Source organism: Streptosporangium canum, assembly GCF_900113865.1.
Taxonomy (GTDB): Bacteria; Actinomycetota; Actinomycetes; order Streptosporangiales; family Streptosporangiaceae; genus Streptosporangium; species Streptosporangium canum.
Map to the genome: position 1 here is coordinate 1 of NZ_FOQY01000048.1, position 48,788 is coordinate 48,788.

General features: G+C 70.2%; 47 protein-coding genes, 1 tRNA gene and 1 pseudogene. 17 read left to right on the forward strand and 32 right to left on the reverse strand.

Annotated elements, in window-relative coordinates; all coding sequences use genetic code 11:
• On the reverse strand, positions 1-511 hold a 511-nt coding region (locus BM085_RS39010; protein WP_218158956.1), incomplete at its 3' end, for a hypothetical protein.
• A 51-nt stretch (positions 512-562) separates the two neighbouring features.
• On the opposite strand from BM085_RS39010, the gene BM085_RS39015 reads away from it, so the two are divergent.
• Complete coding sequence (locus BM085_RS39015; RefSeq protein WP_218158957.1) at positions 563-1,228, forward strand: TetR/AcrR family transcriptional regulator; 666 nt, start codon at positions 563-565, stop codon at positions 1,226-1,228.
• 367 nt (positions 1,229-1,595) lie between these two features.
• On the opposite strand, the gene BM085_RS39020 is transcribed toward BM085_RS39015, so the two are convergent.
• Together BM085_RS39020 and BM085_RS39025 are read right to left on the reverse strand one after the other, a co-directional pair.
• Complete coding sequence (locus tag BM085_RS39020) at positions 1,596-1,835, reverse strand: hypothetical protein (RefSeq protein ID WP_093891798.1); 240 nt, start codon at positions 1,833-1,835, stop codon at positions 1,596-1,598.
• 69 nt (positions 1,836-1,904) lie between these two features.
• On the reverse strand, positions 1,905-2,474 hold the full coding sequence (locus tag BM085_RS39025; protein WP_093891799.1) for a CGNR zinc finger domain-containing protein: 570 nt from the start codon (positions 2,472-2,474) through the stop codon (positions 1,905-1,907).
• A gap of 72 nt (positions 2,475-2,546) precedes the next feature.
• Here BM085_RS39025 and BM085_RS39030 point away from each other — a divergent pair, with 72 nt between their 5' ends.
• The 4 genes from BM085_RS39030 (at position 2,547) to BM085_RS39045 (ending at position 6,802) form a co-directional block, all read left to right on the forward strand.
• The gene (locus BM085_RS39030; protein WP_093891800.1) at positions 2,547-3,302 is read left to right on the forward strand and encodes a class I SAM-dependent methyltransferase; all 756 of its coding nucleotides are present in this window, start codon (positions 2,547-2,549) and stop codon (positions 3,300-3,302) included.
• A 180-nt stretch (positions 3,303-3,482) separates the two neighbouring features.
• Complete coding sequence (locus tag BM085_RS39035) at positions 3,483-4,922, forward strand: MFS transporter (RefSeq protein ID WP_093891801.1); 1,440 nt, start codon at positions 3,483-3,485, stop codon at positions 4,920-4,922.
• A 271-nt stretch (positions 4,923-5,193) separates the two neighbouring features.
• Positions 5,194-5,754, forward strand: a complete 561-nt coding sequence (locus BM085_RS39040; RefSeq protein WP_093891802.1) for an RNA polymerase sigma factor — start codon at positions 5,194-5,196, stop codon at positions 5,752-5,754.
• The gene (locus tag BM085_RS39045; protein ID WP_093891803.1) at positions 5,747-6,802 is read left to right on the forward strand and encodes a CU044_5270 family protein; all 1,056 of its coding nucleotides are present in this window, start codon (positions 5,747-5,749) and stop codon (positions 6,800-6,802) included. The genes BM085_RS39040 and BM085_RS39045 overlap by 8 nt, the downstream gene beginning before the upstream one ends.
• A gap of 79 nt (positions 6,803-6,881) precedes the next feature.
• On the opposite strand, the gene BM085_RS39050 is transcribed toward BM085_RS39045, so the two are convergent.
• From BM085_RS39050 to BM085_RS39060, 3 genes are all read right to left on the reverse strand, one after another.
• Positions 6,882-7,982, reverse strand: a complete 1,101-nt coding sequence (locus BM085_RS39050; protein ID WP_093891804.1) for an acyl-CoA dehydrogenase family protein — start codon at positions 7,980-7,982, stop codon at positions 6,882-6,884.
• A gap of 171 nt (positions 7,983-8,153) precedes the next feature.
• Complete coding sequence (locus BM085_RS39055; RefSeq protein ID WP_245789954.1) at positions 8,154-9,332, reverse strand: acyl-CoA dehydrogenase family protein; 1,179 nt, start codon at positions 9,330-9,332, stop codon at positions 8,154-8,156.
• Positions 9,333-9,440: 108 nt separating this feature from the next.
• Positions 9,441-10,646, reverse strand: a complete 1,206-nt coding sequence (locus BM085_RS39060; RefSeq protein WP_093891806.1) for an acyl-CoA dehydrogenase family protein — start codon at positions 10,644-10,646, stop codon at positions 9,441-9,443.
• Positions 10,647-10,862: 216 nt separating this feature from the next.
• On the opposite strand from BM085_RS39060, the gene BM085_RS39065 reads away from it, so the two are divergent.
• Positions 10,863-11,444, forward strand: coding sequence for a GNAT family N-acetyltransferase (locus tag BM085_RS39065; RefSeq protein WP_093891807.1), 582 nt, complete (start codon positions 10,863-10,865; stop codon positions 11,442-11,444).
• Between the two features lie 69 nt (positions 11,445-11,513).
• Here BM085_RS39065 and BM085_RS39070 read toward each other — a convergent pair whose 3' ends face one another.
• Positions 11,514-12,152, reverse strand: coding sequence for a TetR/AcrR family transcriptional regulator (locus tag BM085_RS39070; protein WP_093891808.1), 639 nt, complete (start codon positions 12,150-12,152; stop codon positions 11,514-11,516).
• A gap of 73 nt (positions 12,153-12,225) precedes the next feature.
• Between BM085_RS39070 and BM085_RS39075 the strand changes: the two genes are divergently transcribed.
• Positions 12,226-13,473 carry an FAD-dependent oxidoreductase gene (locus BM085_RS39075; RefSeq protein ID WP_093891809.1) on the forward strand — a complete coding sequence of 416 codons (1,248 nt, stop codon included), beginning with the start codon at positions 12,226-12,228 and terminating at the stop codon, positions 13,471-13,473.
• 208 nt (positions 13,474-13,681) lie between these two features.
• Here BM085_RS39075 and BM085_RS39080 read toward each other — a convergent pair whose 3' ends face one another.
• The 3 genes from BM085_RS39080 to BM085_RS39090 all read right to left on the reverse strand — a co-directional run bounded on the left by BM085_RS39080 (position 13,682) and on the right by BM085_RS39090 (position 16,259).
• Complete coding sequence (locus BM085_RS39080; RefSeq protein ID WP_093891836.1) at positions 13,682-14,545, reverse strand: DMT family transporter; 864 nt, start codon at positions 14,543-14,545, stop codon at positions 13,682-13,684.
• 239 nt (positions 14,546-14,784) lie between these two features.
• Complete coding sequence (locus BM085_RS39085) at positions 14,785-15,675, reverse strand: TIGR03620 family F420-dependent LLM class oxidoreductase (RefSeq protein ID WP_093891810.1); 891 nt, start codon at positions 15,673-15,675, stop codon at positions 14,785-14,787.
• 221 nt (positions 15,676-15,896) lie between these two features.
• Positions 15,897-16,259: a VOC family protein gene (locus BM085_RS39090; protein WP_093891837.1), complete on the reverse strand. Its 363-nt coding sequence runs from the start codon at positions 16,257-16,259 to the stop codon at positions 15,897-15,899.
• A 402-nt stretch (positions 16,260-16,661) separates the two neighbouring features.
• Here BM085_RS39090 and BM085_RS39095 point away from each other — a divergent pair, with 402 nt between their 5' ends.
• Positions 16,662-17,552: an EamA family transporter gene (locus BM085_RS39095; RefSeq protein WP_093891811.1), complete on the forward strand. Its 891-nt coding sequence runs from the start codon at positions 16,662-16,664 to the stop codon at positions 17,550-17,552.
• Positions 17,553-17,752: 200 nt separating this feature from the next.
• A complete protein-coding gene (locus BM085_RS39100) occupies positions 17,753-18,100 on the forward strand; it encodes a hypothetical protein (protein WP_093891812.1) in 348 nt (115 codons plus the stop codon).
• A gap of 258 nt (positions 18,101-18,358) precedes the next feature.
• On the opposite strand, the gene BM085_RS39105 is transcribed toward BM085_RS39100, so the two are convergent.
• Positions 18,359-19,150 carry a class II aldolase/adducin family protein gene (locus BM085_RS39105; protein WP_093891813.1) on the reverse strand — a complete coding sequence of 264 codons (792 nt, stop codon included), beginning with the start codon at positions 19,148-19,150 and terminating at the stop codon, positions 18,359-18,361.
• Positions 19,151-19,417: 267 nt separating this feature from the next.
• On the opposite strand from BM085_RS39105, the gene secA2 reads away from it, so the two are divergent.
• The gene (gene secA2 / locus BM085_RS39110; protein ID WP_093891814.1) at positions 19,418-21,631 is read left to right on the forward strand and encodes an accessory Sec system translocase SecA2; all 2,214 of its coding nucleotides are present in this window, start codon (positions 19,418-19,420) and stop codon (positions 21,629-21,631) included.
• A 42-nt stretch (positions 21,632-21,673) separates the two neighbouring features.
• On the opposite strand, the gene BM085_RS39115 is transcribed toward secA2, so the two are convergent.
• Complete coding sequence (locus BM085_RS39115; protein WP_093891815.1) at positions 21,674-22,066, reverse strand: hypothetical protein; 393 nt, start codon at positions 22,064-22,066, stop codon at positions 21,674-21,676.
• On the reverse strand, positions 22,063-22,296 hold the full coding sequence (locus tag BM085_RS43880; protein WP_143121272.1) for a hypothetical protein: 234 nt from the start codon (positions 22,294-22,296) through the stop codon (positions 22,063-22,065). The genes BM085_RS39115 and BM085_RS43880 overlap by 4 nt, the downstream gene beginning before the upstream one ends.
• A 336-nt stretch (positions 22,297-22,632) precedes the next feature.
• Here BM085_RS43880 and BM085_RS39120 point away from each other — a divergent pair, with 336 nt between their 5' ends.
• Positions 22,633-23,436: a helix-turn-helix domain-containing protein gene (locus tag BM085_RS39120; protein WP_386444472.1), complete on the forward strand. Its 804-nt coding sequence runs from the start codon at positions 22,633-22,635 to the stop codon at positions 23,434-23,436.
• Between the two features lie 108 nt (positions 23,437-23,544).
• On the forward strand, positions 23,545-24,306 hold the full coding sequence (locus BM085_RS39125; protein ID WP_093891816.1) for a hypothetical protein: 762 nt from the start codon (positions 23,545-23,547) through the stop codon (positions 24,304-24,306).
• Between the two features lie 104 nt (positions 24,307-24,410).
• Here BM085_RS39125 and BM085_RS39130 read toward each other — a convergent pair whose 3' ends face one another.
• The 7 genes from BM085_RS39130 to BM085_RS39160 form a co-directional block, all read right to left on the reverse strand.
• Positions 24,411-25,313 carry an aliphatic sulfonate ABC transporter substrate-binding protein gene (locus BM085_RS39130; RefSeq protein ID WP_093891817.1) on the reverse strand — a complete coding sequence of 301 codons (903 nt, stop codon included), beginning with the start codon at positions 25,311-25,313 and terminating at the stop codon, positions 24,411-24,413.
• Positions 25,310-26,461 carry an LLM class flavin-dependent oxidoreductase gene (locus BM085_RS39135; protein ID WP_093891818.1) on the reverse strand — a complete coding sequence of 384 codons (1,152 nt, stop codon included), beginning with the start codon at positions 26,459-26,461 and terminating at the stop codon, positions 25,310-25,312. The genes BM085_RS39130 and BM085_RS39135 overlap by 4 nt, the downstream gene beginning before the upstream one ends.
• Positions 26,451-27,458, reverse strand: a complete 1,008-nt coding sequence (locus tag BM085_RS39140; RefSeq protein ID WP_093891819.1) for an LLM class flavin-dependent oxidoreductase — start codon at positions 27,456-27,458, stop codon at positions 26,451-26,453. The genes BM085_RS39135 and BM085_RS39140 overlap by 11 nt, the downstream gene beginning before the upstream one ends.
• Positions 27,458-28,588 (reverse strand): ABC transporter substrate-binding protein, encoded by a 1,131-nt coding sequence (locus BM085_RS39145; protein ID WP_093891820.1) that lies wholly within the window; start codon positions 28,586-28,588, stop codon positions 27,458-27,460. Before BM085_RS39145 ends, BM085_RS39140 begins: the two co-directional genes overlap by 1 nt.
• Before the next feature lie 119 nt (positions 28,589-28,707).
• A complete protein-coding gene (locus BM085_RS39150; RefSeq protein ID WP_093891838.1) occupies positions 28,708-29,421 on the reverse strand; it encodes an ABC transporter ATP-binding protein in 714 nt (237 codons plus the stop codon).
• Positions 29,418-30,440 carry an ABC transporter permease gene (locus tag BM085_RS39155; RefSeq protein ID WP_093891821.1) on the reverse strand — a complete coding sequence of 341 codons (1,023 nt, stop codon included), beginning with the start codon at positions 30,438-30,440 and terminating at the stop codon, positions 29,418-29,420. Before BM085_RS39155 ends, BM085_RS39150 begins: the two co-directional genes overlap by 4 nt.
• A complete protein-coding gene (locus tag BM085_RS39160; RefSeq protein ID WP_093891822.1) occupies positions 30,437-31,489 on the reverse strand; it encodes an ABC transporter substrate-binding protein in 1,053 nt (350 codons plus the stop codon). The genes BM085_RS39155 and BM085_RS39160 overlap by 4 nt, the downstream gene beginning before the upstream one ends.
• Before the next feature lie 606 nt (positions 31,490-32,095).
• On the opposite strand from BM085_RS39160, the gene BM085_RS39165 reads away from it, so the two are divergent.
• Complete coding sequence (locus tag BM085_RS39165) at positions 32,096-33,208, forward strand: ADP-ribosylglycohydrolase family protein (RefSeq protein ID WP_093891823.1); 1,113 nt, start codon at positions 32,096-32,098, stop codon at positions 33,206-33,208.
• Positions 33,209-33,294: 86 nt separating this feature from the next.
• On the opposite strand, the gene BM085_RS39170 is transcribed toward BM085_RS39165, so the two are convergent.
• The 5 genes from BM085_RS39170 to BM085_RS39185 all read right to left on the reverse strand — a co-directional run bounded on the left by BM085_RS39170 (position 33,295) and on the right by BM085_RS39185 (position 40,160).
• Positions 33,295-34,893 carry a TROVE domain-containing protein gene (locus BM085_RS39170; protein ID WP_093891824.1) on the reverse strand — a complete coding sequence of 533 codons (1,599 nt, stop codon included), beginning with the start codon at positions 34,891-34,893 and terminating at the stop codon, positions 33,295-33,297.
• A gap of 109 nt (positions 34,894-35,002) precedes the next feature.
• Positions 35,003-35,072: transfer RNA gene (locus BM085_RS45015), tRNA-OTHER, on the reverse strand.
• Positions 35,073-35,376: 304 nt separating this feature from the next.
• A complete protein-coding gene (locus tag BM085_RS39175; protein WP_093891825.1) occupies positions 35,377-37,185 on the reverse strand; it encodes a hypothetical protein in 1,809 nt (602 codons plus the stop codon).
• 126 nt (positions 37,186-37,311) lie between these two features.
• On the reverse strand, positions 37,312-39,714 hold the full coding sequence (locus BM085_RS39180) for a DUF4132 domain-containing protein (protein ID WP_143121273.1): 2,403 nt from the start codon (positions 39,712-39,714) through the stop codon (positions 37,312-37,314).
• A gap of 53 nt (positions 39,715-39,767) precedes the next feature.
• The gene (locus BM085_RS39185; protein ID WP_031166848.1) at positions 39,768-40,160 is read right to left on the reverse strand and encodes a hypothetical protein; all 393 of its coding nucleotides are present in this window, start codon (positions 40,158-40,160) and stop codon (positions 39,768-39,770) included.
• A gap of 278 nt (positions 40,161-40,438) precedes the next feature.
• Between BM085_RS39185 and BM085_RS39190 the strand changes: the two genes are divergently transcribed.
• Both BM085_RS39190 and BM085_RS39195 read left to right on the forward strand, forming a co-directional pair.
• Positions 40,439-41,467 carry a hypothetical protein gene (locus BM085_RS39190; protein WP_143121274.1) on the forward strand — a complete coding sequence of 343 codons (1,029 nt, stop codon included), beginning with the start codon at positions 40,439-40,441 and terminating at the stop codon, positions 41,465-41,467.
• Positions 41,468-41,588: 121 nt separating this feature from the next.
• The gene (locus BM085_RS39195; protein WP_143121275.1) at positions 41,589-43,550 is read left to right on the forward strand and encodes a DUF6571 family protein; all 1,962 of its coding nucleotides are present in this window, start codon (positions 41,589-41,591) and stop codon (positions 43,548-43,550) included.
• Between the two features lies 1 nt (position 43,551).
• Here the strand turns inward: BM085_RS39195 and BM085_RS39200 are convergent, their stop codons facing one another.
• Positions 43,552-43,956, reverse strand: a complete 405-nt coding sequence (locus BM085_RS39200; RefSeq protein ID WP_143121276.1) for a hypothetical protein — start codon at positions 43,954-43,956, stop codon at positions 43,552-43,554.
• A 125-nt stretch (positions 43,957-44,081) separates the two neighbouring features.
• On the opposite strand from BM085_RS39200, the gene BM085_RS39205 reads away from it, so the two are divergent.
• A complete protein-coding gene (locus BM085_RS39205; protein ID WP_093891830.1) occupies positions 44,082-44,372 on the forward strand; it encodes a hypothetical protein in 291 nt (96 codons plus the stop codon).
• A 20-nt stretch (positions 44,373-44,392) separates the two neighbouring features.
• Positions 44,393-44,941 (forward strand): DUF1349 domain-containing protein, encoded by a 549-nt coding sequence (locus BM085_RS39210; RefSeq protein ID WP_093891831.1) that lies wholly within the window; start codon positions 44,393-44,395, stop codon positions 44,939-44,941.
• Positions 44,942-45,064: 123 nt separating this feature from the next.
• Here the strand turns inward: BM085_RS39210 and BM085_RS39215 are convergent, their stop codons facing one another.
• From BM085_RS39215 to BM085_RS39235, 6 genes and pseudogenes are all read right to left on the reverse strand, one after another.
• Positions 45,065-46,099 carry an endonuclease/exonuclease/phosphatase family protein gene (locus tag BM085_RS39215; RefSeq protein ID WP_093891832.1) on the reverse strand — a complete coding sequence of 345 codons (1,035 nt, stop codon included), beginning with the start codon at positions 46,097-46,099 and terminating at the stop codon, positions 45,065-45,067.
• 518 nt (positions 46,100-46,617) lie between these two features.
• Positions 46,618-46,989 (reverse strand): type II toxin-antitoxin system PemK/MazF family toxin, encoded by a 372-nt coding sequence (locus BM085_RS39220; protein WP_093891833.1) that lies wholly within the window; start codon positions 46,987-46,989, stop codon positions 46,618-46,620.
• The gene (locus BM085_RS39225; RefSeq protein ID WP_093891834.1) at positions 46,986-47,630 is read right to left on the reverse strand and encodes a hypothetical protein; all 645 of its coding nucleotides are present in this window, start codon (positions 47,628-47,630) and stop codon (positions 46,986-46,988) included. The genes BM085_RS39220 and BM085_RS39225 overlap by 4 nt, the downstream gene beginning before the upstream one ends.
• A 244-nt stretch (positions 47,631-47,874) precedes the next feature.
• Positions 47,875-48,122 (reverse strand): annotated as a pseudogene (locus BM085_RS47625) (IS630 family transposase); the annotation flags it as partial.
• Between the two features lie 18 nt (positions 48,123-48,140).
• The gene (locus tag BM085_RS43885; RefSeq protein WP_143121277.1) at positions 48,141-48,380 is read right to left on the reverse strand and encodes a hypothetical protein; all 240 of its coding nucleotides are present in this window, start codon (positions 48,378-48,380) and stop codon (positions 48,141-48,143) included.
• A gap of 67 nt (positions 48,381-48,447) precedes the next feature.
• Positions 48,448-48,788: transposase family protein (locus BM085_RS39235; RefSeq protein WP_143121278.1), on the reverse strand; the 341-nt coding region annotated here is incomplete at its 5' end.

Sequence of the window (48,788 nt, forward strand, 5' to 3'; positions counted from 1 at the left end):
AGGAAAGCGTGACGGCGGCGAGGAGCGGGGCCCACGCCACCAGCGGCAGGTAGATGAACCCGACGAGCAGACGTCCGGTCACGGTCATGCCGGGGTGCGGCAGCGTCCACCAGAACAGGAACGGGGTCCACAGCAGGGCGAGAACCCCGACGCCGAACCAGGCGGGCACGGTGACGGCCAGGCGCGGGATCGTCCGGCCGCCGAGCAGCGGGATCCAGCGCGGCACCACTTCGCCCCAGCGTCGCACCAGGCCGAGAGTGAGCAGGGCCGCGGCTTCGGTCAGCGCGGAGAGGGCGATCAGGTACAGCGGCCCCCACGCGGTCGTGCCGACCAGGTCGCGCAGGCCCTGCTCGGTGTAGCCGAGCGGAAGTCCCAGGGCCAGACCGATCCGCCACAGACTCGACGGCAGCGCGAGCAGGGGCACGACGTGCGCCACCCCGACGGCCCAGCGCGGGACCGGCCGTTCGGTGTCGATCGAAGGTGGGAGCACCGCCGCATCCTTGATCATCATCAATCCTTTCGAGACTGTAGTTTCGAAACTATAGTCTCGTATAATGATGGGATGGAGCACAACGGGCAACAGGTCGGACGGCCACGCGACAGCCGGGTGGACGAGGCCATCACCGCAGCCGTTCGGAAACTCCTGGGCGAGGTCGGATACGCGGGTCTGACGGTGGCCGCCGTGGCCGAGTGCGCCGGGATCGGCAAAGCCTCGATCTACCGGCGGTATGCCACCAAGCACGAGATGATCTTCGCCGCGGTCGTCCACGGAGAAGTGCTGGAGGTTCCGCCCGACACCGGGTCGCTGCTCGGGGACCTGACCGCGCTGGCGCGGGTGATCGTCGGCCATTTGAGCAATCCCGCGGCCGCCGGCGCATTGATGAGCCTGCTCGGCGAGATCGCAGCCGATCCGACACTCGCCGAACGGTTCACCACGACCTTCGTGGACCCGGAACGGGCCGGCAACGCCGAGCTGCTGGAGCGAGCAGTGCGGCGCGGCGAGCTGGAGCGGCTGCCTGACATCGACCTGTTCCACGCGATGTTCGGCGGCACTGTGTTGTCCTGGCTGTTCATCTCCCACCATGACCCGCACGACCTGCCCGAACGACTCGCCCGGTTCGTCTGTGCCGCACTCCGATCCGCGGCCCACCAACCGCTCCCGTCCGACCGAGTCCCCGCTGTCGCCGATGAACGTTCGGTTGCTCCTGATGGCCGGTCAAGGCCGTGACGATCGCCGGCGAGCGTCAGACGCCGCTCATGGTCGGGGCGATCAGAGCCGCAGGGCCTTCCTCCGCCGGCCCCGGGGTTTTTCCACGACCTCTCACACAGGCGGGACACGTCCAGTCCCCGCCGGGGAAGGTCACGGACTTGCCGCAGCTCGCCGACGCGGCCGAAACGGTCTCCTGGACACCGGCCCCTCTCGCTATCTGATCGCCGTTCCAGCAGGGGTCCGTCAGTTGGCACGCTTACGCCGCCGACGAGACGGCTTGGCGAGATCCCGGCAACGGGCCACTAGGTCATCGATTTCAGACAGGTCTGGATCCGCCCTGCGCAAGGTCTCGGCCTGTTTCTCCGGGAGTACCGAGAGATAGACCTCAGTCTTCACCGGCTGCCGGCTCCGAGTTCTTGGAGCTCCACTCGGCCTTGATCTCCTGCCACGGACGGCCCTCGCCCTGCTCCATCTGCCGGAGGCCGTCGGTCAACTGATCATCCTCCAGGAGTCCCCGGTCTTGCAGGCGATACCAGACCGGCTCGGCCAGATCGTGGGTGCGACCGCCTCGGCGCAGATCCTGGACAAGCGTTGCTGCGGCGTACAAGCGTTCGGCTTCAAGCATCGAACGAGACCTTCCCCTGACCGGGATGAGCAGCTTTCCTCGTTCCCGCGCTGCGCCGGGAGCGTGCCCTCACGGGACTCTGCCCCTGGCGCGGAAGGCCGCGGTCTTGACGCGGTTCTGGCAGGCGGTGCCGCAGAACCGGCGGGTGCCGTTGCGGGACACGTCCACGTACACCCGATCACAGTGCGGCGCCGTACACACGCCGAGGCGGTCGTGGAACTCGCTCCCCAGCACGATCGCGAGCCCGGTGGCGCAGCTCGCCGCCCAGTCGCCGGCCATGGTGCCGCCGGGGCCGTGGAAGTGCAGATGCCACGGCTCTCCGTCGTGCCGGTCGAGCAGCGGCCGGGCGCGGGTCTCCTCAAGAAGACCGTTGACCTGCATGGCCGCCGCGTCGACGTCTCCCGTCGCGACGGCGTCGAAGACCCCGCGCAGCCGCGCCGCGATCTCGGCGAGCTCACCGGCCTCCCCTTCGGTGACCTCCCGGTGATTCGGGTAGCCGGTGCGCAGGCCCTCGGCGGCGGCGGCGGCGAGATCTCTCGGCAGCGGGAAGGCCCGTCCCCGCCGCTCCCCGGGGGTCAGCTCGTTGACCAGGCCCACCGCCACCCGGACGATCGCATCGGCGTGACTGTTGAAATCCACTTGACCAGTTACATCCTCACGTTTTACTTTGTGACTGCCACAAGCTTAGACGACAGTCACAAGGAGACGATTGTGCTCACCCACGATGCCGCACTCGAGTGGATCGCACGCTGGGATCGCCAGCAGGAGGGCTACCTGCCCGACCGCGAGGAGCGTTTCACCGCGCTGATCGACGCCGTCGAGGCGGCGGGCCGCCCCGATCCGCTGGTCATCGACCTCGGCTGCGGGCCGGGCTCACTGTCCGCCCGCCTTCTGGAGCGGCTGCCCGGGGCGACGGTGGTCCCGGTCGACGCGGATCCGCTGCTGCTCGGCCTCGGCCGGGCCGCCTACCCGCACCTCAGGTTCGTCTCCGTCGACCTGCGCACACCCGGATGGACCGACTCCCTGGGCCTGGAGGGACCGGCCGATGTCGCGGTGAGCACCACCGCGTTGCACTGGATCTCCGGGCCGGATCTCGCGAAGATGTACGCCGAGCTGGCCGCCGTGCTGCGTCCGGGCGGGCTCCTGCTCAACGGCGACCACATGGAGACCGACGACACCGCTCCGGCCATCGCCCGCCTCGAACGCGCCGTGCACGACCGGGAGACCGAGCGCGTGTTCGCCGGCCGGCGCCCCGAAGACTGGCGCCAGTGGTGGGACGCGGTCGCCGCCGACCCCGCCTTCACCGAGCTCCACGCCGAACGCGCCACCGCGGGCGCCGACCACCACGGCTCGGAGTCGCCCCTGCTCTCCGAGCATGTCAACGCCCTCCGCGACGCCGGCTTCACCGAGATCGGCTCCCTGTGGCAGCGCGGCAACAACCGGCTCCTCTGCGCCGTCCGCGGCTGATCCGGCCGGCCGCTGGAGGCCGGGTCTCACGGCGTCCGGCGGCCGGTTCCCACCATGTCCCGGCATCGGCGTCATATAGGACAGGAGATGACCTACACCCGGCATAACGTGGGACCTGTGACCGCGACGGGGAACCGGAAGCGTTCACATATCCCCCGCACGCCAGGCTCTGGAGGAGCAATGACCACCCTCGACATCCGCCCGGATGCCCGGGAAGCCACCGAGCCCACGCCGTACAGGTGGCGCTGGCCCGCGCTCTTCGTGATCCTCGCCGGCTCCGTGATGGAGCTCCTCGACGCCACCGTCACCAACATCGCCGGCCCGACGATGCAGGCCGACCTCGGCGGCGGAACCTCGATGATCCAGTGGCTCGGCGTGGCGTACACACTGGCCATGACCGCCGGCCTGCTCACCGGCGGGCGGCTGGGCGACATCGTGGGCCGCAAGCGGATGTTCCTCATCGGCGCGGCCGGCTTCGTGGTCGGCTCGCTGTTCTGCGCGGTGGCCGTCTCACCGGAGACCATAATCGCCGCCCGCGTGGTCCAAGGCCTGTTCGGCGCCGCGATGGTCCCGCAGGGGCTCGGCATGATGAAGGAGATGTTCCCGCCCAAGGAGCTGCAGGCGGCCTTCGGCGCGTTCGGCCCGATCATGGGACTGTCCGCGATAGGCGGCCCGATCCTGGCGGGCTGGCTGGTCGACGCCGACTTCTTCGGCACCGGCTGGCGCATGATCTTCCTGATCAACCTGCCGATCGGCCTGCTCACGGTGCTGGCCGCGGTGAGGTTCCTGCCCGCCGGCCGGCCGACCCGCTCGCTCAAGCTCGACCTCCCCGGCGCGCTCCTGGCCTCCCTCGGCTCGCTGATGATCGTCTTCCCGCTGGTCCAGGGCCGTGAGCACGACTGGCCGGCCTGGACGTTCGTGATGATGGCCGGCTCCGTGGCGGTGTTCGCGCTCTTCGGCTGGTACGAGTCGCGCAAGAACAGCAGGGGCGGCGACCCGCTGATCGCGCCGAGCCTGTTCCGCAAGCGCGCGTTCATCGGCGGCATGTTCACCGGGACGATCTACTTCGCCGCCTTCAGCGGATTCGGCCTGGTCTTCAACCTCTACACGCAGCTCGGCCTCGGCTACACCCCGCTGAAGGCCGGTCTGGCCGGCGTCCCGCTCTCGGTGGGCATGATCATCGGAATGGGCGCCATGCAGGCGGTCAGGAGGCACGGCCGCAGGGTGCTGCACGCGGGTGCCGCGATCATGACGGTCGGCGTGATCGCCCTCCTGCTGCTGCTCGGCCCGGAGGTCGGCCCCTGGCAGCTCGCCCCCGCCCTGCTGGTCACCGGCCTGGGATCGGGACTGATCATGGGCCCGTACTTCGAGATCGCGCTGGCCGGTGTCGAGCCGCACGAGACCGGCTCCGCCTCCGGCACGCTCACCGCGCTCCAGCAGGTCGGGGCGGCGCTCGGCGTGGCCCTGCTCGGCACCGTCTTCTTCGGCGCGACGGGCGGCGACCCCACCGCCGCCGCGCGGAGCACCTTCTGGGTCGTCGCCGGGATGGTCGCGCTGACCTTCCTGGTCGGTTTCCTGCTGCCCCGGCAGGCCCGCGAGGACGCGGAACCGGTCCACTGAGCCTTCACCGGTAGGCGGTCGCCGCCTACCCCGATCGCGCCCAGCCGAAGCCCCTCGGTCGGCCTCATGCTCGCAGCATGAGGTCTACCAGGGGCTTTATGCTTTCCGGATCCGCCCTACGCCTCCCCCGGCGGCCGGAGACCCGCTCACACGGCGCCTCGGTGGCCCACCGAACCCGGAGGGCGATCTCCCCCTCTTCCGGTGATCGGGAAAGCGAATCGGCCCATCGGGTGATACCCCATGACCGACATTCGCCCACGAGAGGTTCTCGATGACAACCACGCCGGTCGAACGGCCGCCGGACCAGTCGCTTGACGACTTCTCCGCTGTCTTCGACGCCTACTTCAGCGAGATCCACCGCTACGTCGTCCAGCGACTCGGCCCCGGACCGGCCGAGGACGTGGTCGCTGAGGCGTTCCTGACGGCGTTCCGCAAGCGGGCGCGGTACGACCCCGCCAAGGCCGGCGTCAGAACCTGGCTGTACGGCATCGTCACCAACCTCATTCACAAGCACCGCAGAACCGAGGTCCGCACGCTGCGCGCCGTGGACAGGCACGGCCCCCCTGTCGACGCGCCCAGCCACGAGGAACGCGTGGCGGCCCAGGTCAGCGCCGAGAGCCTGCGCCCCGCCCTCGCCGAGGCCATCGCCCGTCTCGGACGGGGCGAGCGCGACGTCCTGCTTCTGACGGCCCTGGCGGGACTGAGCCACGAGGAGATCGCCGCCGCGCTCGGCATCTCCTACGGCACGGTCGGCTCACGGCTGAGCCGCGCCCGAGCCAAGATCCGCGCCGCCCTGGGCGGCACCAACCCGATGGAGGCCAACCATGGATGAGCTCACCAAGGTCCGCGAGCTGTACGGCCGGCCCGACGACGACCCGTTCGCGAAGACGAGGGTGCAGGCACGGATGCGCGCGGCGACCAGGCGACGCCTGCCGTGGCAGGCCGGTGTCGCGGGACTCGCCACGGCGGCCGCGGTCGCGGCGGCGGTCTTCGTACCCGGCCTGACAACCTCCGCCCCCGAGCTCTCCCCCTCCCCCGGGAACAGCACGATCGCCCTGTCCGGTCACTCGATCCTGCTGGCCGCCGCGGCCAGGGCCGAGGCCGCTCCCGAGGGCGCCTACTGGCATGTCAAGCGGCTGAACACGATCCGGTGGGCCAAGCCGTACGGCAAGAAGGGCGACACCTATCAACTGGAGAGCTCCAGCATCACTGAGGACTGGATCTCCGAGGAGGGCCGGGCCTGGACCGGCTACAAGAATCTGGCCACACGCCCCCTCGACGAGGAGGCCTGGCGCCGCGACGGCTCGCCGACCGAATGGAAGGCGGAGCGCGGTGACTCCTCCATCTCGCCAAGCGAAGGGAGGATGGATCACGGCGCCTTCTCCACCTCGCCAGGCGAAGGGCATCTGGGCTCGTTCCAGGACAAGAAGAAGTTCCGGTTCAGCGGCGAGCAGCTGACTCTGGAAGAGATCAAGGCGCTGCCCACCGACCCCGAGGCTCTGAAGAACCGGACGCTGGAGGCCCTCCATGTCGGGGTCGAGCGCTCCGCGGACGACCACCTGCCGATGGCGTTGGCGTCACTACTGTACGAACTGCCCACCGCTCCGGAGGTGCGGGGCGCCGCGTACCGGGCACTGGCGGCGCTGCCCTTCGTGAAAGTGGAGGGTCACACCAAGGACCCGCAAGGCAGACCGGGCGTCGCGATCGCGTTCCCCAGCCTGTACGACCAGTCCACCCCGAACAGGTTGATCATCGATCCGGACACCTCAATGGTGCTGGCCTTCCTGAACGCCGGCGTGCCGGACAAGAACAACAGCACCGAGGTGGTGCTGGAGTCCGGCTGGACCGACTCCGAGCCGGCGGCCCCCTCGGCCGAGTAAGAGGCTGATCATGCCCGGCCACGGACGCGGGGGCGCCGTAGCCGGGCAGAGCCGCGCAGCCGGTAGGGAAAGGACGAGGTCAGGCGGGAGCGGGCAGATCCGCCAGGACCGCCAGGGCGTCCCGGTGGGCGCCGGGGGTGCCGAGCGCGATCTCCGTGGACTTCGCGCGCTTGAGGTACAGGTGCACCGGGTGCTCCCAGGTCATCCCGATCCCGCCGTGGAGCTGCACCGCCTCCTCGGCGACGCGCAGCGCCACCTCCGAGCACCAGGACTTGGCCACCGCCGCCGCCAGCTCACCCGCCTCGGCCGCCGCCGCGCCGGCGGCGTCCGTCGCGATGTGCGGGACCGCCGCCAGCAGGTCGGCGGCGTTCCTCGCCGCCGCGCGGGCACGGACCACGTCCAGCCAGAGGTCGGCCATCCGGTGCTTGATCGCCTGGAAGGAGCCGACCGGCCGGGCGAACTGGTGGCGCTCCTTGATGTAGGCGAGCGTCGTGCCCAGGCACCACTCGGCGACCCCGAGCTGCTCGGAGGCGAGCAGCCCCGCCCCGGTGACCAGGGCCCGCCGTACGTCGGCGCCGGCGATCTCCCGGCCCGGCGCGGACGACAGCGTCACCGTCGCGATCGGCCGGGTCAGGTCGAGCGAGGCGACGGCCTCCACTGTCGCGTCGGCCGTGTCCACGGCGTACAGCCCGCCACCGGCCGGCACCAGCAGCACATCGGCGACATCGGCTCCCGCGACCGCGCGCACCTGCCCGCTCAGCACGCCGTCCCGGACGGTCACACTCCCGGCCGGCCGGTACGGCGAGGCCGCGAACGACACCGCCAGCGCCACCGTGACCTCTCCGGCCGCGAGCCTGCCCAGCAGTTCGTCCCCGGTCCCGATCAGCGCCGAGGTCGCGAGCACCGAGCTGGTGAGGAACGGGACCGGCGCCACCGCCCGCCCCAGCTCCTCCAGCACCACCGCGACCTCCCGCGCCGACGCCCCCGCCCCGCCGTACTCCTCCGGCACGAGCAGCCCCGCCACGCCGATCTCCCGCGACAGCGTCTTCCACAGATCCATGTCGTACGGCGAGGCGGACTCGACCCGCCTGAGCACGGCGTCGGAGCCGCAGCGGTCGGCGAGCAGATCCCGCACGGAGGCCCGCAGCTCCTCCTCGACCTCGGTATACAACAGCGTCATCGGTCGCTCACCACTCCTCATTCACTACGCGGGCCACTCGTCCCTCGCGGACCACTCCGCTCACTGCGTCGGGCTCGCTCCCCGTTATCAGTCGCTCACCCTCCTCATTCACTACGCGGGCCACTCGTCCCTCGCGGACCACTCCGCTCACTGCGTCGGGCTCGCTCCGCGTCATCGGGGCAGGTCCTTCCAGGGCACGTCCTTGTCGACGCGGGGTTCCGACGGCAGGCCGAGCACCCGTTCGGCCACGATGTTGCGCAGGATCTCCGAGGTGCCGCCCTCGATCGAGTTCCCCTTGGCGCGCAGATAGCGGTATCCGGGCCCCCTGCCGAAGAAGTCCACGCTGTCGGAGCGGCGGAAGGTCCAGTCGTCGTAGCCGAGCCCCTCCTCCCCGCGCAGTTCCACGTCCAGCCCGGACAGCGCCTGGTTGAGCGAGGCGAAGGAGAGCTTCATGCCCGAGCCCTCCGGTCCCGGCTGCCCGGCGGACAGCTGCTCGCGCAGCCGCGCCCCGGCCAGCCGCGTCACCTCCGCCTCCACCCAGAGCCGGAGCAGCCGCTGGTGCAGGTCGTGGGTGCGCAGTTCGGGCCGGGACCGCCAGGTCTCGGCGACCACGCCGACCATGCCGCCGCCCCGCCGGACCGGCGCACCGCCGATCGCCACGCGCTCGTTCATCAGCGTGGTCTGGGCGACCCGCCACCCGTCGCCCACCTCACCGAGCCGCAGGGAGTCGTCGAGCCGTACGCCCGTGAGGAAGACCTCGTTGAACTCGGCCTCCCCGGTGATCTGCCGCAGCGGCCTGACCTCGACGCCGGGGGCGTGCATGTCGCACACGAAGTAGGTGAGCCCCCGGTGTTTGGGCAGGTCCGGGTCGGTCCGGGCGACCAGGATCGCCCAGCGGGAGTGGTGGGCGCCGGAGGTCCACACCTTCTGACCGTCCACGACCCACTCGTCGCCGTCGCGGACCGCCCGCGTGCCGAGTGTCGCCAGGTCCGACCCCGCGCCGGGCTCGCTGAAGAGCTGGCACCAGATCTCCTCGCCCGTCCACAGCGGCCGCAGGAACCGCCCGCGCTGCTCCTCGGTGCCGAAGGTCAGGATGGTCGGCGCGGCCATGCCCAGCCCGATCCCCTGCACCCCGGTGTCGAGCTGCGGGGTCCCCGCCAGCTCCCGCTCCACCACGTTCTGCAGCTCTCGCGGAGCGCCGAGCCCGCCGAGCCCTTCGGGGAAGTGCACCCAGGCCAGCCCCGCGTCGAACCGGGCCCGCAGGAACTCCAGCCGGTCCCCGGGATCGTGCCCGGCCAGGAACGCGACGGCGCGCTCCCTGATCGTCTCTTCGTCCAACGCCACGGACATTCCCTTCATGGATGGATCCGATTCCCGTCCCCGGCTCGGACACGGGAGATCCCGCGCCCCACCATGGTGACGCCGGTACGGCGGAGCGGGCGATCGGGGACAGGGGCTTCAGGTCATGTGCTTCTTGAGTTCGCGGTAGGCGAGGGAGCGCTTGTGCACCTCGTCGGGCCCGTCGGCGAGCCGCAGGGACCGCGCGCCCGCCCACAGGCCCGCCAGCGGGAAGTCCTGGCTGACGCCTCCGGCGCCGTGGGCCTGGATGGCCTTGTCCAGGATCCACTCCACGTCACGCGGGGTGGCGATCTTGATGGCCTGGATCTCGGTGTGGGCGCCCCGGTTGCCGACGGTGTCCATCAGCCAGGCGGTCTTCAGCACGAGCAGGCGGAGCTGCTCGATCCGCACCCGCGATTCGGCGATCCAGTCCTGGACGACGCCCTGCTGGGCGATCGGCCTGCCGAACGCGCTCCGGGACAGGGTCCGGACGCACATCAGCTCGACGGCCCGCTCGGCCATGCCGATCAGCCGCATGCAGTGGTGGATCCGTCCCGGCCCGAGGCGCGCCTGGGCGATCGCGAAGCCGCCGCCCTCCTCGCCGATCAGGTTGTCCGCCGGCACCCTGACGTCCTCGAAGACGATCTCGGCGTGCCCGCCGTGGTCGGCGTCGGAGTAGCCGAACACGTGCATGCCCCGCCGTACGTCCATGCCGGGCGTGTCGCGCGGCACCAGGATCATGGACTGCTGCCGGTGCGAGGAGGCCTCCGGGTCGGTCTTCCCCATCACGATGAAGATCTTGCAGGCCGGGTTCATCGCCCCGGAGGCGAACCACTTGCGCCCGTTGATCACGTACTCGGAGCCGTCCCGGACGATCGACAGGGCGATGTTCGTGGCGTCCGACGACGCGGTGTCCGGCTCGGTCATCGCGAACGCCGACCGGATCTCCCCCCGCAGCAGCGGCTCCAGCCACTCCTTGCGCTGCCAGTCGCTGCCGAACATGGACAGCACTTCCATGTTGCCGGTGTCCGGGGCGGCGCAGTTGGTCGCGGTGGGGGCGAGCCGGGGCGAGCGGCCCATGATCTCGGCCAGCGGCGCGTACTGCAGGTTGGTCAGCCCCGCACCGTGCTCGCCCGGCAGGAACAGGTTCCACAGCCCCCGTCCGCGCGCCTCCTGTTTGAGATCCTCCATCAGCGGAGGGCTGGCCCATCCGCTCTCGGCCGCCTGGGCCTCGAAGGCCTCCTCCGCCGGGTAGACGCACTCATCCATGAAGTCGAGCAGCCGTCCCCGCAGCTTCTCGGTCGTGGCGTCGAACGCGAAATCCATGGGTTCTCCTCACGGTCTCCCAGGAGCGTACCGACCGGACGGTATGGATGTCGACACACCTTCCCGGCCCGACACCGTGAAGCCCGCGCCGTTCGCGGCCGCCGAGGACGTCCGCGCCCGGCCGCGGGATCGGGCGGACCGCCGGCGAAGTGGTCCCCGGGGACCGCCCCCGAGTGGACCTTCTGGCAGGTCCGCCGCTCACCCTAGGGTCACCTCATGACCGCGAACATGCCTGCCCCCGTCACCCTGGAAGGCGACGCCGTACGGCTTGAGCCGCTGACCCTCGCCCACGTCCCCGACCTGTTCCTGGCCGCCGGCGGCGACGAGGAGGTGTGGCGCTGGCTCCCGATCTCGACGCCGCGCACCGAGGACGAGCTGGCCAGGACGGCGGAGCGGCTGATCGGCGACCCGGAGCACGTGCCGTTCGCGGTGATCCTCCGGGAGACCGGCCGCGCGGTCGGCTGGACCACCTACATCGCCACGCCGGGATACGCCGACAGCATCGAGATCGGCTGGACCTGGTACGGCAGGGCCGTGTGGCGCTCGGCGGTGAACACCGCCTGCAAGATCCTGCTGATCGACTACGCCTTCGACAAGCTCGGTGTGAACCGCGTCCAGCTCAAGACCGACAACCTCAACACCCGCTCCCAGGCCGCGATCCAGCGGATCGGCGGCCTCCACGAGGGCGTCCTGCGCCGCCAGCGCCGCCGCCCGGACGGCACCTGGCGCGACACCGTCTACTTCAGCATCCTCGACGACGAATGGCCCGCCCACCGCGCCCGCCTGCTGGAGCGCTGACGGCCGGACGCCCGGCGGAGGTCATCGGGAACTCCCCGGGAGACCCCGGGCTTCAGCCCTGGGGGGGCGTCAGCCCAGCATCCCCTTCAGCAGTTCCCCGATCCCGAGCCGGAGGTCGTCCAGGGTCGGCTGGGCTCCGGCTCCGACGATGGCGTCGAACATCACTCCCTCACCGAAGGCGACCATCTGGCGGCCGTGCCGTACCGGGTCCGGCGATCCCGCGGCGGCGAGGAGCGCGGCCGCGGGGTCGCGGAAACGGCTCCCCACCTCGTCGTAGACCTTGCGGAGCTCGGGGCGGCGGGTGGCTTCCAGGGCCAGCTCGTAGCGGGCGACCGTCCGGCGGCGGTCGACGGTCAGCTGCGCCCACAGCGCCCGAGCCGTCATCTCGGTGAGCGCGTCCAGCGCGCCCAGTCCACCCAACTCGTCCGGCCTGTCCGGCCTGCTCGGCCCGTCCGGCCCGCCCACCGCGTCCGGCCTGTCCGGCCCGACGGCACCGAAGATCTCCTCGAACGCGGCGACCTCCAGCTCGGCGAGCCGCTCAAGGGTCAGCTCCAGCAGCGCCGAGCGGGTGCGGGCCAGATTGGACGTCGACCCCGGCGGCAGTCCGGCCGTCTCGTCCACCGCCCGATGGGTCAGGCCGCGCATGCCCCGCTCGGCGAGCAGGGTGATGGCGGTCTCCGCGACGAGTTCGGCACGCTGGGACTTCATCCAGCGATACTACATTTGTAGTTGAACTACAGGCGTAGTAACGTCCACTACATCCGTAGTGAGGGAGAAGGCGATGGCGCGCGCAGTGGTGGTCGGGGCGGGGATCGGCGGGCTGACGGCGGCGGTGGCGCTGCAGCAGCGGGGCTGGGACGTGACGGTGTTCGAGCGGGCATCGTCCCTGGAGCCGGTCGGCTCCGGGCTGGCCGTCGCCGCCAACGCCCTCAAGGCACTGGACACGATCGGCGTCGGCGACGAGATCCGCGAGCTGTCGGCGATCCAGGGCGAGGCCGGCGTACGGCGCGCGGACGGCCGATGGCTGATGAAGACCACCGAGGAGTCCACCTCCGCCCGGCACGGCGACTCCGTGGTGCTGCTGCGCCGCGCGGACCTGGTCGACGCGCTCTCGGCGCGCCTGGCCCCCGGCACGATCCGGCTGAACACCACGGTGACGGGGGTGGACCCGGAGAGCGGCCGGGTGACCGTCGAGGCCGGGAGACCGAGGACCCAGCGGGCGGACGGCCCGGCGAGCGGCACGGAGACCGGAGCGGCGGACGGGATGGCGGCCGGAGCGGAGGGTGTGGAGACCGGCCCGGCGGACGGGGCGGAGGGTGTGGAGGCCGATCTGGTGGTGGCCGCCGACGGCATCCACTCCCCCATCAGGGCGGCGCTGTTCCCCGGCCATCCCGGCCCGCGTTACTCCGGAGTCACGAGCTGGCGGGTGCTCATCCCCGGCGGAGGCGTCCCCGGCCAGACCTTCGAGAGCTGGGGCGACGGCAAGGTCTTCGGGGTCATGCCGCTGGCCGGAGGGCTGGCCTACTGCTACGCCACCGACACGGTCCCGGCCGGTGGAGGCGGCGGCGACCAGCGGGCCGAGCTGCTCCGCCTGTTCGGAAAGTGGCACACCCCGATCCCGGCGCTGCTCGCCGCCGCCTCGTCGGAGAACGTGCTCAGGAACGACGTCCACCACCTCGCCACCCCGCTGCCCGCCATGCACAGGGGCAAGGTCGCGCTGCTGGGCGACGCGGCCCACGCCATGACCCCCAACATGGGGCAGGGCGCCTGCCAGGCGATCGAGGACGCGGTGGTGCTGGCCCACCTCGCGGGCGAGGGTGCCGGGCTGGCGGGCTACACCGCCGCCCGGCTGGAGCGGACCGCGAAGATCGTGACCCGGTCCGCGACGATCTGCCGGACCAGCCAGTTCCGCAACCCGCTCGCCGTACGGCTGCGCGACATGATGATGGCGCTCACCTGGCGGCTGGCCCCGGGGCGCATGACCGGCGCGATGGACGAGGTGCTCGGCTGGACACCTCCCACGAGCTGACCGGCTGACAGCCAGACCGGGCCACGGCCTGACCGGGCCACGAGCTGACCCGGCAACAGCCCGACCGAACCCTCGCCTGACCGGATGACGGCCTGGTCAGGCGGGGACAGGCGCGAGCGTCGGCGGGGACGGGCGCGAGCGTCGACGAGGACGGGCGCGAGCGTCGGCGGGGACAGGCCACGACCGGAGCGGGCGCCGACAGGGCGGGCTACGACGGAAGCGAGGCCGTCTCGCGGGTGGAGGTCTGGCCTCCGCTGTGGTCCGGGGAGAGCCTGCCCAGCGTGATCGTCCCCCAGACCAGCAGCGCGGCGGCGAAGATCGCCGGAATCACGTTCGACAGGCCGGTCGGCATCGCCTCGTCGAGCAGGAGCACTCCGGCCAGGATCGAGGTGACGGGGTCGATCACCTGCACCGTCGCGTAGGCGATGCCGAAATAGCCCACCGCGTAGGACTTCTGCAGCAGCACCACCGCGCAGATCAGGAGCACGGGGACCGCGACCGTGAACCAGCTCAGCAGGTTGCGCAGGTCACCGTTGAGGTTGCCGCCCACCACCCGGACGAAGGTGGACACGCTGGCCGTCACGGCACCGGCGCCGACCGACAGCAGCAGCGCCTTGGCCGAGCCCGCCGCCTTCCGCGCGGCCAGGTGCGCCACCAGCACGACCAGCCCGATGCAGGCCAGGAAGCCGAACGCCTCCCCGCCCGTCATGTGCGGCGTCACGGCGTGCACGGGAACGAGCAGCATCAGGCCGAGCAGTCCGACGGCCACGGCGATCGACCCGACGATCTCCGCCCGGTGCGGCCGCCTGCCGTGCAGCATCGCGGCGAGCGGCACGGCGAACACCAGCGTCGCCACGCTGATCGGCTGCACCGCGACCAGCGGCGCGAAGCTCAGCGCGATGGCGTGCATGGACGCCCCGGCGAACCCGATCACGCCGCCCACCCACCAGCGGGGCCGCCTCATCAGCTTGAGCGAGGCCCCCTCGGAGACCGCCTCGAACTGCTGGAGCGCCGCGCCCAGCGCGTAACCCAGCGCGCCGACCAGAGCGATCGACATCCCGACCCAAGTCATCGCCACCCACCAGGGGTGATCAGGCATACGTAAAGAAATGATTCTCGGGTCATCCCGCAAGCTTAGAGCGCCCGGCGAGTGGGTAACGGGGCGCCCAAGCCAGATTAAACCCCTTTTCGGTCATCACCCCCTATCCATGCCACATCCCCGCACTTCCGAGCGGATCGAGCGGATCTGGCGGACCAAGCGGACCGATCGGCGCGGCGGGCCTGCGTCTTCCCCCGGCTCGCCCGCCGACCTCACCGCAGGTGCGGCGCGAGCCGTTCAAGTTCGTCGACGGCCGAGGGCAGGTCGCCGGTCAGGGGATGCAACAGGACGTGGTCGGCCCCGGCGTCCAGGTGCGCGCGCAGGCGGCGAACGACCGTGTCCTCGTCCCCCCAGGCCAGGGTGGCGTCCACGAGCCGGTCGCTGCGGTCGCCTGCCAGGTCTTCGTCGTCGTAGCCGAGCCTGCGGTAGTTGGCCGTGTACGGAGTCTCGACGTTGCGCTGCCCGACGCGCAGGAGCGCACGTATCCGTTCCCTGGCCGCGCCGGGGTCGGGATCGATGACCAGGGCCTGGTGCGGAATGACCAGCGGGGCCGGCCCGAGCGACTTACGGGCGATCTCGGTGTGCTCGACCGGCTGCAGAAAGGGGTGCACGCCGGCGGCCCGGTCGGCGGCCAGCCGGTGCGCCCTGGGGCCGAGCGCGGCCAGCACGCGGGGATAGCCGATGCCGGGCAGGAGGCGGGCGGCGGCCTCGTCCATGGCGTCCAGGTAGTCGCGCAGGCCGCTGATGGGGCGCTCGCCAGGGTGGCCGCCCAGCCCGAGCACGAGCCGGCCCGGATGAACCTCCGCGAGCGTGGCCGCCGCCGTGTGCATGGCCGCCGGATGACGTGCGCCGACGTTGGCGATGCCCGCGCCGGCGACCAGCCGCTCGGTCGCGGCCAGGACGACCGCGAGCTGCATGAAGATCTCCCGCCCGGCGGCCGGCGCGGCGGGCGGCGGCTCGCCCGTCCACAGTGATCGGTATCCCAGCCGTTCGATCCGCGCGAACTGCTCGCGTTGCACAGGCACCGGCGTGTTGAGCAGCGTCATAGGCGCGATCCACACGCCGTACGCGCCGAGCCTGTCTCTGGTCTCCCCGGAGTCCATCGCCGTTCACTCCTCACCCCAAGCCATTCGGAGGCATCCTCCGCTTTCGCGAGAACCACGATACGGAGGAAGGCTCCGCTTGGCAACGGCGAAGAAAACGGCCGGCGGACTCCTCGACCTCACGACACGACGGCTCGTCCCCGCCCCGCCCGAGAACGGCGGATCAGGGCGAGCGAACCCGACCTGCCCCGCTTCCGCATTCAAGATCTACGGGATATGCCCTAGTCGCGGGGCGGGCAGACGCAGAAGAGGTGCCCCTCGGGGTCGGCGAGCACGACCCAGCCCCCCTCACCGGGCTGGAAGTCGGGCTTGGTGGCTCCGAGTTCCAGGTAGTCCTGGACCGCCTTGTCCAGGTCGGGGACCCGGACGTCGAGGTGGAACTGCTTGTCCGCGCCAGGCCAGGCGGCCGGCTTGCGGTCCAGGTTCTGCTGGAAGTAGATGCTCGTCGTGCCGTCGCCGATGCCGGCGTAGGTGTCCTCGGCGTACTGGACCTCGTAGCCGAGGACGGTCGCGTAGAACTCGGCGAGCCGCTTGGGCTCGGCGCAGTCGATGGTCACGGCGATGAGCTGTGCTTTCGTTGTCATGGAGCCCATCATCACGCCCATACCTGTCAGGTGATGTCAGGTTCATCGACGGATATCGGATCAGGTGACACCGGGTTGGCCGGCGGACATCGGACGGGCCGACACCGGGTTGGTCAACGGACATCGGATCAGGTGCCGGCAGATTTATCGGCGGACATCGGACGGGCCGCCGGAAAGGCCGCCCGCCGTCGTCGCGGGTGCGGGCGGGGCGCCGGATAACCACTGGCCCGCGTGCCGGTCCTGTCGTTAGGGTTGCCCCGTGACGACGCTCATCATGTCCCCGCCCGCCGCCCGATAGCGGGCGGCCCTCTCTCCTGACAGCCGGATCCGGGCGATCCGGTGGGTGGTTGGCGCCCGCATACGCGCGGCCTGACGACAACCACTTCATCTGGAGAGATCTCCATGACGCATGTCTCCGTACGGCGGGGCCTGCTGTACGTATCGATCGCGGCGACCGCCTGGGGCACCGGCGGCGCCGCCGGCGCACTGCTCTACCAGACGGGCGGCCTCGGCCCCGTCGCCGTCTCGTTCTGGCGCTTCGCCGCCGGCGCGGTGATGCTCCTGCTGGCCTCCCGGGTCTTCGGCCTCGGACGCACCGGCGGTCTGGGACGGACCGTGATCACGGGCGTGGCGATGGCCGTCTACCAGACGGCCTACTTCGCGGCGATCGCCGAATCCGGCCTGGCCGTGGCGACCGTGGTCACGATAGGCGCGACACCGGTCCTCGTGGCCGCCGGCGCGCGTCTGCTGCTGGGCGAGCGGCTCGGCCTGGCCGGGCTGGGCGCGGTCGTGACCGCGCTGGCCGGACTGGCCCTGCTGACCCTGGACGGCGGGTCGGCCACCTTCTCGGCGGCCGGCATCGGCTGGGCGCTGCTCTCGGCGGCCGGCTACGCGGGCGTCACCCTGCTCAACCGGGCCTCCACCGACGGCCCCTACGCCACCGCCATGGGCGGCTTCGTCGTCGGAGGCCTCTGCCTGCTCCCCCTCGCGACGGCCCAGGGGCTGCTGCCGCAGGGCGACCTGCTCGCCTCCTCGGCGCTCATCGTCTATCTCGGCGCGGTTCCGACCGCCCTGGCCTACGGCCTCTTCTTCACGGGTCTCGCCGCGGTGCGGGCCACGACGGCGTCGGTGATCTCCCTTGTGGAGCCGGTCGGCGCGGCGATCATCGGGGTGCTCCTCCTCGGCGAGCGGCTCACCCCGCAGGCCGTCGCGGGCGCGGTCCTGCTGCTCTCCGCCGTCGGCCTGCTCACCTTCGGCGAGAGGCGCGCGACCGTGGAGCCGGTCACCATGTGAGGACGGCGCCTTTTACGGGTTTCCTTACCGCAGAGAAATAAACCAAAAAGAAGGGAAAAACCGTCCGCCCACACTTCTCTCAAGAATAAGACAATAAGCAAATAACTACTTTTTTCCCGATAATTCTACTCATATCGTGGCCATAGAAACGCGGACCGCCGGACGGTCTCCGCCCGGCGGTCCGGCAGAGAGGAGACGCCATGGACAGCAAGCGGCGCCTGACGCTGATCGGCTCGGCCCTTCTCGCCGCCTCCGCCCTCGGAGCGGCCACGATCTCCCCGGCCTCGGCCGCACCGGCCCCCGTGCGGGCGACCGGGACGCACGTCCCGCACAGCCCGACGGCGGGGGCGGATCCGACCATGGGCCCGGAATCCGGCGACAAGCCGGAGGCTTACCGGAAGGCCTACCGGAAGGGCTACAAGGACGCCGGCGAAGACTGCGGCAAGGGGAAGGATTTCTCCTACGACGCGTCGGCGGACTGGGACAGAAAGGGCTGGGTGGACGGATACAACGCCGGCCACGTCCAGTTCTGCGAGAAGAGCGGCTGAATCGCCGCTGCCCTCCGGAAAGTCCACCGGAGAAAGGCCCGGGGTCCCGGCCCCGGGCCTGTGGCGCGGCAGGCCGGGGTCTGCGGCGCGGCAGGCCGGGGTCTGCGGCGCCGCAGGCCCGGGGGTCTACGGCGGGACAGGCCCGGGGGCCGTGACGGGACAGGCCAGGCGCGGGTCAGGGGGTCTGCGGCGGAACAGGCCCCGGGGGGCCGTGACGGGACAGGTCCGGGGGCCGTGGCGGGACAGGCCGGGCGCGGGTCAGCCGAACATGTCGGGCTCGGCGGCGGTGATCTGGTCGTGGAGGGGCTGGAAGTTGATCCAGCCGACCAGGTCGTTGCCGATCTGGCCGTGGGTGAGCTTGGCGTTCTCGTGGTCGATCGGCACCGTCGGACCGGCGGCCTTGGCCAGGAGCTGGGCCTGGCAGGAGCGCTCCATCGTGATGAACCACCAGGCGGCGGCGTCCACGGTGTCGCCGACCGTCAGCAGGCCGTGGTTGCGCAGGATGACCGCCTTGGAGGAGCCGAGCGCCCGGGCGATGCGGCGCCCCTCCTCCGTCTCCACGACCACGCCGGTGTAGTCGTCGAACAGCCCGTGATCCTCGTAGAACGCGCAGGCGTCCTGGGTCAGCGGTTCGAGGAGCGTGCCCAGCGACGACAGCGCCTTGCCGTACACCGAGTGGCTGTGCGCGGCGGCGACCGCGTCCGGCCTGGCCTGGTGGACCATCGCGTGGATGGCGAACGCCGCCTGGTTGACGTGGTAGCGCCCCTCGACGACCTGGCCCTCATGGTTGACGAGGATGAGGTCGCTGACCCGGATCTGCTTGAACGACATGCCGAACGGGTTCACCCAGAAGTGGTCGGTGTGCTCGGGGTCGCGGGCGGTGATGTGCCCGGCCACCCCCTCCTCGAAGCCGAACCGGCCGAACAGCCGCAGCGCGGCCACCAGGCGCTCCTGGCGGTGGCGGCGCTCCTCCTCCACGCTGTCGAACTTCTGCGGCAGCCGGAAGACGAGCTGGTCGGTGGGGATCGGCTGCAGGTCGGACAGGCTCATCGTGCCTCCAGTGCGGAAGGGTCGAGGTCTGCGGGCGGGCGGTGGCCCGTTGGGTAGATCTCGTGTCGGTGGTCAGGGAAGGCCACGGACCCAGCCTGTCCCGCGCCGCCCGCCCATGTCCACACCGGACCGAATCCCGTTCACCGGGGCCGGGCCGGCCCCGCCACCGGCATTGCCCCGCGGTCCCCGCAGGACGGATGATCCGTTTGGTCGGTACGGTGATGCGACAGCGGGAACGTGTGCCCGGAAACGGGCGTTGGAGGGAACGTGGCCTCGATAACTCAGCTCTTCAGGCGTTTCCTGGAGCGTCCCGGTTCCATCGATCTGGCGCCGTTCGAGCGGACCGTGGCGTCCGCCGGGGAGCGGGAGGAGCGGATCAGGGAGCTCGCCGAGCTTCCGGAGCCCTCGGTGGACGACCTGGCCGAGTTCTGCGCGATCGTGCGGGAGGCCGCGCGCCGCACGCTGGGCCTGCGGCCGTACGACGTGCAGCTCGTGGGCATGCTCGCCATGCTGTCGGGGAACGTCGCGGAGATGGCCACCGGCGAGGGCAAGACCCTGTCCGGCGCCATGGCCGCGGCCGGATACGCCCTGCAGGGCAAGCGGGTGCACGTGATCTCGGTCAACGACTACCTGGCGCAGCGCGACGCCGAGTGGATGGGCCCGCTGTACGAATCGCTGGGCGTCTCGGTCGGCTGGATCGCGGAGACCTCCACCCCCGAGGAGCGCCGGGCCGCCTACGCCAAGGACGTGACGTACGGGTCGGTCAGCGAGATCGGCTTCGACGTGCTCCGCGACCGGACCCGCACCGACGTGGCCGACCTGGTCGTGCCCGAGCCGAGCGTGGCGCTGGTGGACGAGGCCGACTCGGTGCTGGTGGACGAGGCCAGGGTGCCGCTGGTGCTGGCCGGGGCCGCCGACCCGGGCGACGCCGTGCCGGAGATGGCCGCGCTGGTCCGCCAGCTGGTCAAGGGCTACCACTACGAGCTCGACGACCAGGCGCGCAACGTCCACCTGACCACCAAGGGCATCGACACCGTCGAGCAGGCGCTGGGCCTGGAGCTCTACGACAACGCCACCACGCTGACCGAGGTCAACCTCGCCCTGCACGCCCACGCCCTGCTGACCAAGGACGTCGACTACATCGTCCGCGAGGGCAAGGTCCACCTGATCAACCCCTCCCGGGGCCGGGTGGCCCTGCTGCAGCGCTGGCCGGACGGGCTGCAGGCCGCGGTCGAGGCCAAGGAGACGCTGCCCGCCTCGGAGACCGGCGAGATCCTCGACTCGATCACCGTCCAGGGCCTGATCACCCGCTATCCCGAGAAGTGCGGCATGACCGGCACGGCGGTCGCGGTCGGGGACCAGCTCCGCGAGTTCTACGACCTCAAGGTGGCCGTGGTCCCGTCCAACCGGCCGTGCGTCCGGACCGACGCGCCCGATCGGCTCTTCGAATACGCGATGGAGAAGGACCACGCGCTGGTCGACGAGATCGTCGAGGTGCACGCGACCGGGCGGCCGATCCTGATCGGCACCCTGGACGTGGCCGAGTCCGAGCGGCTCTCCCTGACGTTGAGCGGGCGCGGCCTGGAGTGCGTGGTCCTCAACGCCAAGAACGACGCCGAGGAGGCGTCGATCATCGCCAGGGCCGGCGAGCGCGGCGCGATCACGGTCTCCACGCAGATGGCCGGGCGCGGCACCGACATCCGCCTCGGAGACGGCGTGGACGAGCTCGGCGGGCTTTACGTCATCGGCTCCGGAAGGCACACCAGCAGCCGTCTGGACGACCAGCTCCGCGGCCGCGCGGGCCGCCAGGGCGACCCCGGCGGCTCGATCTTCTTCGTGAGCGGCGAGGACGAGCTGATCACCCACTACGTGGCCGACGAGTACGCCAAGGGCGTGCCCGACCGCGAGCTGGTGGGCCACGCCCAGCGCGTCGCCGAGGGCGTCAACATGGAGATCCACCGCAACACCTGGCGCTACACCCGCCTCCTCGAACACCACCGGAGCCTGGTCCTCGCCCTCCGCGAGAAGGTCCTGCGCGGCGAGTCGGCCGGTGACGCGCTGTCCGGAGCCGCTCCCGAGCGGTGGTCCGAGCTGCGGGAGGCCGTCGGCGAGGAGGTGCTGCAGGAGGCCGCCCGGCAGATCGTCCTGTTCCATCTCGACCGCTGCTGGGCCGACCACCTGGCCTTCCTGGGCGAGCTCCGCGAGGGCATCCACCTGCGCGCCCTGGGCCGCCTCAGCCCGATCGAGGAGTTCAACAAGGAGGCCAAGCCCGCCTACGAGCGCATGCTGGCCGAGATCGAGTCTCGCTCGGTCGCCACCTTCGACAGCGCCTCCATCACCTCAGAGGGCCTCGACCTCGACGGCGCGGGCCTCAAACGCCCCACCGCCACCTGGACCTACCTCGTCCAGGACAACCCCTTCGGCACCGAGTGGGAGCGCATCCTCAACCGCCTGACCACCAAGGTCCGCCGCCGCCGCTGACCCCGGCGACCGGGCGGACGCCGAGGCCGGAACGGCCCCCTCTCACGCGCTCAGCTGATCTATACGAGATTTCGACAGCTCGAGCAGGGCCGCGCTGTCTCGGACCGAGACACCTGCTGCCCGGAGGGCGGCCACGGCTTCCCTGGCGGTCTCACCGAGTCGGGCGGCCACCTGATCGCGCTGAGTGCGCAGTTCGCGGTAAGTGTCGAGCACCGTGGGAGATACACCGGCCACTTCGTACAGATAGGCCACGATGATCTCCGCCTCGGAAGGCGCGTCGAGGATGAAGTGCTTGGCCGCCTCGACTTCTTCATACAGTTCCGGCAGGGTGTCACCGGAGACGCCACCTGCGATGGGAGCGTCCACCGGGAGTGCGATCCAATAGTCGGCCTTGCGTATGGCCCTCATCGTGAGCTGCAGGGGTGTGCCGGTCATTCCATCCATCCTTTCCCGAACACGTCTTCCAAATCATGGGCGAGGGCTGCGAGCAGGTCCGGGTCCATATGGCGTACGGGAACCCGGGAGCGGGCTACCACCACCTGATCCGAGTCGTAGAGCAGAAGAGATCGCGTTGTTCGACCCGCATCGATCCAGTCGGGGCGCAGAGCATGCCGACGTGCGAGCTCGTAGATCCGATCGCGGATTTCTGAGTATGTCTGAAGCACCCACGGAAGCTAGCGTACTGGTCGGAGCGCGTCCAGCGAACTGGACAAATACCTGAAGATCTGCTGTGTTACAGGTGGATAAGTCCCTGTGCGACACGTCGGGAGCGTTCAGGCGCCGAACGACAGCTCGACTCCCGCCGACCCCGGAAGGCTGCCGCACCCCACCACTTCGCGCTTCGCATTTGCTGCCCTCAAACGACAGATCATCCAAAAATGTCAGGATTTTTGCACTAAAGGCTTGCATTTGCCGCAAAGATTTGAGATGCGGGGACGTCACGCCCTTCATTACGTGGACGGTAATGGTTTTACCAACCCGTGCCGGTTATGGTGTGCTTTGTGACCTCCACCAGCACGTCCCGGCCGGTCGGCGAGCTTCTGCGCCAGTGGCGGGAACGCCGGCGGATGAGCCAGATGGATCTCGCCATCCAGACCGACATCTCCACCCGGCATCTGAGCTTCGTGGAGACCGGCCGGTCCAAGCCGAGCCGGGACATGATCCTGCGCCTCGCCGAGGAGCTGGACCTCCCGCTCCGCGAGCGCAACCACCTCCTGCTCGCCGGCGGATTCGCACCGGTCTACGCCGAGACACCGCTCAACTCGCCGCAGATGTCGTCGGTCAGGGAGGCGCTCGGCCAGGTGCTGAGCGGGCACGAGCCGTACCCCGCGGTAGTGGTGGACCAGCGCTGGAACCTGGTGGACCGCAACGCCGCCACCGGCGTGCTGCTGCGCGGCGTCGCGCCGGAGCTGCTCGTCCCGCCGGTCAACGTGCTCCGGCTGAGCCTGCACCCCCGCGGGATGGCCCAGCGGATCATCAACCTGGGTGAGTGGCGCGCCCACCTGCTGCACCGGCTGCGCCGTCAGATCAGCCTCACCGCCGACCCCGACCTGGCCTCGCTCTGGCGCGAGCTCGACGAATACCCCTGCGACCAGCCGGAGCCCGAGATAGAGCGGCCCGGCCCCGGGGACATAGTGATCCCCCTGCGGCTGCGCCGCGGCTACCGGGAGCTCGCCTTCTTCAGCACGATGGCCACCTTCGGCACCCCGCTGGACATCACCGTCGCCGAGCTGGCCATCGAGGCCTACTTCCCGGCGAACCCCGAGACCGCCGCCTACCTGCAGCACCAGCACCACCCCGATTAGAGGGCCCGGCCGCTGGTGCAACGGGCGGCGGGCGGTATGCCTCGGTCGGCGCGTCACGCCGGTTGATAGCCTGCCCGGAGTCCCCCTTTTCGCGACTGCGGGGGCGCCGTGGGGGCATGGTTCTCGACGGAGATCGTGGCGGCCGGGAAACTCCGGCTGTTCTGCTTCTTCGTCTCCTTCATCGCCACGTTCCTGTTCATCCGGATCAGCGTGCGCCTGATCCGGGCCCAGGTGAGATGGTGGCCGGGGAACGTGGCCCCCGGCGGCATGCACATCCACCATGTCGTGTTCGGCCTGGTCTTCATGTGCGTGGGCGGGATCAGCGGGCTGTCGGTGGAGGACAACACCTCGGTCTCGGCGGGATTGCTCGCCGCGCTGTTCGGTGTCGGGACCTCGCTCGTGCTGGACGAGTTCGCGCTGGTGCTCCACCTCGACGACGTCTACTGGACCCAGCAGGGCCGTATATCGGTGGACGCCGTGTTCGTCGCCGTCGCGCTGTGCGGCCTGGCCCTGCTCGGCGCCAGCCCTCTGGAGCTCGGCCTCGCGCTCAACCCCGGCGCGGACGGCCAGGTCGTCTCCCACACCGAGATCGCCCTGATCGTCGGCGCGAACACGCTGCTGTCGCTCATCAGCCTGGCCAAGGGGAAGATCTGGACCGGGCTGCTCGGGATCTACATCACCCCGCTGGCCCTGATCGGCGCGGTCCGGCTGGCCCGTCCCGGCTCCCCCTGGGCGCGGCGGCGCTACAGACCGGGCTCGCGGAGACTGCGCCGGGCCGAGTGGCGGGAGAAGCGGATCCGGGACCCGATCGAACGGGTGAAGATCGGCTTCCAGAACTTCGTGGCCGGCCGCCCGTCGGCCAAGCCGTGAGCCGCCGCGCCGCCGCAGGTCGCCGAGGGGGCGGGAAACGTTCCCCGCCCCCCCTGCGGCCCGTCCGACCGGGGCGATACACGAGCGGGGTGCTCGTACCGCCGTCAGCCGATCAGTTTGGCGAGCTCCGGGTCGACGGCGTCGGCGACCGTGATCTTCCGGTCGATGAGGCCGCCGGCGTGGAAGAGGTCGGCGGCGCGCTGCTGCTCGGCGACGAACTCCTCGGTGACCGGGTGCAGCCCGAAGGGTCGCTTGCGCAGGGCGTTCTCCCAGTGGTCGACGTCGCCGCCGTCGTCGGCCGCGAACAGCTCGGCCGCCTCGCGGTAGTTCTCCTGGATCCAGGCGTCGGACTCCTGGAGGGCGGCGACGATCGCGGCGAGCTGCTCGGGCTGACTCTCGGCGAAGTCACGCCGGGTGAACCAGAGCGAGCGGTGGCTGAACAGCCCGTCGGTGGCGACCAGCTCGCGGACGGACGTCTGCTCCTCCACCTTGCTGAGCGACGGGTAGGAGCCGACCCACGCGTCCACCTCGCCGTTGAGGAGCAGCGCCCCCGCGTCGGTGCCGGCGTCGACGGGCACGATGTCCTGCCAGCCCAGGCCCACCTTGTCGAGGGCGAACAGCAGCAGCGTGGTCTGCCAGGAGCCGTGCCCGAGCGCGACCCTCTTGCCCTTCAGGTCCTCAAGAGAGGTGATCGGCGAGTCCTCCAGCACGACCAGCCTGCCGTTCTCGTGCCGGGAGCCGGAGACCGCGACGTAGACGACGTCGTGCCCCTTGCCCTGGGCGGTGACCGGCGGCGTGGAGCCGGTGCCGATGAAGTCGTAGCCGCCGTCGAACAGGTGGTCGCCGTGGAGCGAGGGCAGCCCGTCGGTCGGCGCGGGCCTGTCACCGGCCGGGAGGGTGCGCAGGTCCACCCACTCCACGTCGGGGATCGCGCGCTCCAGGATGCCGCGGTGGCGCAGCACCCAGAGGGAGTTGTTGTGGGGGAAATATCCGACTCGAACGCTCATGATGGGGTTCCTTCCAACAGTGGGGAATCAATACGGAGGTCGTGGCCGCGCAGCAGCGGCAGCACGTTCTCGCCGACCCGGTAGGCCTCTTCCAGATGGGGCACGCCCGCGAGGATGAAGGCTCCGACGCCGAGGTTGATCAGCTCGTCCAGCCGCTCGGCGACCTGCCCGTAGCTGCCGACCAGGCCGAACGCCGGCCCGCCGCGCAGCAGGTGGAAGCCGCCCCACACGTTGGGCGTGACCTCCAGGTCGCGGTAGCCGTTGACGGCCCCGGTGACGAACGACTGGCTGCGCTGCCAGCCGATGGAGTCGCCCGTGGCGCCGCGGAGCACGGTGGGATCGATGTTGTCCCAGCCCCGGCGGATCTCGTCCCAGGCCTCCTCCTCGGTCTCCCGGGCGAGCACGTCGATGCGGACGGCGAACTTGGGTGTGCGGTCGCTGTTGGCCCTGACCTGGTCGAACTTCTCGGTCAGCGCGTGGAACGGCTCCAGCCAGGACAGGTAGTAGTCCGCGTGCCGCCCGGCCGCGTCGATGGCGGCCCTGGAGGAGCCGGAGAAGTAGATCTCCGGGAACGGCTGCCCCGCCAGCCCCTCCGGCAGCCCCGCGCCCTCGACCTTGTAGAAGCGCCCGTCGAAGTCGAACGGCCCGCCGTTCCAGACGCCCCTGAGCACGTCGAGGAACTCCGAGGTGCGCGCGTAGCGGTCGTCGTGCTCGACCTTGTCGCCCCACCAGAGCTGGTCGGGCCCGCCGCCGCCGGAGATGATGTTGTAGACGAGCCGCCCGCCGGTGGCCCGCTGCAGGCTGGCCGACATGCGCGCGGCCTGCACCGGGTGGAGGAACCCCGGCTGAAAAGCGATCATGAACCGGTAGGTCGTGGTCTCCCTGGCCAGGGTCGCCGCCGTCGCCCACGGGTCGTCGGTGTTGGGGAAGGAGGGCAGCAGCCCCCCGACGAACCCGGAGATCTCCGAGGCCCGCGCGACGTCCCCCATGTGCTCGACGTAGCTGTAGTCGTCACGCTCGCCGTCGCGGACGCCGGGAGCCAGGCTGCCCGGCACCACCGGCGCCCACTCCCCCCGGCTGACGACCCTCCTGCGGAGCGACGGCTGGTCGCCGTGCGTCCCGACGCGCCAGTAGATGTCAACGGACACGGACGCCCTCCTTCGTCAGCAGCGGCAGCAGCCGCTCGCCCAGGCGGTAGGTCTCCTCGATGTACGGCGTGGCCTCAAGGAAGAAGACGCCGACACCCCGGTCGATGTAGTCCCGGATCCCCGCCGCGACGGTCTCGAACGACCCCACCAGCCCGTTCCGGAGGGAGGCGCCGGGGAGCGCCCCCGGAGAACCGGAGGGCCGGAAGCCCCGCCACAGCCGGGTCCGCGGGTCGGGATCCGGCAGGCTCTCCGCCGTCCGTCCGCCGCGCGTCCACAGGCGGCGGGCCGCCTCCCACGCCTCGTCGTCGTCGTCCCTGGCGAGGACCGGGAGCCGCAGGCCGTACGCGACCCCGGGCGGACTCGCGGCCTCGATGTCGTCCTCGGGATCGAAGACGTGCACGTCGGCGTGGCGGGCGGACAGTTCGAGGGCCTCCTTCGAGGTCCCCGACAGGTGGACCCTGGGGAAGGCCCGCCCGGCCAGCGGCGACTGGAACCCGCCCGCCAGCACCTGGTAGAACCGCCCCTCGTAGGTGTAGTCCTCCTCGGACCAGACCCCCTTGGCGACGGTGAGGAACTCCTCGGCCCGCGCGTAGCGGTCCGGTCCCTCCAGGAAGTCGCCCTGCGCCCGCGCCACCGCCGGGTCGAGGTCGACGGCGAGCCGCCAGTCGAGCCGGTCGCCCGAGAAGCGCTGCAGGGAGGCCGAGACCTTGGCCGCGTAGACGGGGGTGGCGATGCCGGGGTGGAACCCGGCCACCGTCCGGAGCCGGCGGCTCTGCCGGAGCAGCCCCGCCGCCACGACCAGGGACTCGTCCCCCTCGGGATCGAAGGGGGCCAGCGCCCCGTGGAAGCCCGCGATCTCCGCGGCCCTGCCGACCTGGGCCAGATGGTCGAACGGGCCGAAGGCCTGCCGGAGGTCGGTGACGGAGTCCGGAAAGGCCGGCCGCGCGCCGCGCCCGCCGTCCGCCCGGCCCGGCAGCGTGATCAGGAACCTGGCCATCAGACCGCCGCCCCGTCCCGTTCCGGAACCGCGGCCGAGGACCCGTGGCCGCGCTCGCCCGGGAGCCCGGCCGGCGCCTCTCCCGGGAGGTGGGCGGGCTCGTCTCCCGGGGGGTACGCGGGCTCGCCGGACTGCCGCGCCAGCCGTTCACGGGCCTCGGCCAGCGGCTCGTGCGCCGCCCAGCCGTCGACGTCGACGTCCGCCGCGAGGAAGCCGTGCACCAGGAGGAAGTCCTTCTGGACCTTCAGCAGGTCCAGCCGTTCCGGCGACAGGTCCGGGTGGAGGCCCCGGTGGAAGTCGCCCCGGTAGGCGGTGGCCACGCCCCGGGCGCCGGAGCGGGTCTCCGCCTCCAGGAAGCCCCGCACCGCCTCCATGTTGCCCGCCGCCCAGTCGGCCGCGCGCAGGGTCTGCGTCAGGAAGCTCACCACCAGGTCCGGGTGGTCGGCGAGGAGGTCCTCGTGCACGGTGATCGGCCGTGGGGTGCCGTTGTTGACGCGGGTACGGGGGTCCGGATGCGCGTCCAGGTCCACCGCGACCACGGCGCCGATCTCCCTGGCCTGCTCGGCCGAGTGCGCGCCCTTCACGTAGACCGCGTCGACCTCGCCGGCCGCCAGCTCCCTGAGCCCCGGCCAGGACCCGGCCCGACCGGCCCCGTCCCGCCCGACGTCGGACGCCGGCTGCTCCACCTCGACGAACGTCACGTCGTCGAAGGTGAGCCCGGCCGCCGACAGCGCCCCCTTGACCCCGTGCAGGGCCATCGCGCGGGGGAAGCTCCGCGCCCGGGTCTCCGCCCAGCCCGGCAGCGCGATCCGCGCGCCGCGCAGCCCCGCCGCGCCGGTGATGCCCGACTCCGGGCGGACCAGGATGGACTGCCACTCCTCGATCCAGGTCAGCCCGATCAGCCGGGTCTTCGCCCCTTCCGAACGCGCGGCCAGCGCGGGAACGTTCCCGCCCTCGCGGAACAGCCCGAGGAGCCGGTGGTCGAAGTGGTGCTCGGCCAGCTCCGGGCCGGCGTCCTGCAGGACCCCGACCTCGCCGAACTCCTCATTGAGCCAGCCCAGGTGGTAGGCCAGGCCGCTGGCGGTGGGCACCGGGCAGCGGGTGAACCAGATCTTGTCGATCGTTGACACGTGACTCCTCTGTACTTCGGGTCGGTGCTTCGGGTTGGTGCTTCGGTGCTTCGGGAGCGTCTCGGTGCTCGGGAACGCTTCGATGAATCGGTGAATCGGTACTTCGGTGAATCGGTGCTTCAGTGCGAGGCGGCGGCGACGCCGAGGTGGGACAGGAACAGGCGCCGGTGGGCGATGAAGGCGGGATCGTTGCGGTCGCGGGGATGCGGCAGGTCGATCGGCTGCTCCACGGCGAAGAAGCCCTCCCGCAGGACCGCGACCCGGTCGGCCAGCCGTACGGCCTCGTCCACGTCGTGCGTGACCAGCACGACGGCGGGCCGGTGCCGCTCGCACAGCTCGGCGACCAGCTCCTGCATCTGCAGCCGGGTCAGCGCGTCGAGCGCGGCGAACGGCTCGTCGAGCAGGAGCAGTTCCGGGTCCCGGACCAGTGCCCTGGCCAGGGCGACCCGCTGAGCCTCCCCGCCGGAGAGTGTGGCCGGCCACGCTCCGCCGTACCCTTCGAGACCGACCTCGGCCAGCGCGCCGCGCCCCGCCTCGCGGGCCGAGCGGGGCAGTCCGAGGGTGACGTTGGCCAGCACCCTCCGGGCCTGGACCAGGCGGGGTTCCTGGTAGACGGTCGTACGGCGGCGCGGCGCCAGGACGGTCCCCTCGTCGGGCAGTTCGAGACCGGCGAGAATGCGCAGCAGGGTGGTCTTGCCGGTGCCGCTCGGCCCGAGCAGGACGAAGAACTCCCCGCGTCGGATCTCCAGGTCGATCCCGTCCAGGACGGTCTTGGGGCCGAACGCCTTGCGTAGTCCCCTGATGCTGACGGCACTGCTCGCAGGCGCGCTCATCGGGCCGCCACGTGCCCGCGCCACGGCATGGCCAGCCGCTCCACGCCCCGGATGGCCAGGTCGATCAGCAGGCCGAGCACCGCGTAGATCAGGATGCACAGGACCATGTAGTCACTGCGGTAGTACTGCTGGGCGAGGGTGACGAGGTAGCCGATCCCCTCGGTGGCGCCGATCTGCTCGGCGGCGATCAGGCCGGTGAGCGAGACCGACAGGCAGATGCGCAGGGCCATGAGGATGTTCGGCAGCGCGGTCGGGATGACGACCCCGAGGACCAGCCGGGGGCCGGTGAGCCCGAACCCCCGGGCGGCCTCGACGGTCTTGCGGTCCGCGCCGCGGACGCCGAGATAGGAGTAGGCGTACATCGGGCCGACCGCGGCGACCGCGATCAGCACCACCTTGAACGTCTCCTCGACGCCGAACCAGGAGATGAACAGCGGGACCAGCGCCAGGAACGGCACGGCCCGCTTCATCTGCATGGTCGGGTCGATCAGCTCCTCGCCGAGGGCCGACAGCCCCGCGACCACGCCGAGCAGCAGTCCTATGCCGCCACCGGCGAGGACGCCGAGCCCCGCCCGCCGGGCCGAGGCCAGCAGGTAGTCGCCGAGCTGCCCGGTGGCGACCAGCTCGCCCAGCGCGCCGAGGACGGCGCCGGGCCCGGCGAGGACGTCCGGGGAGATGGCCCCGCTGCCCGTGCCGTACCACCAGGCGGTGACCAGCAGCAGCGGGACCGCGCCCCTGACGGCGGTGGAGACGGCGGGGCGGCGGCGGGGCGAGCCCAGGTAGCGAGGCGGTTCGAGATCCCCGGGCGGCGTGGCGGCTGGGGACGTGGCGATCGGGGACGCGGTAGCCGATGACGTGATGGCCGGGGAGGTGGCGATCGGAGGTGCGGCGGCTGATGACGTGACAGCCGGGGACCCGGCGATCGGAGGTGCGGCGGCTGATGATGCGGCGGCTGGGGACGCGGCGGCCGGTCCTTCCGTTGGCGTGGGGGGAGCCTGGGCGACCCCTTCGAGCGTCATGCCGCCGGCTTCAGGTCGAAGATGACGTCGCCGGGGTTCACCGTGCCCGGCAGCACGCCGTACTTCTGGAAGATCCCGGCCACGTCGGTCACGAACGCGCCGTCGGCGGCGGTGGCGAAGCGCGGCACGGCGGCGTACCTGGCCTTGGCGACCTCCTCGGCCAGCCGCGGCCCGGAGACGGCGGTCGGTCCCTGGTCGAGGAAGACGTTCTGGAACCTCTCCGGGTTCTGCCTGGCCTCGGCGGTGAGCTCCCGCAGGACCTTGAGGTAGACGCGGACCACCTCGGGGTGTTCCTTCAGCAGTTCCACCCGGGCGGCCTGCATGTTGAGGTCCTTGTCCGGCAGGTCCCGGCCGTGCACGAGGACCCTCGCCCCCTTGGCCACCGCCTCCGGATAGGCCCGGACGATCGCCCACCAGGCGTCCACCTTGCCGGTGGCGAAGGCCGAGGCGCCCTGGTCGGGATTGAGGTATACCCGCTTGACCTGGTCGGCGGGGACTCCCGCCTCCTGCAGGGCCAGCAGCAGCAGATACTCCCCGCGCCCGCCCTTGTTGACCGCGACCTGCCTGCCGACCAGGTCCTTGACGCTCTTGACCGGGCTGTCGGGTCTGACGACGAGCCCGTCGGTCTGCGGCGCGGCCGGGTCGGTCACCGGGTCGGTGAAGGCGAAGATCTTGATGTCCTCGCTGTTGGCGAGGTAGCCGAGGACGGGCGAGATGGCCCCCTCCAGCACGTTGATCGACCCGGAGCGGACCGCGTCGATCGTGGCGGTGAACGAGGCGTACGATCCGCCCCACTCGACCTTCGCCCCGATCTCGGCCAGCCGTTTCTCGAGGATCCCCTCCTTCTTCGCCACCGCCAGCGGCCCCGCGTTCCCCGGATCCTTGATCTTGAGTACGGCTCCGCCGCCCCCGCTCTCCGCTCCCGCTGCCGCCGCTGCCGTCGTCTTGCCGGTGCCGGCGCCTCCGCAGGCGGCGGTGAGCGCCGCGACCGAGAGCGCCGCGACCGCGACCGCGACCGCGACGCGTGTCCGTCGACGAGATGTCCACATGATGATTGGCCCCTTACAGATCTGAGAACGGAGATGCGCGCACGCCCGGCGTGGTGACGCGGTGAGGGCGTGCGGAGGACGTCCGGGAGACATCCAGGTGATGTTCAGGACACATCCGAAAAACGTGTGCGGACGTGGGAAGACGTGCGGAAGCGGGGCGGAGGCTCAACGTGGAAGACGGAGCGCCCTTACGGACAGAGACTGCTGTCCAGGCGCATGAAGTCGACGACCCGGCGGAGGGTCAGGGGGACATACGGCATATTTCCTATATTTCAGGTAGGTTTAATCTAAGTCAAGTCCCGGTCCGCATGATGACACGCGGAGACGCCCTCCACGGACTCCCTCGGGGTGGCGACCACGGCGACCACCAGGCTCCGGGGCACCTTGGGGGCGCAACGGGCGTCGAGCCTGGAAGCGCCCCGGGATCGACGGCAATCGAGGACGGGAACATCCCGGGGGCGACAGCAGCCGAGCGGAGAAATACCGCATACGCACCAGAAGATGCCGTATTAGCCTGGACCGCAGCCCTCTCGTCATACCTCCCGAGGCCGCCACCGGAGCTTCCCGTTACCTGTTGGCAGCCGGCGGAGGCCCAAGGAGTTGATCATGCGCCGCCCCATCGATGACCTGCCGGAGTACCGCAGCCGGGTGAGAGGTTGCCTCCTGGGCGGCGCGCTCGGCGACGCGCTCGGCGCCCCCGTCGAGTTCGAATCGCTCGGCGGGATCCGCAGGCAGTACGGCTCCGCGGGCCTGACCGAGCCGGCCCCCGACCGGCGCGGCAGGGTCGGTCTGATCACCGATGACACCCAGATGACGCTGTTCACCGTGGAGGGGCTGATCCGCGGAGCGGACGTCACCGCCGTACGGCGGGCCTACCTGCGCTGGCTGGACACCCAGCAGCACTCCTCCCCGCCGGCCGCGGACGGCGGGGTCCGCACCGGCCGGCTCCGCGAGCAGAGGTGGCTCTACTCCCAGCGGGCCCCCGGCAACGCCTGCCTGTCAGGCCTGCGCCACAGAGAGGCCGCCGCTCCCGCGCCGTTCGGTGAGCCGGGACCGGTCAACCCCGGCTCCAAGGGCTGCGGAACGGTCATGCGCTCGGCCCCCTTCGGATTCCGCGCGCGGAGTGCCCGGCACGCGTTCGAGCTGGCCGCCGAGTGCGCCCAGGTCACCCACGGCCACCCCACCGGCTACCTCGCCGCGGGCGCCTTCGCCGCCATCGTCCACTTCCTGATGAACGACCTCGCCGCGGACGGCTCCGCGACGGACAGCGCGCCGCTCGCGCAGGCCGTACGGAGGGCGATGGACCTGCTGTCGGCCTATCCCTCCCATGAGGAGACCACCCGGGCGCTGCGCGCCGCCGTGTCACTCGCGGCGGAAGGCGCCCCGAGCCCGGAGAGGGTCGAGTCGCTCGGCGGGGCGTGGATCGCCGAGGAGGCGCTCGCGATCGCGGTCTACTGCGCCCTGGTCAACCCCGGACCCCATGACGTCCGGCAGGCATTGCTGCTCGCGGTCAACCACTCCGGTGACAGCGACTCCACCGGCGCCGTCTGCGGCAACCTCCTGGGCGCCCTCCACGGCGAGACCGCACTCCCCGGCGACTGGCTCGTCCATCTCGAAGGCCGTGACGCCATCACCGAACTCGCCGACGACTTCGCGGCCCAGTCCGCCGGCGGCCACGAGGCCACCGGCGACTGGCTCACGAAGTACCCCGGAGCCTGAATCGCGGCACACCGGACGTGATCGACATCACCGGACCGTCATCGTGACGGGGCAGGAAGGCCGGGAACGAGGGCGGGTCGGCTGCTTCAGAAGGGCCACTCCGCGTCGCGGCCGGCTTCGAGGAGCGGGATCATCCGGAAGGCCGCGTCGGTCAGGCCGCCGAAGGTGTGCCGGTTCTCCTCCCCCGAGGGGCTCGCGCCGTGCTCGTACCCGCCGAAGTTCCACATGTACAGCGGCACGTCCCGCGGGATCAGGTCGTTGATCCGCATCTCCGGTCCGCCTCCGTAACCGGCGCCGTTGGAGGGCAGCCAGCCGGGACGGGTCTGCTCGTCGGTGACGATGACAACCCGGTCGTGACCACGGAAATGGCGCTTGACCGCCGAGGGGATGTCGGTCCCGTCCAGCCGGCCGAACCGGTCCAGGATCTTCAACAGCGACTCACCACCCCGGAACTTCACACGCGTGTTCCTGATCCCGAACTGCACCAGATCGGCCTGTTCGGCGCGGAGCGCGATCGCCGTACCGAAAACCGCTGCGGCGTCCGCCCACGGCATCGTGGAGTGGGCGCTGAACTTCTGCGTCCACATCGACGGCGACCGGTCGATCAGCACCAGCGTGCGACCGCCGAGTGCGGGCACACCGGCCAGCGAGTGCGCCAGGGCCCGCTCCAGCGGATAGGCCCAGCGCAGCGAGGACGCGGCGCGGTGAGCCGCCAGGAACCGGAAGGGGAACTGGCGGGAGCGGGCGACCTGAGCGGGGTCTGCCAGCCCGGCGGCGATATGCGCGGCCACCTTGTCGGAGATGCCTGCCTCGTCGAAGTTGCGCAGGTTGCGCAACCGCGCCATGTAGCCCATCGAGCCGAGGACGGCCTTCCAGGCGGCGGCGTCCATCGGGCCCTGCAGCCAGCCCGCCAGCGACTCCCAGGTCATCCCGGCGGCCCTGAGCCGCTCCGGGTCGGCGAGCACGGCTCGCCGCCGTTCGACCGGCAGGGCCATCAGCTCGGCACGGGCGGCCAGCACGCCGAGGGCGTGGGGGATCTGCTCGTCACGGCGGTGCCTGCGGTCCAGGGCGTGCTTGAACAGCTCGCCCTGCCAGGGAAGCGCGGGGTCGGGGGTGGGGTGGACGAGGTCGATGACGTCGCCGAACCGCCAGCCGCGCGAGTCGGTGTCGTACTTGAGCAGGCTTCGCTCGCTGTAGAGGCGCACCACCGCGTCGGCCACGCCACGCTTGACCGGCTTCGGGATCGAACGGCCGTAGCGGGAGGTCCAGTAGGCCAGGGCCTCGCCGGGCTCGTCGGGACGCTGCAGCACGCTGTCGACCAGCCGGCGGCCGAGCCCTTCGACGCCCGCGTCCCGACGCGCCTTGACGGCCTCCAGCGCGGCGACGATCGGGGCCGAGCGCATGTCGGCCTCGCGGCGCAGCCACGGGAGGAACCGGGCCAGCCACTCGCCGTCCTGGACGGCGAGCCGGTGGACCAGGTCACGGAAGCGCTGGTCGCGCTCGGTCTTGCCCTCGTAGAAGGTGTCCTCGCCGACCATGTTCGAGACCGCCAGCAGGAACAGCTCGCTCCTGGCGTCCCGGGCATGGCCCGGAGCGCCCTCGAAGGTCCGGCCGGAGGCGACGGACTCGGATTTGACCGGGCTGAAGGTCGCGGGACGGGTCGACGGCTTGTTGAACTTGGACATGTGAGGGGGTTCCTTCCGCACCGGAAGGAACCCCCTTCAGAGGCCGTGCCCGAGATCAAAGTCGGTGACGGTACGGTAGGCGCTCTAACCCCTGAGCTACACCGGCTCGTACCGGTGGCGGGACTCGAACCCGCGACAACCCCATCAGAAGTGGAAGTAACCGTTACCTGCGCACCGGGCACGCTCTGAAGTTGTGTCCCTCCCGAGGTCAAGACGGCTGCGGTCTGCGGGGCTCGAACCCGCGCGCCCGAGGGCGTTTACCAAGAAGTAACCGCTGCCTTCGCACCGGGAGGTGCGTTCACGACATTACGGGTGATCACCTCGGCCCGCACCCCGTTTTCCAGCCGCACCGGCGTCATCACGCCCGGCACCGAACGGTACGGCGTGTGCGTCGACGTTCGACGACCACCGTGGAGTCACCGTGCGACGCGAGGGTGCCGGAGGGCTGCCGGGTGGTGATGGACGGCTGCCTGCCGGTGACGGTCATGGGTCGGTCCGCTTGCGGTGGACGACGACCTCGTCCCCGCGCCCCGGATACGCCATGATCAACAGCCGCTGCCCGGCGTGCTTCTCGCCCTTCCACGGGAGCCAGGCGTAGTGGACGCGGATCCGGTAGTGGCCTTTGCCCCGGACGGCGAGGTCGGGGAGTTCGGGGCCGCCCATCGCGTCTCTGAGCTTGATCTCGCCGGTCGGGCTGTGATAGCCGACCTCGACGACGTGGTGCCACCCCTTGGTCTCCACGGGCGGGCGACGCCTGTAGGTCTCGGTCGTGACACAGACCCTGGGGTCGGCATAGATGCTGATCATCAGGTGGCCGGGGAGCGCGGCCACCAGCCCGTTCTTCTCCAGGAGCTCGTCCAGGCCGTCCTCGAAGGGGTCGTTGTAACCGTCCTCCTCGTACGCCTCCAGGACGCCGTAGTCGGTCCACAGGGGTTGCCTGCGCACCGACGCCGACTCCGGCCTGATCAGGGGGCGGTGGCGAGGCGCCGCGTCGCACTTGCGCTGCTCCTCCGCCTCCCGTTCCGCGATCTCGCGGTCCTCCTCGTCGATCGCCGCCTTGACGATCGCGGCGGCGCGCGGGCAGATCTCGGCGAGGGTGTGGGTCAGCCCGCGCACGTCGACACCACTGGCCTCGCGGACGCGGGCGATCTCTCGCGGGTCGTTCCGCGTGTAGACGCCGCACAGCCGGTGGCCGTACGCCACCAGCGCCAGGTCGGGCACGCTCTGACTGAACGGCGACCCGTCGGACCCGCGCACCTCGCACACGAAGGCCATCTCCCCGCTCATCGGGCGGGACTCGACGTGCCGGCCGTACTCCCCGACCGTGGACCGGGCCCGCTCGCAGTCGCTCCGCGAGGTGAACGGGCCGCGCGCGTGGTCCGCCGCCGGGAGGAGGGAGAGCAGCACGACCGCGGCGACCGGCAGCGGCCACCGCCCGAGCCGGGCCCTGGCCGGGGCCGGCCCCTCCCGGCGTGGTACGGCTCCCGCGTGCGGGCCCGCGAGATCGTGGGCGGAGCGGGCCAGCCACACCAGCATGAGGACGGATCGTGCCCCGAAGAGGACGAAGGTCACGGTGATGACGGGGCCGCCGAAGCCACCGGAGAGACCGAGCGCCAGTGGCATGACGAGAAACGCCAGCACCATGCTCGCGGCCCCCGACCACACGGTGACCCTGCCCCACCGGCCGTCCCGCGCCTGGGCCACGAGGATCAGGGCCATCCAGAGCGACCAGAGCCACCCGCTCAGCCCGAGGAGGTCGAAGATCTGCTCGACGGCACGGACGTCGAGCTCGTCGAGCACCTCCTCGCCGATCGAGCCCACCACGCCGAGCGTCCCGGCCGCGAGCGCGACGAATCTCAGCGCCCGGGGGGTGCCGTCCAGCACCCGGTGGAACAGCACCACGAGGGCGAGTCGCCCGACATCCCGGGCGACGTCCACCCACCAGGGCGACGGGAGGAAGAAAGCCACGTAGAAGGTCAGCTGGACGGCCAGGTAGGCGTAGAGCACCCTCCGCAGCCGGCGGACGTGTCTGTCCGGAGCGACGTCCTGGCCGGCCGCCCGCCCGCGGAGGATCTGCCACAGGGCCCAGCCCTGCATCCCTCCGAGCAGGACCAGGGACAGCACGTACCACCCCGGTTCCATAGGCCGCCACCGCCGGTGGACCACGAGCCGCCAGACGACCTCGCCGTCGCCGCTCACCGCCCCGATGACGACGACCGCGACGAGATAGCCACCTGCGAAAAGCGCGGCAGGCCATCCGAAGCGATAGCGGCCGGGACGATGGGGGCGCACGTGGACTTCCCTGGGGGGTGAGAAGAATGATCAGGTCTGGACGATGAGAAAAGGATCAAGCCGGCAAAGCGCCCAACCCTGATGGGCCGTTTCCGGGAAGTCGATCAACGATCCGTCACGGCGCTCTCAAGTGTCGAGCTGGCGGGTGATCGACGGGTCGGTGATGGCCGTGTCGTCGGCGAGCAGGAACGCCTTGGACAGGATGACCGACAGCATGCCGCCGTCCTCCTCGAAGGGCAGGAAGACGGACGCGGCGGCGCGGTCGCGTCCGGGGACGATGCACAGGTAGGCGTCGTTGGGCTCCATCAGGATGTTGCCCGACCCCAGGTGGATCTTGTAAGTCCGCCGGTCTCCGCGCACCCGCAGGAACCGGTCGGTCAGCTCCGCCCGGTCGGCGATCCTCAACCGGGGCAGGAGCCGGGTGAGCGCGTCGCGCCGGGTCCGGGCGGTCTCGGTGAGCTCGCCGAACCCGTAGGAGCGCCAGTAGTCCTCGTGCCCGCCGGCGGCCTGCTGATCGAGCCCGACCGAGGTGACACCGACGGCCAGGTCGGCGTCGCGGAGCACCTCCGACAGCACCAGCGGCGGCACCTCGTCCAGCGGAACACCCTCACGGTAGGCGTAGTCGTAGCGGTCGGCGGCCTCCTGACCGTCCCGGTAGAAATGGATCTGCTCGCTGGCACAGAAGGACGCGGTCCCCCACCCGTCGGCTTCCGCGTCGCCCGTTATGTGCATGCCCCAGTGGGCCCGCCAACCGGACAGCTCCTTGACCGCCTCGCCCTGGTCGCCGCCGCACTCGTAGTCCCAGTGGCCGATCGACAGGCCGGTCCAGCCGCGCTGGTTCAGCAGCGCTTTGGCCTGGCCGTAGCGGAGCGCATGCCCGGCGAACCGGTTGGAATAGGTGCGGGTCTGCTCCTCTGCCGGGGTCAGCAGGTAGACCTCACGAAAGGCCTGCTTGTACGGCTGACGCACCCCGTGCTCCAGGAGATGGTCGCGCCAGGTCCGCACGTCCTCGGCCGTCTCCCGGATCGGGTGCCACAGCCGGATCGGGGCGTCGGGGTCCGGCTGGATCCTGCGGCCCTGCGGATCGGTGAGTTCCCAGCCAAGGTCGGTTCTGACGGGGAGCCCGGCTGGGCCCTGAAGGGCCTGCCAGATCAGATTCCGGGCGTACAGACCGGTGACCGGGTGGTCGAGGAAGAACTCCGTCACCTGCCGCCAACGCCAGGTCCGTTCCTCGATCAGCGCCCGCTCCAGCCGGAACCGCTCGGCCGGAAGCACCTGCTTGAGCTCCTTCAACATGGTCTTGAGCACGGCCAGTGCGGGGTCCTGGCGGATCGCCTGCGGCACCGACTTGACGGTCTTCCCCGCGGCGTTGACGTAGCGGAGCGCGGGACCGTCGGCGCAGAGCCGTACGCGACAGTCGCCGATCTTCTCCTCCCGCACCCCGTCCGGGCCGAGCCCGAAGGCCGGCACGGTACGGTCCAGCAGCTGCTCGCGGCTCAGCTCCGCCTGGACGGCCACCGCGTCCAGCGTGCGCGCCACGTTGGCCAGCACGGACTTCTTGCGGACCTTGACCTGGACCCTGGCCAGTGACGCGACGGTGTCCAGCCCGCCCCGGCGGGCCAGGACGTTCACGGCGGCGTTGGCGAGCATCTCGCTGCGGCAGTTGGCTCCCGACCCGCCAATCCCCGTCCCACAGGTCAGGGCGAGGTCGCCGAGGAGCTGGGTCACCCATGGCTCGTCGATCAGCTCGCACGTCCACACCATGCCGCGCACTGGTACGGCGGTGCGTTCGTGCAGGAAGACGGTCTCCGTCCACTCGTAGCCCTCGTCGGAGCGGTGATCGACCCTCTTCTCCCGATGGGCCGCGACCAGGGCGAGGATCTCGCGGACCAGGCCCGCGGCCTCGGAAGTCAGGAGCGCCCGGGCGGTCTTGAGCCATTTCCCGCTGGGTTTGGAGGACCTGGCGGTGTTCCAGTGGCGCAGCAGCGGCAGGATCTCGGGGGCGGCCAGGCGCGGGCCGTACTCCTCGGCCAGCAGGAGGGCGATGCCGTCGCAGTCCCAGATCACGTTCCGCACCACGCCTGCCGGGCCGTTCTCGGCGGGTTCGGTCAGCACGTCCTCCAACTGGTGGTGGAGCGCGTCCCAGACCGGCCGGTGGTATCGGCGGAACCAGCCCGGCGTCCACTCCAGGATGCGGCGGCGGTCCGCGTAGCCTATTCGGCGGACCGCGGCGAGCGGGATCCGGTACAGCTCCGGATAGTTGGTGTGCACCCAGGTCATCAGTGAATGGGCGGCCGACCAGAGGAAGTTGACATCCCCGGCCGTCCACGGGATGTCGGCTTCGGCGACGGACCGGGTCACACGCAGCACTCGCTCGTCGTAGTCGTGACCCCCCTCCATTCCCAGGCTGAGCCGCAACTGCGCCCAGCGGCCGAACATCCGCAGGTCGGCCTTCTCTCCGGGGAGCTCCTGCCCCGCGGCGAAGGCCGCGTCGAAACCAGCGAGGACAGCACGGGCCGATGCGTCCATATGACGGATGACATGGTCGTGAGCGCGCGGGAAATCGTCGATGACGCCCATGCTCAGCCGCCGACCAGCGGGACGAGCTTGATGAACGACACGACCGGGTCGACGGTCAGGTCGATCACCTCGGACAGGTCGTCGATCTGACGCTCCCCGACGAGCAGCAGGAACCCGTTGCGCTGGAACGCCCGCTCGGCGGCGTCCGCCTGCTTCTCCCAGTCGATCCGCCGTCCCGCGCCCATCCGGTAGCCGTTCAGCTCCACCTCGGCGTCCACCGGCCGGACCAGGCCGTTGAACCGGGGAGCGGGAGCGGCGTTGTAGCGGGCGACCTCCTCGCGGACCCGGAGCCGGACAAGCTCCCGCGCCGAGATGTTCTCCGGCAGGTCGGGGAGCGTGAACTCCTCTATCGGCTTTCCCGTCGCGGTCTCGTCCCGGAAGGTGACCGTTGCCATCTCTCACAGCTCCACACGTCATCGGAATCGTTGTGGTGATCATCAGTACCAGCCGGATCCGACAGAAGCCGGCGTCCTTATCCCGGCACCGCCTCCGGCAGGGCCCTGCCCCTTGCTGAGGACAGCCCCGGCGTTTTCCGAGGACAGCCCAGGCGTTCAGGTAAACGTGAATGCCGGGGCCGCCTGCTTCCCACCGTGAATGCCGGGGCCGCCTGCTTCCCACGGAGTGCTCCCCGCGCATTTCCATTCGTGCGGTTTTCCTGGAAGATGAATGGCCTATGAGATCGATGCATAAATCAAACGCGCACACGGCCGGATCACTGCTCGCCCTGGCTTTTCTCACCGGCGGGGCTCTGGCCGGATGCGGCAGCGAGCCACCGCGGGAAGACGTCTCCGTGGCCGCAGTCGCTTCAGCGATCTCCGCGACTCCGGCCCTCCCCATGCCGGGCATCTCAAGCGGAGCGCCCGTCGCTCCGAAGATCGAGGAGCCACCGGTGGACGCCATTCCTCGCATCTCCAGTAGCGAGCGGATCCCCATGCCACTGGATCCGTACATCATCTCCATGAAGGATCTCAGGACCATCGACATCGCCCGGGACATCAGGGCGGCCGTCTGCATGAAGTCCCTCGGCTTCACGGAGTGGACCGCCGGCACGGTACGCACCTGGGATCCGGAGAATGACAAGGAATACGATTACCTGGAGTACATCGACCCGGTAGCCGCCGCGAACTCGGGCTATCCGCGCACACAGCCCGACCCGAAACTCCTCTCACCGAAAACCCCTGCCGGCGACAAACGTCGGCCCACCGGGGAGGAAAGGGCTGCGTTCAACGGAAGCGCCTCGCAGACCTCTACCGGTCGCGCCGTCCCGGAGGGCGGATGCTCCAAGGAGGGCGCGCGCGGGATCCGCGACGAGGCCATCGAGCTCCCGGTCGACGCGCGCGCCCTCGCCGTGAACTCACGGATCTCCGCCCGGCAGGACAGCCGGGTGACGGCGGCGCTCGCCGCCTGGCGGTCCTGCATGGAGAAGAGCGGTCTGCGGTACCCCGATCCGGTCATCCCCCGGCAGAACCCCGAGTGGGCCTCACGCAAGGCGGACGCCCCGGCCGGCGCCGAGGAGAAACGGGTGGCCGGCACCGACGCGACGTGCCAGCGGGAGGTCAACCTCGTCGGCGTCTACAAGACCGTGCGCGCCGCCTACGAGGAACGCCTGGTGGCGGCGGACAGGGAGAAACTGGCCGCGGCCCGGCCGATCATGGAGGCCTGGGTCAAAAACGCCGAGGCCGTCATCGCCGCCGCCGGGTAGTGCGGTGGCCCGGCCTGCTCCCAGCAATATCGGATAAGTATGCATTATTCACTCCTTAATACGCCCATTAGGTAGCTAGAGTGAAATAACTAAAAATGGGGCGAGGGGAATGGTGGAGCCGATGCCGTCGGGAACGGGGCCTGTGTCGCCGGACTTCACCGGGATCGACCCCGACCTGATGCGGGGCTTCGTCACCGCCCTGGAACGCGGCCGCGACGTGATCGGCGAGCAGTCCGAGAGAATCCGCCTGCTGCTCGCCACGGCCGAGGTGTCGACCCTGGGACTGCGGCCGATCCAGGAGATCGAGGGCTGGATCGACGACGCGCTCCCGGGACTGCGTAAGCGCAACGAGACCATCCAGGCGAGCGACGATCTGGTGCCGTGGCTGCCCGGCTCCGGGATGGTCGGCTACGACGAGGGCAAACACGCCTCCCCCGCCGAGGCCCAGCGACAGGGCACGGCCCTGGGTAGGCGTTTCCTCGCCATCGAGCCGGTGGACACGCCCTGGTTCGGACGCCCCTCCTCCGACGACTACCGGCGGATCGTCAAAGAACTGGCCGCTCACAAGAACGACGCCGCCTTCACCGCCGCCTTCTTCGCCGCCCTCGGCACCGAACGCACCATCGGGCTCCCCGTACTCCTGCGGAAGAACCTGGACTCCTCACGTCCCCAAGCACCCGCCGCCCCCATCCGTCCCGACGACGAGGTGCTCCGTGCGGTCAGCCAGGCCTTCGGCACGGCGGTCACCGCGGGATCGCGTGTCCCGGGCTTCGCCAAGATCAAGGACGCGATACGGAACGCGGGCCCCAAGGCGGGCCCGCTGCTGAGCGGAGGGAAGTTCCCCGCCGAGTGGCTGACGGACGTGGTGCTGAAACAAGGGCTGGCCGATCCCAAGAAGATCGGCCCGGGCTTCCTCTACGCCCTGGGCAACAACCCGGCCGCCGCGCGACAGGCGATCGCGGCGATAACCGGGCCGTACGCCAAGGACCAGTCGAAGCTGAAGACGTTCCTGAAGAACTTCAACGATTACGCGGGCGGCAAGCACATCAGCGGGGACGACAAGAAGGACGCCTTCGGGCGCATGCTGGCTGCGGCCTCCGGTGCCTACGACGAGGAGGACGGCAAGCACAGCCAGGAGTCCGCCGCGTTCGCGTTCACCGTGATGACGACGATGGACGATCTCAAACTCGGCAAGGAGGTCCGCGTCCACCTGGCGGAGATCGCCGGCGCGTACACCACCGAGATCACCGAAGGCGCCAACATCGGCGACGCGAACATGACAGAGGACAGCGCACTGAAGCCCTCGACCTCGGCGTTCGGCATGAAGTCGGCGTTCACCCTGAGCCCGGAGGACACCTACCGCTTCCTCAAGCTCTTCGCCGACTCGGCCGAGAACCTCGCCCCGTTCGACGAGGGGATGGGACGCTTCTCCGAGAAACTGATCGCCGACGCGTCGGCGACGACCCGGCGGACCGGGGACGTCGAACGCCTGGACAAGGTGTTCACGGCCCTGGGCAACGTGCGCGGCTTCGAGCTGGCCGCCGTCACGAAGGTCCAGGGCAACCTGGACATGATCGACAAGCAGCGGGACGACCTGGTGGCGTTCCTCCGCGACACGGCCATCGGAGCGACGAGCACGATACCGGGGCAAGCCCTGAGCATGAGCCTCGGCTGGCTGGCGCTGAGCACCTCGCTCTCCGCCAAAGGCGCCTTCGGCGGGGACGACGAGACCCGGGTGGACCGGGCCGACAAGGAGGACGACCTCGCGACGCTCAGCCGTCAGCACACATACGCACAGGTGCTCATGGCCAACGGCTTCGCCCCGAAGGTGACCCCCGCCGAGTTCCAGGCCACCTGCCCACCCGGCGTGGCCGTCGCCGACGCACAGGGCAACCTCAGACCGTTCTCCGAACTGATCAAGCAGGGGAACAAGGGGCTTGAGGCGTTCGAGAAGTGGACCATCGCCAATGGCATGGGGGGCAAGGACGAACTCTCCCTGGGGGATCTGTCCAGCGCCATGGCAGACCGATTCGAGAGCCGCAACAAGCGAGGGAGGGAACGAGGTCTGGCCTTCGACAGTTAACTCAGGACTTCGGAAGGCACTCGGTCTCGCCCCGGACCCCGTACTGCCCGTTTCCCGGCGACTCCAGGATGATCACCGTCTTGTATTTATCGCTGGCGAGCCGGATAGGGGCATTTCCTCGGTCTTCGGCAATCCGATAAGAAGCCACCCGAGAGAGCGCCCCAAGCAGGAGGTCATTGAGATTGTCCGGTCCACGTTGCTCCGCTGAATCCCTGCCGACAGCCGCGAAGGTCCTCTTGGCCTTGCCCTCACCACAGGGAATATCGCGTCCCCCTGAATCGGTGATTCGGACATCCAAAGCATGGCGCTCTTTCATCAACTCGGTGATATGCGACTTGAGCGTCTCCCCCGCCTCCGCCGCCGTGGGACCGCTATCCCCACACCCGGACATCACCAGCAACACCACCGCACACCCCATGACGCCGCGCCGTACAGAACATGCCATGAATTCCTCCAGGGCTGGCTGATGTGCCGTAGATCCAATAATGTCCAATGAAAGCGCCGTTGTATCCGCATCCGTAGAGGAGATATATGAATCCTCGTCCGGAGGACCTGGTGCCCAACCCGCGGCGTCAGGTGTTGGAACAGACGTTGGCGGAGGTCAGGGCGCGGGTCGCCATCCTGGAGGCGGCGCTCGACTCCGCCCACGGCCAGTTCACCGGCCAGTCGGTGTGGGTGGGGCCGACGGCCCGGCGGTTCGCCGAAGACCTCACCGCCCGCCGCGTACGGCTCCGCCAGGCGGCCAAGGCCCTCGTCGACGCGCTCGAAGAGGAGCTCCGCTCCGTCCCGGCGAAGGTCCCGCCTTCCGCCGCACGACCCTGACCCATCAGAAAGGGGCAGATATGGCATTCGAGAGCTGGCAATGGATCAACGAGCCTGGTGAGTGGGCCGCGGTGGGAGAGGGGGTGCGGGTCGTGGCGGGCGCTCAGACCGACCTGTGGCAGAAGACGCACTACGGATACTCTTTCGACACCGGCCACATGTTCGGCCGCCTGGTCTCCGGGGACACTCGGGTGACCGCGACCTTCGACGCCGACTACGCCGAGCAGTACGACCAGGCGGGAGCCGTACTGCGGATCGACGAGGAGAACTGGATCAAGGCGGGCACCGAGTTCGTCGACGGCGCCCTGCAGCTCAGCGTGGTGGTGACGCGCGGTTTCTCCGACTGGTCGGTGGTCCCCGCGCCGGGCACGCCCACGTCCGTGACCATCGATCTGGAACGCGCCGGGGACGCCGTGACAGTCCGCTACGGCTTCGACGGCGCGGAACCGGCGCACATGCTGCGGCTGGCCTATTTCCCGCCGGAGGTGCCCGCCCTCGCCGGGGCGATGTGCGCCGCCCCCGTGGGCAAGGGCTTCGAGACCCGCTTCAGCCGTCTGTCCGCCACCTGACGCACCTGCCGGGCCTTCCCGCGTCTCATGTCATCGGCGAGCGGGGCCGGCATGTGCACGGTCGGCTCGCGTAAGGGTCCTGGGATGAAAGGCTGGATAAAGGCACCGCGGACTCGCCGAGGGTCAGCGACGCGGGAGGACCAGTTCGGCGTAGACGGCCCGGTGGTCGGTGTCCGGAAGCCGGTGCACGCCGAACGATCGGACGCCCGCGCGCCGGTCGGCCAGGATGTGGTCGATCGTCACGGTGGGGATGCCGAAGCCGTTGAACTGCCGCGACCGGAACGGCCACGTGGTCGTGAGGCCGTCGCCCGTCGCGCCGGCGGCGTCCCGGTAGCCCGCACCCAGCAGGTCGCGGATCCGGGCGTGGTCAAGGGTGGCGTTGAAGTCCCCGGCCAGCACCTGTACGGCACCGCCCGGCCGGGGCAGCGCCGCCAGGCCGTCCGCCCAGCACGGGTACCCCGTCTCGTCACTCGGGGCGCAGGGATGCACGGACACGACGCCGACGGGTCCCGCCCCCGGCACCTCCACAGTGGCCACCGTCTGGCCGAATCCGTACTCGATGGCCTGCCCCGGCGTGATCGCGTGCCGGGCGTAGACACCCGATCCACGCGGCCCCTCCAGCGCGAGTTCCGCCTTGTACGGCAGGAGCGTCGCCAGCCCCGCCTGCCGGAGCCCTTCGGCGGCCGATGGCGTCAGCTCCTGGAGGGCGAGGACGTCGGGGCGGAGCCTCCGCACGAGATCGACGAGAGCCGACGGAGGGACTCCCCCGACCTCCAGGTTGGCGGAGAGGATCCGTAACGCCGGACCCGAGGATGTCGTCCGGCCGCCGTCCGGCAGCGCACGCGGGACGACGCACGCCGCCAGCGTCGCGGTCACCGCCAGGCTCGCGGCCAGCGCGGCCCACCGTCTCGACGCCAGCGCGACGAGCGGGGCGACGACCGAGGCGAGGGCCACGTAGGGCGTGAACGCCACGAGCTGCACCCACCGGAAGTGCACGTCGGCGGGGATCAGCCGGAGCACCGCCCACACCGCGAACGGTGACACCACCAGCCAGGCGAGCACGCTCACCCAACGCCGCCTCCGGCCCCGCGGGACCACGGCCGACTCGGCACTCACCGGTGAGACCGTCGTCACCGTGGTGATCTCCTCGTCATGCATGATCCAATCCTGCGGTACGGAGGACGGCTGCGACGGCCGATCGGACAACCCACAACGCCGTTTCGTATATCCACGGAATGAAGGACACAGCAGGCCTTTTGAACACCATCGAGGCAGAGCCGACATCAAGCAAGCGGAAGGATTAGTTCAGATCCGGCCGGTATTCGGGCGGAACGGCGACCCATCGATGAAGCACGGTTCTCACCGCGCTTGAGGAGCTGTTGTCCAACAACAGCGTTGGACATGTGCGACGACCTAACTATTATGAGTAGTGTGCGGTTGGGTACGAACCGCGAAGTGCGGCCGGGCTTCCCGCCGCATGACGGGCGCCCGGCCGTCGCGTTTCAGTCGCATCCTCCGGGCCTGTCGATTCTCACCCGCGTCAGCGCCGCCCCCATCGCCTCCGCGTAGGCGGAAGTACGGCCCAGCACCTGACCCGCCACCGCTCCCACAACGATGTCCGCCCCACGCTTGAGGACTACGTCAGATCCGGCCGACGCTTGGGCCTGGAGGCGTTCTTAGTCGGTGAGTCCCATGTAGGCGAACAGGTTTTCCTCGATCAACAAGACGACCTGAGCCGGCAGCTGTCCCAGGTAATCGCCGAGCTCTTCCTTGAGGAAAGGCTGGGCGCAGACCGTCCGTATCCAGCACTTGCTCGGCAGGTTGCCGACTCCCTGAGCGAGCTTGACGCAGTATTCGGTCTTGAGCGTGGTGGCGGTCGACGTGGGGACGACGTATACCAGGGGCCAGGAGGTCTGCTCGTTCTTCGCGTCACCGCTGAGAACGATCACTGGCCGTTTCGGGTGGAAGTTGCGCTGGTCATTGGGGGGCATCGTCAGCGACCGATCGGACACCAGATAGACGCCACCCTTGCGGATGGATCCCTTCACCGATCATCCAGGATCTTCGCGTTGGCTCGTCGCAGACCGTCTCTGGCCTCCAGGAACTCCGTTACGAGCGCGTCACCGACCCCTGGGTCGTCCTGCTGCGGAGGCCTGGCTCCACGCCGCGATCGGAACCGCTCCCGGAGCACCGCCACCTGTTCGCGGCGACGCGCCCGGTTGAGATCGAGCAGCGCTCCCCGCTCGCCACCCGCCCGAGCCTCGACCATCGGAGCAGTCTCATAGGAGAGATCCTTCAGGCCGGTCGCGCTCCTGCCTCCGTACAGACGGACCACGTTCCGCACGCACTCCATGTCGGCCACGTTGAGCGGATCCTCGATGTCGACGGTCAGGGAGAGCGCATGCGAGCCATCCTCCGCGCTTCGCGTGTCGCGGCGCTCCACCAGCTCGCTCTCCATCACCCATTCCTCGGCCCGGACGAGCGCGTGGTCGTAGGGGCCGTAGTCGTCCCATCGCCAGGTGGCCCCGCTGAACTGCGTGCGCCCCGACTCAATGGCATCCAGGTCGGCGAGATAAAGAAGCCGCACCAGCTTCGCCTTGGTGATCTCGATGTGCGTTTCGCGGGCCGCCTTCAGCACCGCGAGCACGGCGCCCGCCAGGGGATTGGGCGATTCGAGAGGTCTGCTCATCACCGTGCCTCCCCAGATCCGTCCCAATGCCACCGTACTTCTCGTCAGTCGCTTCCAGCGGTGATCGTCTGCGGCCTGCCGTCAATGAGAACGACGTCGCATCGTGAAGTAATAATTACAGTGAGCTATGACATTGTCAGTCGATCGCAGCATCAGCCCCAGCGCGACCATCAGGCGGTCGGCTCATTGCTCAGGCGATCGGAGACTTGCCCATCGGACCCCCAATCGGGTCGTCCAAGGCGGTGATCAGGCGGGACCGGTGCCCGAGCCGGTGACAGACCGTCCCCGCGATCGAGACCCTGCCGCCCGGGCCACCCGATACCGCGACCACCGGCGTGATGCCGCGTCGCCCCCAGGTACGCGCTTTGGGTGGCCTCAGCAGCGTGCGGCCGCATTCGTCTTCGAAGCAGACCCACGCACCCAGGTCCGCCGCGGTCTTCCCACCGTCGGCCACACCTGCTCCTTCCACACCGCGACCACTCCCTCTTCCCTCACGCCACACACCACGAATTAAAGATCAGCAGTCTCGCCTCGTATCCCGTACTTTCCGCTGCTTGGTGATTCCAGAATGATCGCTGTTTTGTGTTCGTCGTTGGCCAACCAAATGGGAGCGTTTCCTCGATATTCGATAATTCGGCAGGAAACGACCGAGGAGAGCTTGCCCAGCAGATAGGCGTTAAGCCCATATCCGGACACCGCCGGCAACACCACCGCGCGCGCCATGACGCCGCGCCGCACAGAACCTGCCATGAATTCCTACAGGGCCGGCCGATATGCCGTAGATCCAATAATGTCCAATGAGGTGATCTCAGCGACTTCACGTTGAGTAGCCGTGTTCGAAATGGGTGAGGACGAGCGCGGCTTTAATGATGTCGCCGATTCTGCTGGGGCTGGCGGTGATGCGCTGGAGGGTGCGCCAGCGTTGCGTGAGTAGGGCGAAGCCTCGTTCCCCCAAACAGCGCAAGGCGCGCAGGAGCGCGTTGCGGGCGCGGGTGTCGACGTCGAGAGGCCGGCCGTCGGCCGGTTGTTTGACCGGGGTGAGAATGCCGATGCCGGCGCCGTCGTAGCCGGAATCGGCCAGGGTGGGCAGCCCGTCGGCGGCGGCTTTGTACAGCGCCCCGAGGACGTGGGTGCGGGCGGCGGTCAGATCATGGACCG

Bases quoted from the DNA above. Each gene is read 5' to 3' on its own strand.
- BM085_RS39015 (WP_218158957.1), top strand. From the start codon at position 563: ATGGAGCACAACGGGCAACAGGTCGGACGGCCACGCGACAGCCGGGTG.
- BM085_RS39020 (WP_093891798.1), bottom strand. From the start codon at position 1,835: ATGCTTGAAGCCGAACGCTTGTACGCCGCAGCAACGCTTGTCCAGGAT.
- BM085_RS39035 (WP_093891801.1), top strand. From the start codon at position 3,483: ATGACCACCCTCGACATCCGCCCGGATGCCCGGGAAGCCACCGAGCCC.
- BM085_RS39040 (WP_093891802.1), top strand. From the start codon at position 5,194: ATGACAACCACGCCGGTCGAACGGCCGCCGGACCAGTCGCTTGACGAC.
- BM085_RS39045 (WP_093891803.1), top strand. From the start codon at position 5,747: ATGGATGAGCTCACCAAGGTCCGCGAGCTGTACGGCCGGCCCGACGAC.
- BM085_RS39050 (WP_093891804.1), bottom strand. From the start codon at position 7,982: ATGACGCTGTTGTATACCGAGGTCGAGGAGGAGCTGCGGGCCTCCGTG.
- BM085_RS39055 (WP_245789954.1), bottom strand. From the start codon at position 9,332: ATGTCCGTGGCGTTGGACGAAGAGACGATCAGGGAGCGCGCCGTCGCG.
- BM085_RS39060 (WP_093891806.1), bottom strand. From the start codon at position 10,646: ATGGATTTCGCGTTCGACGCCACGACCGAGAAGCTGCGGGGACGGCTG.
- BM085_RS39065 (WP_093891807.1), top strand. From the start codon at position 10,863: ATGACCGCGAACATGCCTGCCCCCGTCACCCTGGAAGGCGACGCCGTA.
- BM085_RS39070 (WP_093891808.1), bottom strand. From the start codon at position 12,152: ATGAAGTCCCAGCGTGCCGAACTCGTCGCGGAGACCGCCATCACCCTG.
- BM085_RS39075 (WP_093891809.1), top strand. From the start codon at position 12,226: ATGGCGCGCGCAGTGGTGGTCGGGGCGGGGATCGGCGGGCTGACGGCG.
- BM085_RS39080 (WP_093891836.1), bottom strand. From the start codon at position 14,545: ATGACTTGGGTCGGGATGTCGATCGCTCTGGTCGGCGCGCTGGGTTAC.
- BM085_RS39085 (WP_093891810.1), bottom strand. From the start codon at position 15,675: ATGGACTCCGGGGAGACCAGAGACAGGCTCGGCGCGTACGGCGTGTGG.
- BM085_RS39090 (WP_093891837.1), bottom strand. From the start codon at position 16,259: ATGACAACGAAAGCACAGCTCATCGCCGTGACCATCGACTGCGCCGAG.
- BM085_RS39095 (WP_093891811.1), top strand. From the start codon at position 16,662: ATGACGCATGTCTCCGTACGGCGGGGCCTGCTGTACGTATCGATCGCG.
- BM085_RS39100 (WP_093891812.1), top strand. From the start codon at position 17,753: ATGGACAGCAAGCGGCGCCTGACGCTGATCGGCTCGGCCCTTCTCGCC.
- BM085_RS39105 (WP_093891813.1), bottom strand. From the start codon at position 19,150: ATGAGCCTGTCCGACCTGCAGCCGATCCCCACCGACCAGCTCGTCTTC.
- BM085_RS39115 (WP_093891815.1), bottom strand. From the start codon at position 22,066: ATGACCGGCACACCCCTGCAGCTCACGATGAGGGCCATACGCAAGGCC.
- BM085_RS39130 (WP_093891817.1), bottom strand. From the start codon at position 25,313: ATGAGCGTTCGAGTCGGATATTTCCCCCACAACAACTCCCTCTGGGTG.
- BM085_RS39140 (WP_093891819.1), bottom strand. From the start codon at position 27,458: ATGGCCAGGTTCCTGATCACGCTGCCGGGCCGGGCGGACGGCGGGCGC.
- BM085_RS39150 (WP_093891838.1), bottom strand. From the start codon at position 29,421: ATGAGCGCGCCTGCGAGCAGTGCCGTCAGCATCAGGGGACTACGCAAG.
- BM085_RS39155 (WP_093891821.1), bottom strand. From the start codon at position 30,440: ATGACGCTCGAAGGGGTCGCCCAGGCTCCCCCCACGCCAACGGAAGGA.
- BM085_RS39160 (WP_093891822.1), bottom strand. From the start codon at position 31,489: ATGTGGACATCTCGTCGACGGACACGCGTCGCGGTCGCGGTCGCGGTC.
- BM085_RS39165 (WP_093891823.1), top strand. From the start codon at position 32,096: ATGCGCCGCCCCATCGATGACCTGCCGGAGTACCGCAGCCGGGTGAGA.
- BM085_RS39170 (WP_093891824.1), bottom strand. From the start codon at position 34,893: ATGTCCAAGTTCAACAAGCCGTCGACCCGTCCCGCGACCTTCAGCCCG.
- BM085_RS39180 (WP_143121273.1), bottom strand. From the start codon at position 39,714: ATGGACGCATCGGCCCGTGCTGTCCTCGCTGGTTTCGACGCGGCCTTC.
- BM085_RS39185 (WP_031166848.1), bottom strand. From the start codon at position 40,160: ATGGCAACGGTCACCTTCCGGGACGAGACCGCGACGGGAAAGCCGATA.
- BM085_RS39190 (WP_143121274.1), top strand. From the start codon at position 40,439: ATGAGATCGATGCATAAATCAAACGCGCACACGGCCGGATCACTGCTC.
- BM085_RS39195 (WP_143121275.1), top strand. From the start codon at position 41,589: ATGCCGTCGGGAACGGGGCCTGTGTCGCCGGACTTCACCGGGATCGAC.
- BM085_RS39205 (WP_093891830.1), top strand. From the start codon at position 44,082: ATGAATCCTCGTCCGGAGGACCTGGTGCCCAACCCGCGGCGTCAGGTG.
- BM085_RS39210 (WP_093891831.1), top strand. From the start codon at position 44,393: ATGGCATTCGAGAGCTGGCAATGGATCAACGAGCCTGGTGAGTGGGCC.
- BM085_RS39215 (WP_093891832.1), bottom strand. From the start codon at position 46,099: ATGCATGACGAGGAGATCACCACGGTGACGACGGTCTCACCGGTGAGT.
- BM085_RS39225 (WP_093891834.1), bottom strand. From the start codon at position 47,630: ATGAGCAGACCTCTCGAATCGCCCAATCCCCTGGCGGGCGCCGTGCTC.
- BM085_RS43885 (WP_143121277.1), bottom strand. From the start codon at position 48,380: ATGGCAGGTTCTGTGCGGCGCGGCGTCATGGCGCGCGCGGTGGTGTTG.